Origin of the sequence: Cupriavidus basilensis (genome assembly GCF_008801925.2) — a bacterium.
In the GTDB taxonomy this organism is placed as follows: Bacteria; Pseudomonadota; Gammaproteobacteria; order Burkholderiales; family Burkholderiaceae; genus Cupriavidus; species Cupriavidus basilensis.
On sequence record NZ_CP062806.1, the window covers coordinates 285,280 to 342,950 of the forward strand.

The window sequence follows — 57,671 nt, forward strand, 5'->3', positions numbered from 1 at the left end:
GCGCCGCCGATGCCCACTGCGTTCTCCGGCGTCCAGGTGCGGGCCGGGTTGTACTTGGTGGTGACCAGCCGGTGGCGCGGGTCCAGCGGCGTGGCCACGGGCGCGCCCAGGTACACGTCGCCCAGCCCCAGCACCAGGTAGCTGGCATCGAAGACGATGCGCTGCACCGCCTCGATCGAATCGAGCCCGTTGATGCGGCGGATGAACTCGATATTGCTCGGGCACCATGGCGCGTCCGGGCGCACCGATTGCATGTATTTGTCGATGGCCAGCCGCGTGGCGCTGTCGTCCCACGATAGCGGCAGATACACGGTGCGCGATGGCACGACGAGATCATCGGTGTCGCCCAGCGCCTCGTCCGTGGCCAGGATGGTGTCGATCAGTGCGGCACGCGCGAGCTGGCGCGGGTCGAAATGCACCTGCAGCGAGCGGATACCGGGTGTCAGGTCAACCACGCCGGCGAGTCGCAGGGCTTGCAGCGCGGCATGCAGCGCATGGATGCGCATGCGCAAGGCAATATCCAGCTGCAGCTCGCCCAGCTCCACCAGCAGGTAGCGGTCACCCGCCTGGCGCACGACCAGACCGGGGCGGCTGGCCAAGGCAGCGCGCTGGCGCAGGATCGGCGAGCCACGCTCGCTGGCGCGCGCGCTTGTGTCGGGCAGCAAGGCCGGCGGCGCGCTCAGCTCGTGCACCCAGCGGTCCTGCGCAGCCTGCCGCTGCGCGGCTTGCTCCTGCGTCACACCATGAAAGCGCACCGCGTCGCCCGGGCGCAACTGGCCGAGCTTCCAGCGCTCGGCGGCAATCACCACGGCCGGGCAGACGAAGCCGCCCAGGCTGGGGCCATCCGGGCCGAGGATCACCGGCATGTCGCCGGTGAAGTCGATGGCGCCGATGGCGTAGGCGTTGTCGTGGATGTTGGAGGGATGCAGCCCCGCCTCGCCGCCATCGCGGCGCGCCCACGTTGGCTTGGGGCCGATCAGGCGCACGCCGGTGCGGCTGGAGTTGTAGTGCACCTGCCATTCGGTGCCGAAGAACGTGTCGATGTCGCCGCCGGTGAAGAAGTCCGGCGCGCCGTGCGGGCCGTACAGCACCCCGATATCCCAGGCGCGGTTGCCGCTGGCATAGGCCGGGATCTGATCGCGCGCCAGCGCTGCTACCGGCTCGCCGGCGGTTTCACTGCCGATGTGCAGCATGTCGGCGGTGCGCAGCGTTCGGCCGGCATGGCCGCCGAACTGGCCCAGCGTAAAGGTGGAGCGGCTGCCGAGGTAGTGCGGCACATCCATGCCGCCGCGCACGGCCAGGTAGGCGCGGCTGCCGCCGGTGGCCACCGCGCCCAGGCGCAGCACGCTGCCCGCGGCCACGCGGTGCGATTGCCAGGGCGCCAGCGCCACGCCATCCAGCGTGGCCGGCATGGGCGCGCCGCACAGCGCGATGACGGCGTCATGGTGAAAGCCCAGCGTCGGCCCGCCCAGCGTGCATTCCAGCCCGGCGGCGGTGGCGGCATTGCCGACCAGGCGGTTGGCCAGGCGGAACGCCAGGTCGTCCATGGGGCCGGACGGCGGCACGCCCACGTCCCAGTAGCCGGCGCGGCCTGGCCAGTCCTGCACCGTGGTCTGCACGCCGCCGTCCAGTACTTCGATCGCGTTGGGCCGGTAGGTGAAATCCGCCAGCGAGCGCGTGATGATGCGGCCGTGGATGAAATCGTCGCTGGCTGCCACCGCGCGCAGGTAGCGCAGGTTGGTCTCGATGCCCGCCAGCCGCGTCGTGCCGAGTGCCGCCTGCAGCTTTGCCACTGCGTCATCGCGGTCGGTGCCAGTGACGATCAGCTTGGCGAGCATCGGGTCGTAGTGCGGCGGCACCTCGCTGCCCGCGCCAATCCAGGTGTCGACCCGGGCGTCTTCAGGAAAGCGCACGTCAGTCAGCAAGCCCGCGCTTGGCTGGAAGTTGCGCGCGGGATCTTCGGCATAGAGGCGCACCTGGATCGCAGCGCCGCGCGGCGCGGGGGCTGCCAGCGCGAAGTCATCGCCGCGCGCCAGCCGCACCATCCATGCGACCAGGTCGATGCCCGTGACCTGTTCGGTCACGCCGTGCTCCACCTGCAGGCGTGTGTTGACCTCCAGGAAGTAAAAGGCCCCGGTGTCGGCGTCGAGCACGAATTCCACCGTGCCGGCGGAGCGGTAGCCAACCGCCCTGCCAAGCCGCTCGGCAGCGTCCAGCAGCGCGCTGCGCGTGGCCGCATCCAGCCCCGGCGCAGGCGTTTCCTCGATGACCTTCTGGTTGCGGCGCTGCGCCGAGCAATCGCGCTCGCCGAGGGTGACCACCTTGCCCTGCCCATCGCCGAACAACTGCACCTCGATATGGCGGGCGCGCTCCACAAACTTCTCCAGGAACAGCCCGGCATCCTTGAAGTTGGCGCGCGCCAGGCGCTCCACCGCTTCGAAGGCGGGCGCCAGCTCAGCCTCACTGCGGATCAGCCGCATGCCGATGCCGCCGCCACCGGCAGTGCTCTTGAGCATGACGGGATAGCCGATGCGCAGCGCTTCGGCACGCGCGGCGGTCAGGCCGGGCAGCAGCCCGCTGCCCGGCAGCAACGGCACGCGGTGCTGTGCGGCCAGCGCGCGGGCCGTGTGCTTGAGTCCAAACGCGCGCATCTGCGCAGGCGTCGGGCCGATGAAGGCAATGCCGGCGGCTTCGCAGGCTTCGGCAAAGCCGGCGTTCTCCGACAGGAAGCCGTAGCCGGGATGAATGGCGCCGGCGCCGGTCTCGAGGGCGGCGGCCAGGATGCGCTCGGCATCGAGATAGCTCTGCGCGGCGGGCGCCGGGCCGATGCAGACCGCCACATCGGCTTGCGCAACGTGGGCCGAATCCACGTCGGCTTCGGAGTAGACGGCGACCGAGCGCAGGCCAAGCGCGCGCAGGGTACGGATGATGCGGCAGGCGATGGCGCCGCGATTGGCGATCAGGACGGTGTCGAAGCGCTCAGATGGCGAGGACATGGGGGTGGTTCCCTCGGGGCAGGTCGTCCTGCGGGAATCATCTCGGCTGCGGGTCGTCCCGCAGCGGCGCCCTTCGGGCGCGGAATGGACAAGCCGGTTCTGCGTACTGCGTACTGCGGGTTACGCGATCTGCGCGCGGGCAGCAGTCGCGGCATCCCACACGATGAACTCCACCGGCGTGGGGTTGTACGCGTTGCACGGGTTGTTGAGCTGCGGGCAGTTGGATACCAGCATCCAGACGTCCATCTCGGCGCGCAGTTCCACATACTTGCCCGGGCCGGAGATGCCATCGGCAAAGCACAGGCCGCCTTCCGGCGTGACTGGCACATTCATGAAGAAATTGATGTTGGGCACGAGGTCGCGCTTGCTCAGGCCTGCATCGGCATGCGCCATCGCCAGCAGGTAGTTGTCGCGGCAGGAGTGCATGAATTTCTTCTGCAGCGCGTAGCGCACGGTGTTGCTCTCGGCCGCGCAGGCGCCGCCCAGCGTGTCATGGCGCCCGCAGGTGTCGGCCACGATGGTCAGCATCGGCCGGCCAGCGCTTGAAACCAGCACCGAGCCGCTGCTGAGGTAGATGCCGCCCTGGCGCAGCAGCGTATCGGTGGCGCTGTAGTGCTCGGCCACGTCATGCCGGTTGTAGAACAGCACGTCGGCGGCCTGGTTGCCTTCCAGGTCGACGATGCGCACGGTCTGCCCGGCGCGGATTTCGGCGAGCCAGGGTTCGCCCGCCGGCTGGCGGTGGCGCACAGCGGCATGCGCGGGGTCAAGCGGGCTCGTGCGCAGGGTGGCGGTGGCGGCGTTGGTCATATCGATTCCTCGTGGTCTTCAGGACAGCGCGAACACATCGGCGTTGTGCAATGCCCGCGCGCATTCGGGGCGGTAGCCGCGGCAGAAGTCGTCAGCCGGGGCCGGGCCATTGCGCCAGGCCGCGACGCCCACCTTGCCGGGGGCGTAGCCGGGGCGCGGGTCCAGCGGATGCGGGGCGGTGGAGACGGCCACGATCAGGTCCATGTCGCAGCGCAGTTCCACCGAGCTGCCTTGCACCGGCTGGCTGGCATCGAAGGTGAAGTTGCCGTGCGCGTCCACGGCGATCTTGCTGAACAGGTTGACCGGCGCGATCAGGTCACGCGCGCCGAGGCCGTACTTGCCGATTTCGATCAGCAGCCCGTCGCGGCCGGCGCGGTACATGGCATTGCGGTGTTGCCCGAAACGCTGCTCGCCGTACTTTTCATGCAGGCGCGCGGCGTCCAGCAGGCCGCCGAACGGGTCGTGCCAGCCCAGCGTGTCGTGCGTGATCGAGGCCATGGCGCGGCCCATATCGCTCATCAACACATGGCCGCGCGTGAAATGCGCGGTGTGCAGGGCTTTGCAGGTGTCGGGCATGCTGTAGCGCTCCAGCCTGTCATGCGCGGCATAGAGCACCACCGAGCAGTTGGCGCGCGCATCCAGCGCGGCAAAGCGCAGGGCCATGCCGCGCGACAGGCGCCAGCTCCAGTGGCAGCCGCCGGGCAGGACTTCGCTCCAGGCCACCTGGCTGGCGGGCAGGTCGGGGGCAAAGCGGCGCCAGTGGTCGATGGCATCCACCGCGGCGTGCACGGACGGGTTCGCAAAGGCTTGTTCAGGGGTTTCCATTCTGTTGGTCTCCGGGTGGCAACTCAGGCCTGCGGCTCGGGCGCAAGGTCGGTCGATGCAGCATGCGAGAGCTGCTCGAGCAATTCGAAGTCCGTCTGCATGCCGGAGGTGGCGCGGATGCGCGCGAGCACCTCGCGCTTGAGGTTCAGGAATTCGGACGAGAGCTTCATCTCCTGTGTGCGCGCGGCCGGCAGCGGCACCTCGTAGACGGTGTCGATGCGTCCCGGGCGCGGCGCCATCAGGACCACGCGTTGCCCGAGGTAGATCGCTTCTTCCACATCGTGCGTGACGAACACGATGGTGCTTTGCTCCAGCCGGTGCACGTGCAGGATCAGGTCGTGCATGACCTCGCGGGTTTGCGCATCCAGCGCGCCGAAGGGCTCGTCCATTAGCAGCACCGGCGGGCGGCTCATCAGCGCACGCGCAATGGCTACGCGCTGCTGCATGCCGCCCGACAGCTGGCCGGGGTAGGCATCCTTGACATGGCATAGCCCCATCAGGCGCAGCAAGGCATCGGCCCGGCCGGAGGCGGCTTCCACATCGGCGCTGGTCCGGCTGCAGGTGTTGACCTTCAGCTCGCGGCAGAAGCGGATGTTCTCGATGACCGTCAGCCACGGGTACAGGCTGTAATGCTGGAACACCATCGCGCGCTGCGGGCCCGGGCCTTCGATCGGCTTGCCGTCGCACAGCAACTCGCCCGCGCTGTGCGGCTCCAGGCCGGCGAGTGAGCGCAGCAGCGTGGACTTGCCGCAACCGGATGCGCCCACCAGCGTGACGAACTCATTGTTGGCGATATCCAGGTGGATGTCCTGCAATGCCGCCGGGGGCGTGCCGTCGCGCGGCTTGCCGTGGCCGAAGAATTTCCATACGCCGCGCACGCGCAGCTTGGGCGATAGGGTCATGGACATGGCTTTAGCGCCTCGCGTGCAGGTAGGGAAACGCGCGCCGGTGCGTCCAGCGCAGCAACTGGTCGATCGCCAGGCCGATCACGCCGATCAGCAGGATGCCGGCGAAGATCTTGTCGGTCTGCAAGAAGCGCTGCGCCTTCAGGATCGAGAAGCCCAGGCCCGAGCTGGCCGCGACCAGCTCGGCCACCACCAGGTAGGTCCAGGCCCAGCCCATGGTGATGCGCATCGTATCGAGCAAGGCGGGCTTGGCGGCGGGGACGATGACCAGCCGGATCACTTCGCCGCGGCTCGCGCCCATGGTCTGGGCCGCTTCGATCTGCGCCATCGGCACGCGGCGCACGTCCTCGGCCACCATCAGCACCATCTGGAAGAACGTGCCGATGAAGATGATGGCGATCTTGGCGCCCTCATCGATGCCGACCCACACCATCACCAGCGGGATAAAGGCCACCGCCGGCATATAGCGCACGAAATCGGTCAGCGGCTCCAGCAAGGCCTGCACGCTGCGGAACGTGCCGATCGCCAGGCCCAGTGGCAGGGCGATCACCGCGGACAAGGCCCAGCCCGTGACCACGCGCAGCGTGCTGATGCCGATGTCGCCGGCCAGGCCCTCGTCGGCATACCAGCCGCGCAGCCGTTGCAGCACCTGAAAAGGGCCGGGCATGAAGACCGGCTCGACCCAGCCGCTGACAGCCAGCCAGGCCCAGGCCACCAGCGGCAGCAGCAGGCCAAGGCTCACCAGCGCCGCCGTGCGGTGCGTCGGGATGGCGCTGCGTATGCCCCACCACGGCTGGCGTTTTGCGTGGAATGCCGGCGTGGCGGGCGTGGCGTCGGCCGTGGCCGCCGATGGGGGCAGTACTTGGGCAATGCGCGCGGTGGCGGGCAGGCGTGCTGTGTTCTCGCTCATGGCTGTCTCACTTCAGCGCGTCGGCCAGCAGGCTGGCATCGACGCCGCGCGCCGGGTCCGGCTTGGCGTCGATCAGCTTGTTCTCCAGCAGGAATGCTGCAATGGCCGGCGTGACGGCCTGCAGCGAGGTGGCTTGTGCCGGGTCCAGCGCGCCATGGTTCGCGCCGACATCGAAGAACTTCGTGCCGGGCAGGAAGACGCTGTACTCGTCGGGCTTCATGCTGACCACCTTGGCCATGATCCTGGCCGCCTCGGCGGGTTGCTCGCGGATGAACTTCTCGGTGTCGAACCAGGCGCGGATCATGCCGACCAGGTCGCGGCGCTTGGCGCGGATCGCCTTCTCTTGCGCGACCAGCAGGTCCGGGATCAGGCCCGGCATGTCCTTGGAGGTGAACAACGCGCGGCCCTTGCCGCTGCGCGTGATCTGGTCGATCCACGGGTTCCAGACTACCGCCGCGTCCACGCGGCCGGTCATGAACGCTGCGGCAGCATCGCCGGCCGAGAGGTTGGTGATCTTGACGTCGGAGGGTTTGAGGCCGTTCCTGGCCAGCGCCGTGACCAACACGAAGTGCGAGATGCTGTACTGCTCCAGCGCAACGGTTTTGCCCTTGAGGTCAGCGAAGGACTTGATCTTGCCGCTGACCACCAGCGCATCGTTGCCCGAGGAGTTGTCGTTGACCAGCACGGCCTTGAGCGGCAGTCCCTTGGCCAGCGGCCCGAGGGTGTCTGACCAGGTCTGGGAGTTGGCGTCGAGTTGCCCTGAGGAGAGTGCTGCGATGGAGTCGGTGTAGTTGGCGAACCAGACCAGCTTCACGTCCGCGCCATGCTTCTTGAAGAATCCCTTTTGCTCAGCGACATACCAGGCAACCCATCCCGGCCAGTCGGAGACACCGACCTTGATTTCGGCCTTGGCCGGGCGCGCACCGGTGAGGCCAACGGCAAGCAGCGCAGCGCCCAGCAGGCCGGCGCACATACGCCGGAACGGGCGTCGCGAAGGACGTGAAAAAGGAAATGCAGGCATGGTTCGGCTCCGATCGGCGGTGACAAATGGCAGGGAAGCCACCTCTCAACGAAGTGAACCTCCCGGGCTTTTGTCCCGCCGTGGAGCCTGGGCGCGAACTAGCGCGCCTGAGGCCGGTTGCTCTCGGACCAGGCATCGTGCGCATGGCACGACCGGAACCCTAGCTACCCTTCGGTGAGCGACGCTTGGCCGCTTCCCTGCGGGTTACTGAGCAAACGGCATGCCAGGCGCATGGAAAGCGCGCTGGCCGGCAAATGTGGCGCTGAATGCCTAAAGTCAGGTGCGAATTTTGGATCTGCCTGGCTGAATGCCATCGCTTGGTGCGCGGGTGGTGCCCGCGCGCACCGTCAGGGTGCGCGTGATGTGGCGCTTCCGGTGCGCGGGCCTGATCCGGTCACGCCGCCAGCTTGCTCAGGCTTTCCACGCCGCTATGTCGAGAATTATGCGCTGGGCCGCCGTCGTATGAGGCGCTGGGAAATGGATGCGCATCCAGACGAAGGGGAAGACGACTTGGAAGTTCCGGCCAGCAATCTGGTCCGGCGCTGGGGGCCAAATCCTGGCAGAAATGATGCCGGGGGGCATTCCGCCAGCAGTTCAGCGTCGGCGAGTTGCGGCCGGACAGTGCCGAGGCAGCCACGCGCGCCTGGCTGGCCGAAGCCTCGAGCCAGGCACTGCCGCGCTCGAGATCACCGCGGCCTCCCGCGCTGGCGTCGTCGGTGTCCATGGGCGTCTCATAATCGTGCAGACGTTCACGGTTTAACATAATAAACGTTATGTGATTCAAGGGGCACAAAACGTGTGCTGCCGAGGAACACTCCCAGGTGTAGCCAGTCAAGATTGCCTTAGGGCGCCGGGAACGGTACAGTTGGACTACCGGCTAGCAATGGCCAGCAACAGTAAGTTGGGAGCGAAAGCATGACATCGAGGGATGACGAGCGCAACGTTTTGGCCCGGTGCGCGGCCGCGTCGCGCGGTGACATCACGGTAGCTTTCGATCAGCGAGAAGCCAACGTTTTTCGTCTTGCCGCGATGGTGCTGCAGTCGCGTTTGCCAGTGGAATCCGTTCGCTTGATGCATGCAAGCGAGCAATACTTCCGTCTGTATCCGACCGATAAGGTGTCCAGCGCTGACGTGGTTCGGAAAGGCTGGGTATCGGGCTTGCCTCGGCTGCGCGATATGCTGACTATGCAGTTGCGGCCTCACTGAAATGGCCGACAACGTCTCCTTCCACACGCGCACGGCACTTGCCGAGGGGCTTCGCGAGTTGTTCAAGCAGCTTGAACAGCGCCTTTCCCTTCGGCAACCCCTGACGGTCTATCTGGCTGGTGGGATGGCGGTGCACCTCTATACGGCAAGCCGAGTCACAACGGACGTTGACGCTGAGTTCGCTGGGCGGGTGCTGTTGCCTCAGGACGTGCTTGTGGACGTGGTCTTGGAAGATGGGACGCCTCAGGTCATCTACCTGGACACAAACTACAATCCGACGTTTGCGCTAATGCACGAGGACTACCAGGAAGACTCTATACCGGTGGACCTGGGCCTGGATCAGATTCAGGTGCGCGTGCTTTCCCCCGTGGATCTCGCTGTCAGCAAAATCGCGCGACTCGCTGATAACGATCGCGAAGACATTCGCGCACTCGTTGCAGCTGGACTGACGTCGGCAGATGAGATAGAGGAACGTGCAACAAGCGCCCTTGGCGGTTACGTAGGCGGAATCGAGATGCTACGCCTCAACCTTCGCGACACACTTGAGATAGCGCGTGAAGAGGAGCGCATCGCCGCTTTGGTGGCGGGTACGAGGGAACGTCCTACGTTCTGACCGTTGCAGAGGCAGCGCAACGCCCCCGGCGCCCCACCTCTCCAGGCCTGCTGCCGCCCTACCACGCCACGGCTGCCCTTCCCTGCCACTGCTCGCCACGTCGCCATCGTCGAATGGTCGAGTCTCCCTGGCCAGCCGGGTCCCCAATCTTCAGCAAACCTGCCTAGCCCGCGTTGGCTCTCAGCGTCCTCGCCTACGGCGACGAGCCGGTGGGTGATCCCGGCGCCGTCGTGCAGGATTTGAACTCGACCGAGTTCGAGCGCTTTTTTAGTTCCGCCGGAACGGTCCTGGTGATTCACTACGATACGGTTCAACTGGGAATGGACCATGTGTGCCACGCCACCGTCGGCATCAGCGCGGCACCCGAGGCCGGAGCCACCGCACGGCTTCCCGCTTGGCGCTTCAACGCGACCCGCTTGATCAGGGGCCATGGAAGTCTTGACCTGGCTGGCTACGCGCAGCGAGCCCTCGCTCGTAGGCGCACGCACCGCCAAGCGCGCCGGCCGGGACATCTGACGGGCTTCGACGGACCGACCTTGACTTCATCCCCGCCCGGGTAGATTGGATGCACGTTCATCACCCAGGTGCTTCCGATGTGGGCCGACTCCCCCCAACTCAACCTCTTTGACGAGCTCGCTCGCGGATCCCTCGCACGATCAATGGCTCGCCCGTTGGTGTTGATGGCCTGCTCGGCCACGAAGCTCAACCGCCCTGCCCCCGCCATGGATCTGTATCGCGGCGTCATGTATGAAACGTTTCGCGCGCACGTGCGAGCCGATGCGCAGCCCCAGGTCATCATCCTCTCCGCGCGACATGGCTTTATCCAGCCTGACGCCGAGATTGCCCCTTACGATCTCCGTATGACCGCCGATCGCGCGCAGATCATGCTCTCGGGCCTGCCAACGGCGATGGCCGGTGCGGTGTGGCCCTACCAGGTCGGCCCGGTCTTTCTCGCCGGCGGCATGCACTACCGTCGGGTGATGCGCGCAGCCGTGGAGCGGTGGGCGCATAGGATTGGTGCCGGCAGCGCGCCGACGATCATGGAAACCAGCGGCGGCATCGGGATGCAGCGCTCCCAGCTCGGCCAGTACTTGGACGGCCTAACCAGTCAACTACCCCGCTCTGAAGGGCGGAGCTTGTAAAGGCAACTGAAAAGGCTCGGGTTGACCAGGCAAAGCGGTAACCAACCCGCTACGTTGTGAATAGGTGCAAGACCAACGTTGGGATGCTTCCTCAGTCCCAACCTCTTGAAGCCCCGGTTGCAGACAAGCGACAGGGTAAGCACGAAACGGATCGGGGCGGATCGCCGGTTCGCAACATTGCCGAGGGGAGACCTCCCGAAAGGGAGGCGTCACTAGGCCCGTAAGGGCAACTTTTTAGGAGAGATTGCAGTGGCAGTCTTTGTGTTGGATAAGAGCGGCAAGCCGCTCATGCCGTGCAGCGAGAAGCGCGCCAGATTGTTGCTCGTGCGCCGCCGCGCGCGCGTGCACCGCGTAATGCCGTTCACGATCCGCCTAGTGGATCGGGGGCAGGCGAACAGCGTCTTGCAACCGGTTCGCCTTAAACTCGATCCGGGCAGCAAGGGAACCGGCGTGGCCATCACGCGCGAGGTCAAGGCCGGCGGTGACGAGACGGCTCGGGATGTTGCCGTCCTGTCTCTCGCGGAACTGATCCACCGCGGCGCGCAGATCAGCCTGAGCCTGACCGCACGGCGGGCCATGCGACGTGGCAGGCGTGGCCGCAAGACTCGGTATCGTGCCGCTCGTTTCAATAACCGGCGCAAGCCCGTAGGCTGGTTGGCGCCAAGCCTACAACACCGTGTGCAGACCACGATGGCCTGGGTGCGCCGTTTCCGGGCGCTCGCGCCGATTACAGCCGTCAGCACCGAACTCGTCCGCTTCGACATGCAGGCGCTGCAAAACCCGGAGATCTCTGGCGTCGAGTATCAACAAGGCGAACTGGCCGGCTACGAGATCCGGGAGTACCTGCTAGAGAAATGGGGCCGGCAGTGCGCGTACTGCGATGCCCGCGATACGCCGCTGGAAATGGAGCATATCGATGCCCGGGCAAACGGTGGCTCCAACAGGGTCTCCAACCTGACGCTGGCGTGCGTGCCTTGCAATCGGAAGAAGGACGCGCGTCCGCTCTCTGATTTCCTGCGCAAGGACCCGGAGCGTCTCAGACGCATTCTGGCCAAGGCAAAGACACCGCTTCGCGACGCAGCTGCGGTCAATTCGACCCGGTGGGCTTTGTACAACGCGCTGAAGACCACGGGGCTTTCAGTGGAGACCGGGTCGGGTGCACGAACGAAGTTCAATCGCCGACGATTCGATCTGCCAAAGACGCACGCGCTGGACGCCGCGTGCGTTGGGGTGATCGACTCAGTTTCGGGATGGCAAAAGCCCACGTTGGCTATGAAGTGCTCGGGCCGCGGCGCTTACCAGCGCACGCGACTCACCGCATCCGGCTTTCCTCGCGGCTACCTCATGCGCAGCAAGCGCGCATTCGGCTTTCAGACCGGTGACATGGTGCGGGCCGTTGTGCCGTCTGGGAAGAAGGCTGGCAGGCATATTGGGCGGGTGGCGATTCGCGCCACCGGCTCCTTCAACATTCAGACCGCCGAAGGGGTCGTCCAGGGTGTCTCTCACCGCTATTGCAAGATCATGCAACGCGGCGACGGATATGGTTATTCGCTCGTAGCGCAATCCACGAAGGAGAGCGGGCACAGGGGCGACGCTTCGCGTCGCGCGCTATCCCTCACCGGCCTGAAGGCCGATGTTTCCCGCGCGAACTGATGACTCTCACCATCACCCTGCAGTTGGAAGCCAAGGCCCTCGCTGCCAACCTCGATGGCACGCCCGACGCGCTGCTTGCCCTCACCCATGCCGGCTACCGCTGCTGGACCAAAGCCAGACGCCTGCATTTCCCACCGCCGCGGCGCGAAGCGTTGCTGTTGGAAATCATGCGTTTCTGTGCAGACACAAACCTGCTGGAGTGCCCCCCCGACCCTGAGGACGGAGATCGCCTGCAGGCGATAGAAGGAATGCTTGACGGGCGCTATCCGCGATACGCGCGACTCAAGCGGAACCCGCATCGCGCATGAGCACGCCGGCAAACTTGCCTTCAGATCCACGAAGTAGCTGACCTCTCGCCGCCCGGGCGCGTGAACCCCTCTTCTTGTGGGCAATGTCCGCCTCGTAGAGGCGGCAGGGGTGTAGCGAACGCAAAATTCAGTATATAAATACGTCATGAAATCCGCCGACACCTGGCTCAGCAACCCCACCCTCGCCTACGCAGACTGGCAACGTCGCGAAGCCGCGGGCGCCAACAGACGCCCTTTTGCCGCCCGCTCGATCGTCCAGCATCAGGCCATGTTCGAACACTTCAGGCGTCATCTGCTGGCCGCCCGAACTACCCTGGCCACATTCGGCCCGGACCATATCGATGCCTTCTGGCAATCGCCGGACGCGCTCGGCTATAGCACCGCCACGCGCATGCGTTATCTGAAGCTGCTGGACCGGTTTTGCCGGCATCTGGTTGCCGTGGGCGTGCGCGAGAGCAACCCAGCCAATCAGCTGGTGCGGAATGGCCACTGGCCCAAGGACGAGCCGGACCCTATCTATCTGCCCGAAGACGCCGACGCCCGGCTGCAGGCGTGGGTTCAGCCGCACGACGGCGACGATCTGGCAGCCTTGCGAAGCGGTGCCATGGTGGCATTCTTCCTAGCCACCGGCATCACCGCAGCAGAAGCGCGCACGGCCAGGCGGGAGGATCTGCAGCCCGGCACTTCCACACCCTATCTGCGCGTGCCAGCTCACGGCGCACGCGACACCCGCACGGTCCCCATCGGGTCCTTCGCCGTCCCGATCCTTGCGGAATGGCACGTTCGCCGTCAGACCCTGCCGGTCGACGGCGAGCTCGTTTTCTCACTGAGGGCCAGCGGCGAGCCGATCACTGATATGAGCTTTGGCAAGATTGTGCGAGCGGCGCTCATGGCCATCGATTTCGAAGACGAAGACCTGAGCCCGCGGGTGCTGCGCAACACGTACTGCCGCCGTCAGCTACTTGCTGGCCAAGGCCAGGATGAAGTCAGCAAGCTGCTTGGGCTGGCCAGCACGCGAACCTGCGACCGAATCAGGGCCACCATCGCCCAGCAGTTGTAATCGTTGGTTTCACGCAGTCGCACACACAGCATGGAGTTTGCTATTCTCTCAAACGCCTCCACGGCGACATATCAACGAGTAACTAGATCACAGAAGAATCCATGGCAACCAAAGCGAAAGCTGTAGTAAAGACCCCGGCCAAGCCTGCAGCCAAGAAGGCAGCAGCACCTGCCACGAAGGCGGCCGCACCGGCAAAGAAAGCCGCAGCGGCTGCGCCAGTAGCGAAGCCGCTGAAGGAAACCTTCACCAAGGCGAGCTTGCTGGCCCACCTGGTCGCCCAGACCGAGCTGGACGCCAAGACCGTCAAGACCGTGCTGGCACACCTGGAAAACACGGTCCTGAGCGCGGTGCACAAGAAGGGTGCGGGCGAGTTCACGCTCCCTGGCCTGCTCAAGGTCACTGCACTGCAAGTGGCGGCGACCAAGAAGCGTTTCGGCAAGAACCCGTTCACCGGTGAGGACCAGTGGTTCGCTGCAAAGCCCGCGACCGTCAAAGTCAAGGTCCGCCCGCTGAAGAAACTCAAGGATGCCGCGCTGTAACGCAGCAGCCGTACCTGCCGGGAAGCAAGGGAGCCCCGCGTGGCTCCCTTATTTTATGGTGCGTCCGGCAGGGCGCGCTCGCTAGAGGGTGGAAGTCCCTTACACACCCGGCAAGGGGAGGTGTTAGCCAGACACAGGGGTTTCCCGGGTGACGGGGAGTCTGAGTCAATGCACTGGCCTGACGAACAGGAAGCGGATACGAGGCGACGTATCGGGGTAAGGTAACCAAAATTGCCAAAGCCCAATTCCGCCTGCAAGATTACTGCGTGAGACGGTCAGAAGACGTGCTTGATGCCCAGCATGCCGCCGACCTGAGAGGCCCCAGCGGGCGGCGTGGACTGTCCGTCGACGGACGCCGCAAGTTGGCCCTTATTGTCGAGATATCCGACCGTGCCATAGACCATGGTTCGCTTGGACAGGGCATAGCTACCACGCATAGAGCCCAACCATGCCTTGTTGCTGCTGTCGTGATAGCGCAGCAGATAGACCTGACCTGCAAGCGTAAGCGCGGGGGTGATATCGTAAGCCGCGCCCACATACCAGAGATCGCTGCGGGGCGTGCTGCTGCCGTCGTTCTGACGGAAGATGACGCCGGCGCCAACTTTGGTTCTGTCAAGGATGGCATAGCCTGTGACGGTCGATCGCTTGTCCGTCATGCTGCTCTTGGTCAGGCCCCCGAAGGCGCCCGGCCCACCACGAAATTCGTCATATGCCGCGGCCACGCCCCGGCTTGGCCTGCTTCTGAACGAGGTCAGCGACGGGGCAGTGCTCACCAAAGTCGTCGCCGCCAAAAGCGCGCCTCGCGATCTCGCAAAAATCCTCGTCGACGGCCCGAATTTCAGCCACAAAGAAAAATGAACAGACGCTTCTTCGAGGGCGCAGGGCCAGCGCTGCAACCGATATAGGCGCCGTGATCATTTGGTAATGAGGAAGCGCTGCGTGCTCACCTCTTCGCTGAACGAAACAAGAGATTGGACCTCCGCACGGAAAAGGGTGATTTTCGGCAGGATTGCTCCTATACGTGATGACGGAGCACGCCCGAAAGAGGCCGTGCCCCTACGGGATGGAATGACCCCGGTTCGCGATATGCGGCCGGTCTTCATTTCATGCTACAAGCTGGGTTGATTAGGAATCAACGATAAGAAATGCTGAGCGGCTGCGCACCCGAGCAGGCACTCATCACGGGTTGCTGCAGGCGCCGGGGTGACATTATGCTCACCCCAGCCACCCAGCGACTTGAAGTTCCTCGTGAGTGGACGAGTCGCGGCGACGCTCGCCGTCAGGCAACCCGCACCAGCGCAACGGCGTCGGCACCTGCCGGGAAACGCAGCCGGTCGGAGGTGTCATTGGCGGCGTCCCAGACGCCTTCGGCGACATCCGTCGCGGCCGTCACCGCGGAGAGCTGGCCGAATCCAGCGAACACTTCATGGGCGAAGGGCTCGTACGGCTTCGTGATCAGGCCCTGCATGCGCTGCTGGCCGTTAGCGGTGAAGCTCGTGGAAGGTCCGTAGCCGGGCTCGACCAGCTTGACCCGCACGCCCACCGCCTTGAGTTCATGCTCCAGCGATGCCGTGAAGCCTTCGATGGCGGTTTTGCTGGCCGTGTAGGCGGCCACCAGCGGGAACGGGGCCAGCGTCGCGCTGGAGGTGACGTTGACGATCGTGCCGGCTCCGCGTTCGCGGAACTGCGGGATCACGGCCTGACACATCGCCATGACGCCGAATGTGTTGGTCTCGAAGATCTCCCGCACCGTGGACATCGAGGTGGCTTCGAATGCACCGAACAGGCCGATGCCGGCATTGTTCACCAGCACGTCGATGGGGCCAGCGGCCTCCAAGGCCCGGTCGATGCTCTCGGGCTGGGTGACATCCAACGGCAGAATGCGCAGGTTGTCCGAGGCAGGAAGCAGGTCCGACCGGGGGGTTCGCATGGTGGCGATGACCTTCCAGCCGTTTGCGAGGAAGTGACGTGCGGTTTCCAGGCCATAGCCGGACGAACAGCCGGTGATCAGTACAGTCTTCATTTCGTGCTCCGAGGTGGGTGGTTGACTCGGGGGGAACGATAGGGAACTCTAGCCGGATCGTCGATATCAAATAATCCATATTCTTTTAGCGATCATCCAACATGAGTGACCCTCTCTCCGAAGTCGTCCGGCTGCTGCACCCGCAGGCCGTGTTCGCCAATCAGATCAGCGGCAAGGGCAATTGGGCGGTGCGCTACTCCGAGTTCGGCAAGCCCAGCTTCTGCATCATGCTGGAAGGCAGTTGTCGGTTGGCCGTGGATGGTCACGAGCCGACGACGCTCAGTGCCGGCGATTTCGTGCTGCTCCCCACGACGCCCGGCTTCACGATATCCAGCTTCGTCCCAGCGCCCCCGGTCTACATGGACCCCGACAAAGTGCCGGAGGGGCCGGAATTGCGCTATGGCGAGCAGACAGGACAACCCGACATGCGCTCATTGGGTGGTTCGTTCGTGTTCGACTGCGCCGATCCGGGCTTGCTGGTGTCGCTGCTGCCGAAAGTGGTGCACGTGCAAGGTTCGATGCGGCTGTCGCAGCTAGTGCAGATGGTGGGCGAAGAGACCGCGGATGGGAAACCAGGCAACGATTTCATGCGCTCCCGGCTGGCCGAAATGCTGCTCGTGGAGGCCATGCGTTCAACCACATCGGGAAGCGCCCCGCCGGGCCTGCTCCGTGGATTGGGCGATGAGCGATTAGCAGCCGCGTTGAAGGAGATGCATGCGCATAGTGACCAGAGCTGGTCGGTTGCCCAGCTTGCCAAGATCGCTGCGCTATCGCGGTCCAGCTTCTTTGAGCGATTCACGCGGACGGTCGGGGTCGCGCCGATGGAGTACCTGCTCTCGTGGCGGATGGAAATCGCGAAGGAGCTCCTGCGTCGTGATGAATTGTCCGTTTCGGAGATCGCCGAACGCATCGGCTACGGCTCGACCAGCGCATTCAGCGTGGCATTCACCAGGTATGTCGGACAGCCACCCAGCCACTACGCGCGCGCAGTGTAAGTACGCCTGCCGATCAAGGGATGGAAGGGCCCCGCATTCGCACAATCTCCCATGTCGCCCCGCCACCATGCACCATCGCGGCGAGTTGCTGTCCCAGCCGCTGCTTGATCACGGGGCGCCACGGCACGAGCGAGAAGCCCATGCCGTCGTCGAGTATGCCCTACTGGACGACGTGCAGCATGGCAGAGAGCCGCGCCCAATGGACGAATGACATGCCAAGGAAGGAGACTTGACTTTGCAGAGCGCTCGGTAGCCTGGATATGCCAGACGCTGTCGCTGCCGCCAAAGCAGCCCAGATGAATCGGGCCTCGACACCAGACATCGCCAACATCCTCCTGCCATGCCGACTCCCAACTTATCTCCTACCCCTGACAGCCCGGTCACGCCCTGGCGATCGTCGCCGACGTGCAGGCGCTGCGCGACGACCGACGGTTCTCGGCGCCAGCGCGCACCCTGCCGGGGGAGCCGGCGTCGTCCGCACGAGGTGCCGTTGCACGTCAAGTGCCAACTGATGTCCAAAAGCGAACCGAAAGAAACTGAAGAACGCCGCCGCGCTGTAAGCCGGGACCGCCATGTAACACAAAGGGAGCCCGCGAGGCTCCCATTTTCATGGTTTTCTCGCGCTTACCACACAATGGGTAGTGGTCACAACACGACTCGCAAGGACCATTCGTAGGTCATCTTTCTTCTGATGCGCGGAGTACCTAGCCACTATAGGTCACTCAATTTCGCGTCTTGAAGGATTGACTGACGGGTTCTGATTTCGGCGGTTAATTGCGATAACTGTCTTCTGCTGGCGGGGAGTGGCTAAGCCCACATCCTCCACACGCCGCAGAGAAAGTCACATTTCGCGATTGCCGCATGCTAGTTGCCGGGACGGCAGTTAGTCCCATTCCAAATCCCTCGCCCCCCCTACTTCATACGCCTTAGACTCGCGCGCTGCATGAGATGCGGCTTGCTCAAGAAGAGGCACGTGATCCGTCGGGACGACCAGCATTGTCAAACCCAAACCAGCTAGAGCGCGGAGGACATAGTCAAGATGAACGCCCTTTCCGTTCTCTAGCTTCGACAGCATTCCCACGGACACCCTGCACGTCCGGGCGGCCTGATCGATTGGTAGGCCTTGGGCGGCGCGAGTCGCGCGCACCCTATCCCCAAGATGGGAGCACATCTTGATCGTGGCGCGCGATGGCAACGTTGGATCTGGCAATGGTCGCGGCATGTGCAATACAAAGAAATGAGAGCCGTGAGAGTATCGGCAACAAGGTTATTTCACGAAGATGAAAGTATATCGGAGGCCGGCTTACTTCGTACCATGAGCTTCTGAAGAACTTTAGGGTAGCGCCCCGGCGCCGGCCATCAAATCAAAGTGTGCTGAAGAGATCAGCAACACTGATCCGTAAAGCTGTCGCCAGCGTTTCGATCGCATCGAGAGAGGGATTGGCACCTCCTGTCTCTATGCGACTCATGTAGGTACGGGCAAATCCCACTCGATCTGCAAAAGCCTCTTGGGAGAGGCCTGTGGCTTTCCGTAGGTCTCGAATGCGCCTGCCAAAGCGCCGGCGTAAGGTCATTTTCATAACCCCTACTGTGGTAGGGTGCACACCAATCGTACACACACTAATCGTGACATTCAACGCGACACTGGCTACGCTATGTCGATGCGCGACGCGATCGTCGACAACGTTGTCGACTCCACACGAAAGCACACGGCCACTATGAGCGGAATGTTTGTGATTTGGGATACTGCCCGCAACGCTGGCGAACTGGCGCGCGCCGCCGCTCCCTACCACGCACTCGGAATCGCCATGGCGCGACGGGATTCGCCCCTAGCTGAGCCACATCATGCTACCGCGCTGAGGTTGCGTGAGTTGGTAACTGCGTATCTGCGATACCAGGCCGGTGAGGTATACCTTCATCGTGAGGCCATACAATGCGTTGCCGCCTGTTGTGCATACTGGCAAGGTCGGAACGAGCTGCCTTGCCGCTGGCGGCAGATCCGTAACCTGGTGGTACGATTCGAATTCGATCTCGCTCGCTCCCTATTCCAGCCTAGCCGGGTCTATGCTGTCGGACAAGAACTAGCACGAGTGACTTCAATCGAGTAACTGACCAGGCTGGTGCCGGAGGGATGCCGGCGGTTCCACGCCACAGTATCAACCGCCATCAATCGATGCCCTGACCGTCATCTGTACATGGCCTGTCGTATGGGCCGGAACGCTCCATCTGGTCGTCCAACCCCATCCTTGCCACGCGATGCGATGCGATGCGATGGGTGCACTTTGCCGTATGGCCCCATGCTGGGCACAGATGCCATACCCCTACCATGCTATTTACGTCGGTGACTGCCCTAGAATGGTGGAAAGAGTTGAAGGTCCATTGCTCCGACCCCAACGGCAACTGCGCTGTCTGGTAACCGCACTAAGTAACCAGTGTCGGCCACCGACCCTTCTCTCCGCTTGCTCCATCGTTCAGGATCGGGCGATGGGGGAAAGCGCGCCGGCCCAAAGCCCCATCCCGGCCCCTATCAACTATCTGGCGGTGCGCCAGCAGCCGGTCAGCACTGGATCTGCGTCCGGCAGGCCACGTGGTGCACTGAACCGCAGTCGACGCCGGTTGTCTCGACACCGGAGACAGCGGTGACTCCGTCTCTGTTGGCAAACTCGCGGCGTTCGAGGAATCCGATGGCGCGATTTGTCCCGGCCTCGGCAGCCTAGCCCCCCTACAAACTCGTAATTATCTCTCGCTGTGGTTGGCCAACGTACAGAATCCCTCCGCCCGCAAGGGGTACGGCGACGGTAAACATCGGCATATCACGTCGCCAGAACGCGTACCCCACGAGGGGCTTTCCCCTGATTAGGCAGCTACGCGGACCGTCAATCCGCAATTCGACAGGCGACAAGCCGGAATCCGAATCGGCCAAGATGCCGTAAGCAACACAGTTGCCCGGGATACGAGCCAACAAGCGGTAACCAGCTTCGGTGGCTGTTACTTCTATATCAAGTTTGCCCCCCTCCTCAAGCGCCCAGACCTGCCCGACGAAATTCCCGACCAAAGAGTCCTCACCGGGAAATGGCGCCAGCTCCTCGATTCGCAAGAAAACGCCCTGCTCTTGATCCGTTCCGGGCAAGAGACGCAGAGTGATCTTCCCTTCCTCGGTCAAATCGCTGACCAGGGCCACATCCCTTGTGACGCCCTCGAATGGGATGCACTCGACTGCGGAGAGCGCCTCTGCCAACGGCTCTTCTATATACAAAAATCGCTCGGACCGTGCAGGCACTCCACCAAACAGCAGCAAGGTGGGACCGCCCCCACATCCGCTTGCGCCGACAACTCGGCAACCACAGGCCGTGGTGCCTTTGAGCAAAGCCTTCGCAACACTCGATAACGCAATATTTGAATTTAGGCCTAAAGTGTTATCCACAATTGCCGCTCCCCGTGGTCAAGGCAGGTCCATAGAGTCCGGTCCGCTCGTTGGGTGACACTTCGGCGGTCCCGACCATATTTCATTAACGCACAGCGCCGTTTCCTGACTACCTCGGTGTGGCATTTTTTTTGTCACATTCGGCATCCAATTAATACATTGGCTTTCATGGATGGCGATAACTGAGTAGGGGAAATGGCAAGCGTCCTGTCAACGCGACCTCCGACAGGACGGCATAGCGTGAGCAAACCGTTCGCGACAATAGCTTCAGGCGGAAAAAGCGCCATTCAACCCTGCGCTCAGGACACGCGGATGGACCCCCCTTGATAGGGGTAATCGTCCCCGAAGCCCTGATGGCTATAGGTTACTGGGCCGAACAACAGACCGCCGACGCAATCTCTGTAGATTTTGTAACGAATCCGCCATCTCGGCTTCTTAGCATCAGGTATTTCTGCCTACGATTGCTGTGACGAGCACGATACCGTTTGCGCTGGGCACCACGTGAACGGGCCTGGGAGCCAGCCGCACAATCATCACCCCGCGTCATCGAACCCATGAGCCTTTGGCGAAACGCCTGTGTTCACTAGAACCCGAAAGGATCTTGACAGTCGCGCCTCGCGTTGAAAACGCAGGCGAGGCAAGCAAAGAGCGAGGCAATTCCGAGGATCCGATGCCGCTCCAACCGGGCAGAGCAACACCACATTTCTCCAGCCGCCAACATGGCTTCGCCCGCCGAGATTGCGGACGACCGCCTGATTTTTCCAAAGGCGCTCGTCTCGTCTCTACATTAAAAGGTTACGGCATGACGGAAAGCCAGTGGGTCATCAGCGTAACAAAGTTCAGTGCCAACCCCTCCCGTGCCTTGGAGGCCGCGCAAGAGCAACCGGTACTGATCACAAAGCACCAACGCCCGCATGCATACCTAGTGTCTGCGGAGTGCTGGGTCGAGATGCGCACCCTCCTCGCCAACGATCGCGCGGAGAAGGCCGAAAAAGTCAATGGCGACAGCGCCATAAAGCAAGTCAGCATCTCCGGTACCTCGTGCGGTAATGAATAAGCGCAGGAGGAGGGTTCGTACCTCGAGCAGGAATCAGTCCCCCAGACAAGGTATGTCGTATGTGCCACGCATGGCAACTTGAGACGCCGTATGCCGTCTCGCTCTGTCGGATAGGGGATACCGCAGGCCGACTCCTTGACGACGAATGGGTACGTTCGCGCCAGTACGCCGCACCACACCGCGCAAGGAATGGGCCAAACCGCGAGGCGCGCGCAAGATGACATCCTGATGGCAAGAACTGGCCTTTCGACGCCATGGCTCTGTTGCACTAACCAGATAGCGTATGCGCTCTGCCATGTCCCACCAGCAACCTTTGGTGACGCGCCACCCCGACGGCATTCCGCCAACTTACTGTCGCCGTGCTAAAGCGACCCCAGTCACGGCCATCCCGCATGCCGAACATGAACCTCAAATGCAATCCTGCGCGCGCCTGCGCACTGCTGCTTGCCTTGACTGCCAACCTGCCGCAAGGGGTGCTTTCGGCGCAGGTCTCCCCGCAACCTCAGCAACGCGTTACGCTGGAGTTCGACAACGCTGAGATTGTCCAGGTAGTGCAGGCCATCGCTACTGCGCACGGAAAGACAGTGCTGCTCGACCCTCGTGTCAAAGGCTCGCTCAGCCTGTCCTCGGACAAGCCGCTGACCACCGCGCAAGCCATGCGCACGCTGCAGTCGGCCCTGCGCTTGCAAGGCTATGCCATGGTGGAGGACGGCGACATCTTGAAGGTCATTCCCGAGGCCGACGCAAAACTTCAGGCGATGGCGACGGTCATTGGCAACGCAAACGAGACCGGCACGCGTGGCAATCAGGTCATCACGCAGGTATTCCGCCTCAAGCAGGAGTCCGCAACCACGCTGATACCCGTGCTGCGCCCGTTGATCACGCCGAACAGCGTGATCAATGCCTACGCAAACAACAACACCATCGTTGTCACAGACTACGCCGACAACGTGCGCCGCATCGCCGACATCATCGCTGCCGTCGACAAAGGCGTGGCAGGAGGCGATGTGGAGGTGGTGCCGCTGCGCCACGTGATTGCCAGCGATGTGGCAGTCCTGCTGCAGCGCATGCTCGATCCGGGTAACGCCGCGACCAGCGGCAGTGCCACTGCCGGCAGCGCAAGCGGCGGCAGTGGCGAAGCCGGCCTTCGCGTATCGGTGGTGGCAGAGCCGCGCAGCAACACACTGCTGATCCGCGCCCCAAGCACGGAGCGGCTGCAGCAATCCAAGGCGCTGGTGGCCAAGCTGGACCGTCCTTCCAGCCGCCCAGGCAATATGTATATGGTGCCGCTCAAGAATGCGAGTGCCACCACATTGGCCCAAACCCTGCGGGCGTTGGTGGCGGCGGACGCCACGCTGTCGATGACGAACAGCGGCGGCATCGCACAAGCGACAGCCAGCAGCGGCTCCTATCCGTCGATGCCACCTCTCCCCACGGGCGGCGGCGTAGGCGGGACCCTGGGCGGTGGGCTTAGCGGCACCACCACCACTACAACCGGCGGCGGCTTTGGCACCTCGAGCATGGGGGCGAGCACTGGCAGCGCGGCCCCTGCCACCACTGGCGGTACCATCCAAGCCGACCCCGCCACCAACTCCCTGCTGATCACGGCCTCCGAGCCGGTCTATCGCAACCTTCGTGCACTGATCGACGAACTAGATACCCGCCGGGCCCAAGTCTACGTCGAGTCCATGATCGTGGAGATCACCTCGGACAACGCCGCTGAGCTCGGCATCCAGTGGCAGGTACAGAACGGACGCCTATTCAGCGGCACAAATTTCGGCAGCGGCGGACAGAACATCGTCACATTGGGCGCAGGCGCGGTCACCGGTGGGGGCATCCTGCCATCGCTTGCGGCGAATGTAGCCAGTGCCGGCGGCCTGAATGTCGGCGTCATCAGCGGCAAGTTGGGGCTCAATGCGTTGTTGCGCGCGCTTAGCACACAGCAGGGCGTCAATATCCTGTCCACCCCGAACTTGATGACGCTGGATAACGAGGAGGCCCGTATCATGGTCGGGCAAAACCTGCCCTTCGTCACTGGCTCCTACGCTCAGACCGGCAGCTCGGCTAGTGTCACGCCGTTCCAGACCATCGAACGCCAGGACGTGGGATTGACCTTGCGAGTTCGCCCGCAGATCACAGACAGCGACGGCGTCAAGTTGCAGATCTACCAAGAAACATCGGACGTGATCTCGGCGGGCGGCAATAACGGTCCCACCACTAACAAGCGCGCGCTGGAAACCTCGGTAATGGTTGATACCGGTGACATCATCGTGCTCGGCGGCCTTATGCAGGATTCCTACAACGAAGGCGTGGACAAGGTGCCGGGCCTTGGCGATATCCCGTTGCTCGGCGCGCTGTTCCGCTACGAGAACAAGCAACGCCGCAAGACCAACCTGATGGTGTTCCTGCGGCCCACCATCGTACGCACGCCCGATTCCGCGCGCAATGTCGTAATGACGCGCTATGACTACATGCGCAACGAGGGTGCACGCTACCCTAGCGACAACTGGTTTGTGCGCGATGACGATACGCCGCAATTGCCGGCAACGTCCGGACAGCCGGACGGCGCGCCGCTGCCCTTGGGCAACCGCCGCGCGGTGCCTCCTGCCCGCCCGCAGGCCGGAGGCAGCGGCCTTTCCGCTCCCCCACCGCGTCCCGCGGGACCCATGCCCGACGCAGCAGGCGAGATCGCGGCACCCGTTACGCCCAACACCACCCCTGTACGGCCGGTGACAAGCCCCGACGATCGAGGCGGATGATGGTCACGCCCGCCGCCACCCCCTCCCGTCGCTCTGCCAACGCGCGCCTGGTGCCCTATGCCTGGGCCCGAGCGGCTAGGCTGCTGGTCGTCCCGCGGCCCGGTGACGTGCCGGAAGCGTGGCTATGCCCCGACACCTCTGCCCAAGCCATCGCCGAAGCTGTACGAACATTTGGCATCAACCGCCTTGTCATGCTTAGCGCCGAAGCACTGCAGCAGGCTCTGTCACAAGCGTATGCCGCCAACGAAGGCTCCGCAGCGCAAGTAGTGGGAGAAGTGGAGGGCGAGGTCGACCTGTCGCGGCTGATGCAGGAGCTGCCAGCCGTAGAAGACCTGCTGGAAGCCGAGGACGATGCGCCGGTAATACGCATGATCAACGCCCTGCTCACCCAGGCAGCGCGCGAGGGCGCGTCGGACATCCACATCGAAGCCTTCGAACAAAGTTCGGTGGTGCGGCAGCGCGTGGATGGCACCATGCGCGATATCGTCCGACCCAACAAGGCGCTGCACGGCGCGCTGATCTCCCGCATCAAGATCATGGCGCAGCTGGATATCGCGGAGAAGCGTCTGCCCCAAGACGGGCGCATTACGCTACGGGTGGCTGGCCGCGCCGTGGACGTGCGCGTCTCCACTCTGCCCACCGGACACGGCGAACGGGCGGTGTTGCGCCTGCTTGACAAAGATGCTAGCCGGCTTGACCTGGCGAAACTTGGCATGAGCGCGGATACGCTGAGGCTGTTCGATCGCCAGATCCAGCAGCCGCACGGCATCGTACTGGTCACCGGCCCCACAGGCTCGGGCAAAACCACGACCCTGTATGCCGCTTTGTCCCGGCTGGACGCTGCCGCCACCAACATCATGACGGTCGAGGACCCTATTGAGTATGACTTGGACGGCATCGGCCAGACCCAGGTCAACGCGCGTATCGATATGACCTTCGGCAAGGCGCTGCGCGCTATCCTACGCCAAGACCCCGACGTCATCATGATTGGCGAAATCCGTGACCTGGAGACAGCCCAGATTGCAGTGCAGGCCTCATTGACCGGCCACCTCGTGCTCGCGACCCTGCATACAAACGATGCCGCTTCGGCAGTCACCCGGCTCACCGACATGGGGGTAGAACCCTACTTGCTTGCCTCCAGCCTTCTCGGCGTACTGGCGCAGCGATTGGTCCGGCGCCTGTGTCCGGCCTGCAAGTGGGAACAGGAAGGTCTCTGGCACCCCCGCGGGTGTACCCGGTGTGGGCCCACCGGATACCAGGGCCGCTCCGGCATCTACGAACTGCTGGTAGTAGACGACCAGGTGCGCAAGCAAATCCATCAACGTGCGGCCGATGCCGATATCCGCGCGGCGGCGGTCAGCGCCGGCATGCTCAGCATGCGCCAGGATGGGCAGCGCTGGATCGACGCCGGCCTGACCTCGCTGGAAGAAGTGCTGCGCGTCAGCAAAGATTGAGAGGGAGTCTCGGCATGCCAGCTTTTCGCTATGAAGCCGTAGATTTTGCCGGCAAGATCTGTCGCGGCATGATCGAGGCCGAGGGCAGCCGCGCCGCGCGCGGCCAACTCCGCACGCGCGGCCTGACCCCCCTCAAAGTTATGGTAGTGACCGCCGCGCCGGCAGGAAGCGGTACCTTCGGCAGTCGCCTGGGCACCCAGGAGCAAGCGCTCTTCACCCGTCAGGTGGCAAGCCTGCTTACTGCCGGCCTTCCGCTCAACGAAGCGCTGGGGGCACTAGCCGACCAGGCAGAGCGTACCTATGTAAGGGAACTCATCGGCGCGATCCGCGCCGAGGTCATTTCTGGCCAATCCTTCTCCGCGGCACTCTCGCAACACCCTCGGGACTTTCCCGACATCTACCGCGCCCTGGTTTCCGCCGGGGAACACAGCGGGAAGCTGCATGTGGTGCTGACGAAGCTGGCGGACTATATCGAGAGCCGCAACGCATTGACACAGAAGATCAAGCTCGCCTTTACCTATCCCGCTGTGGTCACCGTGGTCGCGTTCGGCATCGTCGTCTTCCTGCTGACCTACGTGGTCCCGCAAGTGGTAGGGGTGTTTACCACCACCAAGCAGAAACTGCCGACGATTACGACCATCATGCTCGCCTGCAGCGATTTCGCGCGCGACTGGGGCTGGTTGGCCGCGCTCGTTTGCTTCGCCGCAGCGTGGCTGGTTCGCCGCATACTCGCCCTACCCGGCCCGCGCCACCGCTGGCATGCCTGGCTGCTCACGGCGCCGCTGCTCGGAAAGCTTGTGCGCGGCTACAACACCGCGCGCTTCGCCAGCACGCTGGCCATTCTCACCAGCGCCGGCGTCCCGATCCTGCGCGCACTGCAGGCGGCCGGTGAGACCCTTAACAACGTGGCATTACGCGATAACGTGGAAGACGCCATCTCGCGTGTGCGCGAGGGCACATCACTGGCCCGCGCCCTCGCGTCCGCCAACCAATTCCCGCCAGTGCTGATTCATCTGATCCGCTCTGGCGAATCCACCGGCAAGCTACCTGAGATGCTCGAGCGCGCGGCCGAGGGCGAGGCCAGTCAGTTGGAGCGGCGGACGCTGTTCATCACCGGCCTGCTAGAACCTGCGCTGATACTAGGCATGGGCCTGATGGTGCTGTTGATCGTGCTTGCGGTGCTGATGCCAATCCTGGAGATCAACCAGATGGTGCGCTAACACGGCCGCTGTCACTTCGTCATCCGGCGGTCATCAACAGCCGCTAGCTTGGCAATCACGCTATCGGATTCCCCTAGGAGGTAAACGTGAAGGACGTCAAGCAACAGCTGGACAGCCTCGTACGCGAGCGCGCGGCAATCACCGCCGACCAGCGCAAAGCCTCACTGCTGGCAGTATGGAGCAAAGATCCGTTGGCGGCGGAGCCGGACCGCTCCAGGGCAAAGAACTTTGCCGCACGCATGGGCGCGGAATCGCTGCAGGGCGACAGTATCGATTACCTGCCAACCTCATTCCTTGCCTTGGGTACCCGTCGCAGCCGCGCCGTCGCTATCGTCCGCTCAGGCACGGGCTCTGCACTGGCAACCGGCTTCCTGATCAGTCCCGCCCTGTTCATCACTAACAACCATGTGCTGGAGACCGCCACGGATGCCGCAGCCGCCCTGATCGAGTTCAACTTCGAGACAACAGAAGACGGAACGCCCTTGATCGGCTCACGCTTTGCCCTCGCGCCTCAGCGCTTCTGGCTGTCAAGTCCGATCGATCAACTTGACTTCGCTATCGTAGCGGTGGGTGAGCGGCTCGCCGGCCCGGACGACATTACGAGCTTTGGCTACCTGAGCCTGAGCGACCGTCCGGACAAGCATGCGCTGGGGATGACAGTGAACATCATCGAGCATCCACAGGGCCGCCGCAAGCAAGTCGTGGTGAGGGAAAACCGCCTGCTGGCACGCGGAGAAGGCGGTGGCGCCGAGCATTGCCTGCACTACGCCGCCGACACCGAGGAAGGCTCCTCCGGCTCGCCCGTCGCGAATGACAACTGGGAGGTGGTCGCGCTGCATCACTGGGGCGTCCCGCATCTGGATACGGTCTCACTCGACGGCGTCGCCATCCCCATGACAGTCAATGAGGGCATTCGCGCAAGCGCCATCGTCGCTCAACTGCGACGAGACCTCGCAAGCCTCGCCGCCCCCGCCCAGGCCCTGCTAGGCGCCGCGCTGGCTACCGGCGACGCGGCGCTGCCCACCGCCGTCCCGATTGCCCCACTGGCACCCGGAAACCCACCGCCGGGCGCCCACGTCCTCCACCTCGGGGGCGAATCCCTACAACCAATCGCCACGGGAAGCACCATGTCCGCTGAAAACGCAGAAAACACGGAAACCCGCCAGGTTGTCCTGGTACCGCTGGAGATCAGCGTGCGCGTCGCGCGGCAAGCCGACACGCAGCACCTCTCAGCAAGCCAATCCGCACTGGTGCTGCCCTCCGCAAGCGAAACACTGCCGCGCGGGCTGCAATATGCCGAGCGCATGCGACTCGACCGGAACTATAAAAACCGCAACGGCTACAACCCGCACTTCATCGACGGCCTCGCCATTGCACTGCCTGATCTCGTACAAGCACGCTCCGGCGAAATCGCGCCCCTGAAGAACGGCGTGCCCGGTAACCCTGCCCTGCTTGAGTACGAGAATTTCTCCATCATGATCTGCGCACCGCGCCGGATGGCATTCGTGTCGGCCGTGAATATCGACGCCGCGCACTATATCGACATTGATCGCGATACCGGCGCGCCCAAAGTCGGGCCGGAAGGTGACAGCTGGTACGACGACGACCGCATGGACCCTCGCTACTATATTGGCCAAGACTTCTATGGCGCGTGGAGTACGTACTTCGATCGTGGCCACCTCACGCGCCGCAGCGATCCCACCTGGGGCACGCCGGAGCAAGCAGCCAGAGCTAATGCGGATACGTTCCACCGGACGAATTGCACGCCGCAACACTTCCGCTTCAACGAGAGCATCAAGTTCTGGCAAGGCCTGGAGCGCTACATTCTCGAATTCGGCGTACTGAAGATTAACGCCAAGGTCACCGTGCTAACGGGGCCAGTCCTCGACGACGACAATGTGGCACCTTGCGACGGTATTAATGTGCCACTACTGTTCTGGAAGGTGGTCTTGCGCGTAGGCCCCGACCAGCAGCCGCAGGCAAGCGCCTTCGTGGTCAGCCAGGAAAAGCTGCTCAAGGAAGCGCGCGTCGCCCTCAAGCCACCTGCGGACGACATCGCCCCGGTCGTGGAGACCTTTAGGATTGGCGTGGCCAAGCTTGCCAGCCTGACCGGTCTGGACTTCTCGGGCTTCGCACAGTACGACACCTACAAGAGCCGGCCAGGCGCCGAAGCTGTTCCCCGGCCGATGACGGCGTGGGAAGACGCGCTCTGAGGCCATCGCCAAAGGCCGATGTATCGAGGAATGGATTGGCGAAGGACGGACCTCTGATCCGAAGAACGGACATCGCCATCCGCTCAACCTTTCTCGATATGCAAGGCAGTTGCGTATCGCGCCCACACATCGTCAGCAAGCCGTATCTGCGGCTCGCTGCTATTTGACTGCGGTCTGTGAGCCGGCCCGCGGCACATTACTCACAAGTGCTGGCGCACCGTCATCCCACTCATGCCCACCAATCGTCGTAAAAGAAGACAGTACCGGTACCTTCGGCGCTGCCGCCATGCGCACCTCCCGTCGTACGCCGTAGCTTGACAGCACAACCAAGCGCTCGCCAACCTCCTCTAGCACCAGGCCTGGCGCCGCTTCGCGCCCAGTCAGCACAAGCCGTGGCGGCTTGCCATTCACTGCGATCACCGCTGCGCCACTGGCCTCCCCAGCATCTCTGCCGGTGCGAATGACGCCGCTAACCATGATTGGAAGTTCACTATCCTTGGCCGGACGGGCACCGAACAGCCGCGCTCCCTCTCCCGATACAAATGGAGCCGAGATTGCCTTGGACGCCGGCACGCTAGCTTGCCTCGCGGCGTGCAGGCGCGTGCCCCAGTATCCCGCCGCGGCGATGCAGGCCAACGCGCAAACGAGTGTGAGGAGTCGCTGGCGATAGACCGCTGGATGCGCAAAGCGGGCCACCAGCGCGGAGCCGCGCACACGCGCGAATATTGACCGGGTCATGGCGGTGAGCCTCTCGTATGAAGTTTTGGTGTCAGAAACCGCGTAAGGCGCGTAACCGGTTTGCCCCACATCTTCGACAGAATCACCCTGGCCCATCCCGGAGCGCGGCCCTTGCAGCTTTGTACCGCGCGCGCATGACAGACTTCTTGCGGAAACTACGATGAATTTGCCCACAGCGCCAACGACCATGCGGACACGTTCCGCCGCCGGCTTTACCCTAATCGAAATCATGGTGGTGATCGTCATTCTCGGTGTGTTGGCCGCGCTGGTAGTGCCCAAGATCATGAGCCGGCCAGACGAGGCCCGGCGAGTCGCAGCACGCCAGGATATCGCCGCGATCATGCAGGCGCTCAAGCTGTACCGACTTGACAATGGTCGATATCCCACGGCCGAACAGGGACTGCAAGCCCTCATCGCGCGCCCGACGGTGGAGCCGCTGCCCAACAACTGGAAGAGTGGCGGATACCTCGAGAAACTGCCCAAGGACGCCTGGGGCCAGCCTTACCAGTTCGTGAATCCGGGCGTCCGGGGCGAAATCGACATCTTCAGCTTTGGCGCCGACGGCCAACCTAACGGCGCTGGCAATGACGCAGACATCGGATCATGGGAATAGGCCCTGTCATGATCGCCACGCCAAGCCGCCGCCTCACGGCCCGTCAGTATTCAGGCAAGAGTCGATACGGCTTCACGCTGCTTGAGATGATGGTGGTGGTGGTCATCATCGGCATCGTCAGCGGGCTTGTTGTGGTCAATGCCCAGCCTAGCCCTCGCAACTTGCTACAGCATCAGGCCCAACGACTGATCCTGCTGCTACAGGATGCGCACCAGGAAGCCAGGCTGCGAGCGCAGCCCATCGCATGGGAAGCGACGCCGCAAAGCTACCGGTTCCTGGTCCGCGATGGAGAAGGCTGGCAACCCATGCGCGACGAGTTACTGCGAGCTGGCAGTTGGGGGGCACCGCTATCGGCGCTCAGTGTGGCGCAGCCGAATTCCGCGCCACAGGCCGGCGCGGTGAGAGTCTTGTTCGGACGCGAGCCAATGGAGCCCACGGTCACCATTACGCTGGAGCGCGACGGAGCACGCGCCAGCATCCTAACCACCGCGCCAGGCCGCTATGTGGTGCAGTAGGCGACAGCCCGCGCGCCATACACGCCGGCCACACGGCATGGTTTGTCGTGTACTCAGCCTCTCGGGACGGCCTATGCCGGCTAAGCCTCGGCCCTCATCGCCTGGCGGGTTCACGCTGATCGAAGTGCTGGTAGCGCTGACCATCGTCGCCGTGGCGCTCGGCGCCTGCCTACGCGTGGCCGGTCTGTTGGCCGACAGCAGCGACAGCCTGCGCGCGCGCAGTGTGGCCGAATGGAGCGCAGCCAACCGGCTTGCCGAACTGCGCCTGGCCAGACGTTGGCCGGAACCCGGCACGCGCCGCTTTGCCTGCGACCAAGGGCGGGTGGCGCTTCGCTGCGAGGAAAGCGTCAGTCCCACCGCGGATCCACTAATTCGCCTCGTGGTGATCTCGGTCTATCGAAATAGCGACAGCAATGACGCAGGCACGCGGCTTGCCCAACTGGCCACGGTGATGACAGATGGCTCGCGTTCGGATCGGTAAGTACCGCGCCATATGCGAGCGTCGCGGCTTCACGTTGATGGAGATGATCATCGCCATCGCTATCCTGGCGATCATCGCAGTGGTCTCATGGCGCTCGCTCGATGGCATCATCCGCGGCCAGCATGCCGTGGCCGACAGTATGGCGGAGACCCGCTCGCTGGATCGCCTGTTCGCCCAACTCAGCTACGATCTTGCCGAGGCCGTGCCCGACGCCCAACTGGGTGCCGGGGCGATCCAGTTTGATGGCGCACAGTTGCACATCGTGCGCGCATTGCGTGAGCCGGGCCAGCCGACGCGCTGGCAAGTGGTCGGTTACCGCACGGCAGATGGCATCTTGTGGCGCAGCATCTCGGCCCCGGTGGCCAGCCGGGAAGCTGCGCGCGCCGCGCTCGAAGCGCCGCCCTCCGAGCGTCAGGCACTGGTCGAACATGCCGTTGGGCTAGAGGTACGCGGCTGGATTGATCCGAGCGGCAATCTCGGGAACTCCGCCAATGCGATCAGCGCGGGCTGGGCCGTGCGTGACGGCGGCGTTCGCCCTCCGCCCGTAATGGCAGGTGCATCTCCCATACTGCCACTCAACCGGGTAACCGGGGTGGAAGTCGTGGTATTGACCGGAGCCCCGCCAACCGCCTACCGCCGCGTTCTGGCACCCACTCCATAAGCCGCCCGCCTTTTCACGAGTACCTTCCGAATTCCCACGAGCGCCGATCCAATGTCCGAAACCGTCGCGACCTGTTATGTACGCCTGCCGGCCTGCCCTGCGCCACCGTCGACCGCGCATCGCGCAGCCAGCCTGTTTGACCCGCTGCACGACGCATTGGCCTATGCCATCGCTGACGCAGACGGGCACCTGCTGCGGACCGGCCACGCTATATCCGCGGAACTACCGCTTGCACGCGAAACGGTGCTGCTTGCCGACTCTCGCGATATGCTCGTGCTACGCGTGCCTCTGCCGGCCGTCGCCGGCACACTGCTTCGCGAGACCCTGCCGGGCCTGGTCGAAGAACACCTGATACGCGATGCCGAACATTGCCATATCGCCGTTTTGGCCCGTCATGCCGACGGTCAAGCCACACTGGCCATAGCCGACCGCCAATGGTTCAGCCTCCTCCTGGGCGCCTTCGGTCAACGGCGCCTGCGCCTGCTGCCGGCTGTACTTTGCCTACCGCCGGGAGACCGCGGCTGCGGCACCGTCGTACTTGAGCCGGCTCCGGCAGCTCAGCCGACCGGGGGCTTGCCGGAACCCGACTCCGACTTCCGGGTTGCCACCGCGCCCGACGCGAATACCGGAGCCGGCGTAGCCGATACGCCGTGGTTGCTCACCGTGCGCCTGTCCGGCGACGCTACCTATGGCATTGCACTTCCCCCTGCAGAGGCACTAGCTTGGATTTGTGGCCCGCTGGCAGGCAGCACGCTGTACGCCGACAAAGCGCTGCATCAGCATCTTCCCGACGATCGCCCCGCACAGGCCGCGGAGTGGACGCTGTGGATTGCCGGCGCACGCGCCCTGCCGCAAATGGACGCCTGCCAATTCGAACTAACGGCGAACCACCGCCGTGGAGCGGCAGCCTCTGCCTCGAATGCCTGGCCGCTTGGCCTCGCGCTTGCAGCCATTCTGCTGTGCCTAGCTGGGGTTAATGCGCAATGGTGGTCACTACAGCGTCAGCAGGATGCCCTAACGGAAACGATGAACAGCGTGCTTCGCGAGCATTTCCCCAAGACTGGCCCGATCGTCGATGCCCTGGCGCAGATGCAGCAACAATTGAATAGCCTCCGCGAAGCGAAGGGCCAACCCGCCGCAGGAGATTTTGCAATACTCGCCGATCGCTTCGCCACTGCGCTGGGCCCGGTCCCCGTCACCGCTGTCAGCGAGATTGGCTACCACGAGGGTAGCCTTCGCGTGCGCTTGATCTCCTCCGGCAGTAATGCAAAGATTGACACCGATGGCCTGCGATCCCGCCTCGAGAAGGCCGGCGTGAGTGCGCGCCTGGAGGACGGCCAATGGATCCTGAGGAGCCGCACATGAAATCCCAGGCCGATGATGAGCAGCTCGCCATGCTGCCCCGTCAACTGCTGCGCAGGTATGCACTTCACGTGAGGCCGCTCTTAGCAAGGGCTCGCGCCGCTTGGCTAGCCCGAGCCCCGCGAGAACGGCGTGCACTGCTGTTGTGCGCACTGGTCCTCTCAGCCACGCTGGGCTGGTATGTTGGCTGGGAGCCTGCCACAAACGCCATCGTACGCCTGGAGCGCGATCTGCCACTCCAGCGTGAGCAGGCGGCGCAAATACAGGCGCTGGCGGCCCAAGCCGCAGCGCTGCGCGCTCTGCCCGACCCAACGGCGCACACGCCAGGCGAATGGAAATCCGCGCTGACAGCCGCACTGGCGCGCCATGGCATAGCGGATGCCAGCGTCAGGGTCGAAGGCAGCACGTTGCGAGTGCGGGTGCCTCGCATCTCGTTCCACGCCTGGATGCAGTGGCTGGAATCCGTGCGCAAGGAGTATGGGGTCAAGCCACTGCAACTGGACGCTAAAACTGTGACTGGTGCGGAAGAGGGACAGGTTTCCATAGAGGCGGAGCTGAGCGCGCCTAGTGGGGCCAAGCGCTAGGCCCCGAGCCCATCCGCCTGCTCAATCTGAGGCAGGGCGCGTGTTCCCGCCAGCCGCCGGGATCGACCATCCACGGATGATCGCCACAACGGACGCAGCATAGCGGTCCCGCAGCGCGGGTGTCTCCGAATGGTAGGCGCCAACAGCCGTCCAGGTGTTGCCATACTTGTTCATCTTGCGACGCAGGTGCCAAGCTCCGATATAGATGCTGGCGCAACCATCGTAGAGCGTCTTTGCCTCGACGCCATAGCGACTCAACTCCGGCAAGTGAATCGAGTTGATCTGCATCATCCCCATGTCCACCGACTGATTGGCATTGCGATTGACGGCGTCTGGCCGAAAGCGCGACTCCTGCCACGCGATCGCGCGCAAGATCACCGGATTCACGCCATGATAGGTACCGGCAGCTTCAAAGCAGTCTGCGTACGCCAGCGCGCAAGGTGCTATGAGCAGTACCATCCCGAATCCATACGTCATCGCCCTGCGCATCAATCGAGTTCCTGCGTTTCAGGATCGTTAGACCACACCACTCGCGTACGCACGGCTGCGCCAATGCCCTCACGCAGCACCAATGCCTCTAGACGCAATACGGCACGCGCGTTGCGAACCTCACCTTGTACCAGGAAGTACTGGCTGCGCGTCTCTAGGAGCAGGCCTTGCGGCTCAGGCAGTCCCGGCGCGATGGCCTTGAGCCTGATGCTAAGGTCGCCCACATCACGAAAGTACGCCCGCTCCCGGTCCGACACCAAGGCGCTGGCCTGCGACACGGACAAACCGGGAATGCATGCGGCCAGCACCTGCGCCTCGGCCGTGTTGAGGTTGATCGAAGTCGCGACCGGAAGTATCACCACGTAGGGAATCAGCGCGCGAACCGTATCCCGCGTATAGCCGGGAATGGCGAGCAGATCCCGCATCTGCACAAGCGGCAGGCCCTCTCGTGCCGAGCCACCACCCTGAGTGGTCTTTAGCATGTATGTCGCTGTCACCGAGGCCAGCCCCGGGTTCAACGACAAGGAGGTGAGAAGCCGCTGATAGAGTGCCACGCCACTGACACGAACCCCGGCCGGCTTACCGGCTTCTCCGGGTGCAATCAAGGTTGCCAGGTTGAAACGCGCCTGCGCATCCAGCACGCGCGAGCTGACCATCATGGCTTGCGGAGCATCCGAGAAGCCAGCCAGGCGCGCGGCCTGGGGGCCGAGCAACTCCGCCGCACGTATGGGCTGCAGCGGCTGGGCCCAGCGCTGGCGCAGGTGATCGACGGATGCCACCCGGCTGCTATCGAGCAGCTGCAATCGCGCCCGCTCCACCACGAGCCCCTGCATGGATTCTGCCTGCATGCGCAGACGATGCGCCTCCACTGAACGTGTGGCCACTTGCTGCTGTGCGAACATGGTTGCGACCAGCGTCGTCGCCAGCGCCACCACCAGCAACGCCGTCACCACGGCAGCACCGCTCTCCCGTGATCTCATGGCGACGTCCGCCCCGCAAGCGCCCAGAACGCTTCGATGTCGGACGTGGATACGTTCGGAGCCGGCTCTTCGAGATAGCTCCCCAGCAAGCCCACCTCCTGCACATGAAATAGGTGATGTTGCGCCGGCAGCGGCGCGGCCCGCGGGCGTGCATAGTGCGTGCGAAAAAAACGCGGTGGATCCGTACGAGGCTCATGGAGATCACGAATGTCGCGCACGGTGGCATCAAACCAGAATCGTACCCAGCTACCGCCCTCACGATATCCACGTTCGCCGCGCATGAAGCCTGCGTAGGCGAGCAGCACATATGGCACGCACTCTTCTCGCAACCCGGGGTAGGCCCAAAGATTGCGACACGTCGCCACGTCAATCAACGAGATAAAGCGCTGTATCGTCAGGGAAGGGACATAGTGTACGTGACGCATCAAGCCAAGGTGCCATTGCCACTTGCGCAAGAAGCGAGCGCGATGCCATGCAGCCAGCGCTCCATTGGGTTCCGCAGTCACGGTGATCTCCTCGGGCGAGTCGCCATTTCGCACCAGCGGACAACGAGATCGCTTGTGCGTGTCGTGGCTGAAACGCGGCTTGATGCGCAGGCTGCATGCGGCGATCAGTAGGAGCGGCTGATGACAGATCGGACAACGCGCCTGCGGCAAACGACCTGGTGTCAAGCTACTACCAAATTCATCGAGATACGCCTGCAGCGTGATCATGCGCGCTTCTCTTGGATGCAATACCAGATTCATCGAACGGACCTCAAGTCCAGAGTGTCCGCAGTGCTCCCCTGGCGCCTGGCCCGACTCGTGCCCGTTTTGAAGATACACAGTCACTCGCCCTTGTTCCGAAGCACCCTGTCGTCGCTGGCTCATTCCGGCCGCGTTAGCGCTAAGCTACAAACAGCGATTTGCGTACCCATGACAAAATCTGCGAAGATCACGGCCATCAGGCGAATATCGCGATCGCCGTGATACCTTGGATTTTTCTGATCATTTCCGTTAAAAAAAAAGACAAGAAGACCCGCATCGCCGCCGTAGCAATCGCCATAAGCAACGCCCGATCAGAAGTCCGCGCTTCATATTCGCGACGCACCATTTTTCGCTCGCTAAATGACGAAAATGCATGAGCCAGCTTCGTCGTCTCTTCACCATTTCATCCCGCCTTCTTCATTTCGTCATCCAATAATTTCATTGCGGACGGCGACCTCTCCAGCACCTTCTAAACGACGTCCGCGGCAAGTGAAGTCATGCATCAATCCTTCAATGCTTTCCACCCAATCAACGGGAGTTGCACTGTGAAACTGAAGCACGCACTGATCAACGCGGCCTGCCTGGCCGTCACTTTCTCGGCCTCGTCGGCCATGGCCCAAAACGTGGTCGGCGGCGGCGCATCGCTGCCCGAGTTTCTGTACAAGGCGGAAATCGGCGCCTTTGCTCCGGACTATCTGTACGCCTCCACAGGCAGCGGTGCCGGCAAGACGGCCCTGCTGACCAACGTGGCAACTGCCTTCAACAACACCTACACGCCTCCGCGCACCGACGCGGTGGTTCATTTCGCCGGCAGCGATTCCGTGCTGTCGTCGACGGACATCAGCGGCTACACCCGCGCTGCAACTGACGGCAATCTGGTGCAGATGCCTTCCGTCGGCACTGCGGTAGGCATTCCGTTCAAGGTCGGTACGCTGAGCGCCCTTACCCTTACCGCCAACCAACTGTGCGGCATCTTCTCCGGCAAGTGGAAGACCTGGGACAAGGTCAACGCCAGCTATCCCGCCAGCGACATCAATGTCGTCTACCGCAGCGACAGCAGCGGCACGACCGAGATCTTCACCCGCCACCTGAACGCGGTCTGCAGCACGGCATCAGGCAATTCCCTGATCAACTTTCCGGTCACCACGCGCTTCTCCGACGTTGTGGCGCTGATCAATGCCGCGCCCAACGACCCGCTCAACCCGAAGAACGTGAGCACGAACTTTGTAGCTGCATCGCTGAGCGCTGGTGTCCGTGATGCGATCGATGCTCGCACCAATGTCATCGGTTACCTCAGCCCGGATTACATCAACACGACGCTGGCACCGACCTCGACCGCGGCCACGAAGAATCTGACTGCTGCATCGCTGCGCAACAAGAACAACTCCACGGCCTACACGCCCTCTTCCGCCAACACCACGTTGGCTCTGACCAACCTGACGCTGGGCAGCAATCTCGCTGACCCGACAAGCTGGGCGCCGACGGTCGCCGATCCCGCCAGTGGCTACCCGATTTCGGGCGTGACCTTCCTCGACCACGTGACGTGCTACAGCAACAGCAGCGTGCTGAGCAAGATCCTGGGCTTCCTAGACCGTCACTACACCTATAGCGGTGTCAACGACAACACGTCGCGAATCGAAGGCAACGGCTTCGCCAAGCTGCCGGCCACGATCGTCACTGCGATCCGCAACAACCTGCTGACCAATAGCAGCGGCAATAACCTGAACCTCGGCAACGCTACCGCGTGCTCGGGCAAGGCCGGCCGCTGAGACGCGCCGATTGATGCAGTAGCTGCCGGCGCAATGCCGGCAGATCTCTGACAAACCCCACACCGTTCGAGTGTGGGGTTTCTTTTTTGGCGACGCCGGTCGTCATAGCCCCCTTTCTTTTAGACTCGCTGCAGAGGCAACTCAACAATCGGATTTGGAAAGCGAACATATGGAACGGCAGACAAAGATGATGGCGAGCAAAGAATGCGTCCATTCAACACCCGACATGCACGGATTGTGCGGCACTGGATGACCGTGCTGTCGAAGGCAGCGCGGCGGGGGCGAATTCGGAAGATCGATTTTGGTTACGTATCGATGCGCTGTAGTGTCCGCTGCAACTCAATTGTCGAGCTGGCGCATGCAAACCGAGAGCGCTTTGGCAGTTGGACATGGCACCACAGCCCCTCAAACCCAGCCGCGGCTGACCTTCATCTCGTGGCTACTCTACCGGAGAGATCGCGGCGCCGGCGGCGCCCCACTTGATCCGCCATCGCGGCGACGCACAGCGGGACGCGTTCGCACCCACCGTCACCGTCCGACCAGTACCCTCGGCGCACAGGTCCAGGGCCCGCCTCAGCATCTTGTCGACGCTGCGCATTGACAGGCGATGAAACGCCGCCACCTCCTGGCGAGTCTGCTCTTCGACGCGCAGCGCGACCAGGACCGCTTGATGGCGATATGGCAGGCGACCGAGAGCATCGACCACCGCCACAAGCTCGGACCGGGCCTCGGCAATGGTTGCCGGACCTGGCGCGGCGTCGACGATGTACTCCAGTTCGGCGCCGGCGTCACCAGTATATTGCCACGACCGGTTGGCGCGCAGGCGGTCCACCGCCTGGTTGCAGGCCATGCGGTACACGTAGGCTTCGGGACTCTGGATCTGCGCGCAAACCCTCCGTTTTCCCAATTGCAGCCAGGCATCGTGCAGGGACTCGCTAGCCAGGTCGGGACAACGCAGATGACGCAATAGCCGGCTGTGCAGCCGGTCGTAGTTCGCCACTAGGAACTCGCGCAGCATCACGCTGTGATCGCCCTCGACGAAGGTGACGCGGGCTGCGTCGGCAACCGCGTCGCCCCCCTCCACGCAGGATTCGTTATTCAGGTCCATGACGGATCTGCCTCCATCTACCATGACAAAACCTGCCGCATGACCGGCACTTAATGCGGACGTTGCCGCCCCGATGGCATCCCTACGACAGGCAAGCGGTTGCAATAGCAAGCCAGCAAGCCATGCCCGAGTCAAGGGCGAAGCGATCCCCGGCCCTGCCTCGCGAGCGCGGCGACAGGCCGGGAAAGCCAAGTCCTATACCTGCCCTAGCGGTCTTGCTGCAACTGGCGGCGCTGCTCCGCGGTCAAGCGCGCTACTTGCCTGACATCGAAGTCCCCGCCAACGCCCACGAACTGCACTGGACTCGTTGCGTCGTAGGGGATGTGGCCGAGCTGCCCGGAACGCGGCGGCACATTGCTCTGCTCGCCTTCAGTGGGCGGCGATTGCTCGTTGCCAAAACCCAATACCCGCACCGTGAAGATGGATGGCAGATTCTGACGGGCCGCTGCACGATCGCGCTGCGTTGCGTCCTGCGCCGCCGTCGCCGCCTGCGCCGCGGCCGAGCTCGCATTGGTCAGCGCACCGACGTTCACCGCCGCGATCGTCGGCAGGCCCGTCGCCTTGCCCTGCCCCACGATATTGGCCGCGTTGACGATCTGCAGCGCCGCCAGGTTGATGTTGCCCGAGAACCGGATGCCCGCCTCGCCTGCATCGATGGTGCCCAGCGGGGCGTACAGGTCCACGTCGCCGGCCGGCACGTCGGCAATCGGCGCCAGCGTGGCGATACCGGCGCCCGACGATGGCGTCTGCGAAGACAGCTTCACGTTGCCGTAGTCGTCGTACACCCGCTTGGGCGGCGTGTAGACCACCGTCGTCTTGGAGCCCCGCCCAGCATTGATGTCGCCTTCGGCCGACCATGCCAGGATGCTGCCGCCGAAGGTGGTCATGATGCGCGACAGGCCCAGCAGCACGCTGCCCTTGGAGTACAGTTCGATGTCGCCTGCGCCTTGCGTGACGATGCCAGAGGATGCCGGGGGTACCGTGCCCTGTACGCCCGCGACGATCTGGCCTGCCGGCGCCAGCATCTGGATGTCGCCGCCGAACAGCGTGCGGATGCCTGAGCCGCCGAACATCGTGATATCCCCCGTGCGCGCGATCTTGCCGCCCTGGGCATCGCGCTCGGGGAACAGCGCCGCGATGGCGTTGCGCCCGCGCAAGTAGCTGCCATAGCGCCGACTGTCGGGATCGTTGTACTCGCGCCCGCCGGCCTTCAGTTCGGCGTAGTAGACCTCACGCAGGAACACGCTTTGCTGCTCGGGTGCGAGTGCATTGAAATAAGCCAGGGCCTCGGCACCAGTGCCAGCATAACCGTAGCGCTCCCTGAGCCATGCAGCCAATTCGCCTTCGTAGGTCCTGGCGACCTTGCCCGAGCCGTCCAACGGCGTGGCGGCTGGCAACCGATTGGCGGGGTCGAGGTAGCGTTTGAGCGCCGCATAGTCCGGACCATTGGACCCGACACCGGCCATGGCCACGATGGATGCGCCGGGACGGCTGTCCCCGCTGGCGAGCGGACCGATGCTGGCGATCGAGCCCTTGTCGCCCTGGTAGAAATTGCGGCCTGCCGAGATCTCCAGTGTGCCTGGGCCCGCCACCTGGAAGTTGGCTTGAAGGATGTCGCGTCCTGCCCGTACCAATGACACATCGGTGGCATCGGGGTGGTAGATGAGGTTGCCCGAAGATGCCGCGCCATAGTTGCCGTTAGCATAGAAGGGCTTGCCGTCAGTGTAGTGGTCAGGTTGTGCGCCGGCACCCACGATGTCGCGCCCTGCCATGATCCAGACCGGCTTGGCCGCGACATTCCACTGATTGACCGGCTTGTTCGAAACCTGTTTTCCGCTGTTGGTGAAATCCAGCACCTCGCCGGTTCTTAACCCAATGATGTCACCATCGACCGCATAGAAGCGCTGCGGCTCATAGTCACCGGCGTGAAGAATGCCCGTCACCGTATTGGGACCGAAGGCGTAGAGCGGCAAGCCATAGTCAAGCCCGCCGCCATCCACGCTGATGTTCGTGAACAGCGCGCCGCCAACCCCGGTCGGACCCATAAAGGCCGCCTTGAACGGCGTCGGCAGCACGCCCATGCCGGCACCCGACATGTTGATCGGCATGCCCAGTGTCTGGATCGAATTGCGCGCGAGAATTTCCAGTTGCCCGCGCGGCGACGGCGCCAGCGCCAGCGAGGTCACATAGCCGTTTTCGTAGAATTTGGCACCGTAGTAGATACTGCCTTCGGCCGCCGCGGCGCGCAGGATCGATGGATAGTCCCCCCCTTGGCGGTTGTCGTTGATATTCACACCGACAGTGGTGGGCGTGAGGTTGCCGCCGGCGGCAAACAGATCGACTGCCGTGCGATCGGTCCACAGCGTGAACCAGCTGTAGCCGCCGCCCTTGTAAGGTATCGTCACGCCGTTGGACGTGATGCTGTAGGGCGTGGTGTTCTGCTGTGCCGTGCGGCCGGGATCCTCGGCGCTCGACAGCACCAGATCGCCGCGCGAGGTGAAGGACACGGCAGTGTCGCCCGCCAGCACCAGTGGTCCGCCGTTCGAGCGGCCGCCATTGGCCACATTGGGATCGGGCGCGCGTGGATCGGCCGTGTACGAGGGTGCGCTCATGCCATAGCCGAGATCGATGCGCCCGATGGAACCGGCGCTCACTTCGATGGCGCCGCGCACATTGGTCAGCACGCCATTAAGGTTAGCTGCCAGCGTGTTACCGCGTACCAACGTTGATACGCCGTACTTGCTAGGATTGACGTTGGGATCGAGCGGGTTGAGCGCACCGCCGATCCGGATGCTCACGTCCCCGCCGCCGCTCTGAATCAATCGGCCATCGGCGGTAACGCGGCCCGTGCCGCCTGCGGCGACCGTCAAGCCCTGGCTGACCGGTTTGATGTCATCACCCATGCCGTCGATCACGCCGGCATCGCCCCCGGTCCGGATGGCGACATTGCCGCCACCCAGGGCGCCGAAGCCAGTGAAGCCGACCAACCGAGGCTCGCCGCCGGCATAGGAAGGCAGCGGCACGCCGCTGCCATTCAGCGGTAGCACGTAGGTGCCAAAGTTCACCCACCAGGCGGTGGGCAGGCCGGATATCTCGGCACCCTGCCGCCATAGCCAGTTGCCTGTGGCATTGGAAGGCAGAAGGCTATCGGCGTTTGAAGAATTGAACACCGTCAAGCCCGTGAGCTTGCCCTGGGCCGTCAACAGCAGATTGCCCCCGTTTTCCGGGTACCACGCCTGATAAAGGCTGGACGATCCAGCGACAAGGCTTTCGTAGCCACTGCCATCGGGGCCCAGCACGCTGGCGCCGCTGCCGTCTGGCTGCCGCCCGCGCGGCTGGTTGTACGGATTAGAGCCGTCGGCCGCGAGCACCGGCACCGACTGGGTACCCGCCGTATAAACGCCGAACAGCGACTTCATCGAGACATCGCCTCCGGCCAGCAGATCGAGATCGCCAGTACCGGTGCGCACCACACTGATGGCCTTCGCAGTCTTCGTCGGCCCGCTGAAATGCTCATCGTCGAGCACCAGATTGCCCGTCCTCGTTGCCTGCAGCGCACGCGTATCCACCGACGTGACATCGGCGCCGCTCGCTAGGCGCATCGACCACGATTGAGATCCGGCCGGCAGCATTGGCGATACCGCCCAGAGCCGGCCAGGCTCAGGGCGCGGGCCCGACGATGAGATAGTGATCGGACTTGGCGATCCGGCTCCGATGGAGATATAGCTCGTGACGGTGCCGCGCGGTACCGTCATGCCGGGATCGTAATAGTCGTTCTCGGTGATGTCGACGATGACACCGCCGTCGGGCACGACATAATCGATTTCAATCGTCTTGGCTTCCCTGGTCAAGAGAGGCGACGGCAGCGTTTCACCTGGACGGACACGCAGCGAAACGACCCAACCGTAATCATCTGCGGTTTCCGGCGGCGGCGCAAAGCCATCATTGATACTGCCCTTGATGGTGAGGTCACCGCCGGCGCGCAGCGTCAGGACGCCCGGCTCGCCCGAGCCGCGCGTGAACGGATCCGCACCCGGACCATAGCGGTAGCCCGAGAAATCAAGATCGCCATCGACCACCAGGCTGCCATTGGCCATGGCGCTGGCGATCTCCACACCGGGACGCAGATGGTAAGCCGCGCCGTAGGCCCTGAGTCCGGCCAGGCGCCCTTGCAGACCGGCATTGCTCCAGGCGGCGCCGATGAAAGCCCTGCTGTCCGCATCGATGCCGTCCAGGTAAGCCTGCGTGATCACCTGGACCGGACGGCCGTCAGCCGAAGGCGTCCCTGGCGGCGCGTCGATGTAGCGCCGGAAGCCGTTCACCGCGACGCTCTTCGCACCGTCGATGAAGACAGGTCCGGCCGCGTCGACAGCGATGTCGCCATCACTCCCATCAAGGCGCGGTGCATTCAGACTGACCGTACCGCGCGCGACGCCATCCGCCGCACGCACATCGATCGTCGCGCCGGAGGCGATTCGCAGCCAGCCTGGCAAGCCGGTGACGGGGTTCTTGCCGGCCGTAAGATCGACAATCGCCCGGTTGGGCGCATCGATCGGCTGGCCGTAGCTGTCCACGCGCAACTGAGTGCCATGCGCATCCAGCACGGCGTTGGACGTCAGGGTCAGGCCGTCGCGCGCAGCCAGCCGGATCGTGCCCACCTGCGGTCCGCTCGCATCGACCCGGCCGTTGACCGTCAGGCTACCGCCATCGACCGACACATTGATGCTGTTGGCCTTGATCTCATCGCCGACGACGAGGTTGAGCCCCTCCCTCTTCAGCTGGAAGCTGCGGCCACCGAGCACACCGTTACCGTTGAGGCGCTGGTTGAGCCTCGCGAAATCGCCAATAGCCTGGGCCCGCACGTCGATCGTCGCACCCGGATACGGCACCAGCGTGCCGCCGGCGTCATGGGTGCCGCTGGCGGCGCCGAGAATGGCGCCGGCCAGCGTCACATCCCCCGCGGCCGCATCGGTTGCAGCCGCGGACAGCGAGCCGCCACGATTGTTCTTCGCCGAGAGGTCGATCACCGATCCGGATGCCTGGGCGATATTGCCATGCGCGCTGGAGAGGATCAGGTCGCCGCCCCAGCTGTACTTGCGGACGTCGAAGAAGCTGACCTCGCGTCCCGCCAGATCGATGTGCGCGGTGTCCCCCAACCGGATATCGCCGTCGGCCTCTACGGTAAGCTTGCCGCTGGGCAGCGACACCACGCTGTCGAGCGTCACCGTCCGCCCCTTGAGGCCGATCTCCGCACCCAGCACGCCAGTACTCGCCGCGGCAGTACCCGCGGGCGCAGACACCGTCAGGGCACCGCCCGCCGTGTAGCGGTTGATCGACGCGGCAGCGCCGGTCAGCAGCGGCGTGACCAGATTGAGGTTGCCTCCCGCGTAGGAGGCCGCATCGGTGCCGCTCTGGTACACCGCCAGGGTGTTGCGATTGTTGGCGGTAATGCGCTGGCGGGCATTCAGGTTGACCGTAGCGAAGCCCAGCGCCAGCCGGTCCAGCGTGAGCTGCGTATCGGGCTGCGTGAACCTGGGATAGCCAAAGACAATTTCGTCGGCCACGAGGTCTAGCGTGCCGGCACCGGTACCAGGACCGCCGGCTACCACCTTGGGCGGCGGCAGGCTGCCGGGTTGAGACATGGAGTCCCGCGCCTTGCCATCGCTGACGCCGTTCCAGAACAGCGTTCCCGTAGTCAGCGTCGCCTTGTCGCCGACGGCGCCCAGGCCATAGATGGCCGGCGTGCTAAGCACCAGTTCGGCAAGGCTCGACCTGCCGGTAGCCGGATCGATGGTGTTGAAGGAGGCGGGTCCGAGAAAGTTGACCGAACCGCCCGCCGACAGAATCAGGGTTTCGAGTTTTGGGATGCCGATCCCCGCATTGCCTCTGAGCAGGCCGTCGAACACCTGCTGGTTGAGGGTCAGGCCGTCGGGCAGCACGTGGGCGGCGGCGGCGGCATCGATTGCTGCCTGCTGTCCGATATTGATGCTGGGGGCCGCCACAGACAAATACCTGGCGCCGTAGCGCGCCTCCGGATCGAGCACCAGCTTGCCGGCCGCACTGACCACAAAGCCCAACGTGCCTTCCGTATACAACTCGGCCTTGCCCACCGTGATGCTAGACGAGGTATCGCTGGCTTGCGACACCAGGTCGACAAAGCCATTCGACAAGATCAGGGCGCCGGTCGCGCGATTGGCAAAATAGCGGTAGCCATCCGCCGTAGGAAAAGGAGTCGCACTCCCTCGTCCAAGGGTACTGATCCGCGCGCCGTCTTCCACGGTCACGCCATCAACACCCGCAGCCAAGAATATCTCGGGGGCCTCAAGCACAACGCCATTGCGAACGACGATGCCTTTGGCGCCGCCGAACAACGTAATCGTATTTTGAAATTGGACGACGTTGCCAATCATCATGCGATCCGCACCGACGGCGTTGAGGTCGTCTGCCGACAACGAAATGCGATCCGCGGCAGAAGGGGCTCCCGAAGACTTGATTTCAATACTTCCGCTTCCAGTCGTCGCAACGCTTAGCATGCCACCGTAGCCACCCCGGCCCGGAGTATACAGGGCATGGCCCTTGAAACTGAGTGCTGGCCCGGCACCCGGCTGCTCGGCATATGACAGGATCAACGACTTGGCATCCACCGGCAGTATCGGGCGCAATGCTCCCGATCGAGCCGCATCGGCGATCAGGAAGTTGGCATAGCTGGTCTCGTTGTATTGCGAATGGGCTCGCACCGTCTGGCCGGGCGTCACCATCAGCTGCGTCGGCTGCGCATCACGGTAACTGGTATTGGCGATGCCCTGATAGCCCGACACAAGCCAGGAACCGTTGCCGGCGGACATGGCGGCAACGCCCGCTGTCGACAACGCCGCTTGCCCGCCGACCTCCACGCGATAAGCGCCGGGTAGCAGCGCATAGCGCGCCGGCATCAGCGTATAGGTGCCCGCCGGCAAGCCTGGTACGCCGGCGGGCACGGTGATCTGCCGCCCGACGCCGGGCGCGGCGCCCGCAGAGGCGTCGATCGGGGCGACGCCCGGCTGTGCCCCCGGCACGATGGCATAGACCTTGTTTCCGGCCGCACTGAACCCATAGCCCGGCCCGGCATTGGCCAGCGGCGTAGTCAGCACGTCGACCGAGCCGCCGCGTCCACTGACGAATCCCGAACCCAGCAATTCGCCACCGCCGGACAGGTCGATCGTAGCGCCTTGCCGCACGTCGAACGCCTTGCCTGCCAGTGTGACGCCGGCGTTGAAATTCAGCGATCCACTCAGCGCATTGCCGCCGTGCGAATAGGTGATGCCGTCCACGGTACCGCCATAGGGCAGCACCAGACCGTTGGCGCTGACCGAGGTGATACTGCCGGGCAGCAGGTCGACCTTCTCGGTAACCGGCGGTTTGAGCGTACCGCTGCTTGACGTCGTGCCGAGCGTGATCGAACCCAGCGGGGCACGCAGCACGCCACCCTGTTCGATTTCCCTCGCGTAAATAATGAGGCCGCCGAATACCGACCCGGGAAGGGCCGGCAGCGCGTCACCCGTACGGCCCATGCGCACAGCATCCCGGGCCATGATGATCGAGCCCGGAGAGGAGATCGTGCCATTGGCGCTGCTGACTGGATAGATCTGCGAGGCGTTGAGATCCAGCGTGCGGCTACCGACGAGATTGCCGATCATCCGGATATCGCCCCGGCTGTTCAATGTCGCCCCGTCGAAGCCCGCATAGTCGAAAACGCGCGACCCGCCCTGCAATGGCACGGAGCCCGCGGCGCCGCCGAGTTGCAGCGCATGGATGTCGATCAGGTCGGCGTCGACCAGCAGCTTTGCGCTGCCCACCCGAGCGGAGGGCGTGATGGCGAGCAGATTGCCCTGTGCCTTCGGATAGACCGAGCTGCCGGTGATCGGTTTGCCCGGCGCCTCCCGAAATGCGACGTGCGGCGCGGCAAGCCGAACGGACACCGCGGAGCCGTCCGTGACCAGCGCCGAGTGGTAGAGCTCGATATTGCGGCCAAGCGCCAGATCGACATTGCCATCGAAGCGCACAATGTCGGCATAGGCCGAGAGACTGTCGAAGCCACCGGCCTTGATCTGTTCCGCGCTGATACGCGCGGTGCCGATCCGCAGCGGTTCGTCGGAGCCACTGGCGACGTAGTCCTGCCCGATGACCAGTTCGCGCACGAAGCGCACATCGTCGGGTATCAGCGGAATGGTATTGCTGGATTGATAACGCGCCGTTTCCAGCGTCAGAGTCAGCGTGCCGCCCCGGGCGCCTGCGCCACCGGCGGCGGCCGTCATCGTGCCGTCGAGGTATAGGCCATTGAACGAATTGAGCGCGATGGTACCACCGTTGCTGGCCAGCGCGAGCGGGCGGGACTGACCGCCCGGGGTCGATCCGGTGGGCAGATCGATCATGGTGCTCGTGCCGCTGGCGTCGAGCACCGCGCCCGGCCGGATCACAATGAACGCCTCGGCCGCCTGGGCGATGCCGTCCCCATTCTCGCGCCTGGTCGGCGCGCCGATGGTGATGCTGCCGCCATCGGGCGCGATGCCATAGCGCAAGCCCTCGCGATCCACTGCCGTCACGGCGCGCGCGGCCACATCCAGCACCGCATGCTCACCGATCAGGATCGAGCGCTGTCCCGGCGTCGAACCGGCCGGAGCATTTTCCCCTGCGGCCGTATTTGCCTGGATGACATCGATCGCGCCGCCAGCCGCTTGCAGTCTGCCGTCGATCGTGATCTGACCCGGGCTTTCGACCGCGATGCGACGGCCGGGGTCAACGGTGATCGACGCACCCGTGCCGATGTTGACGTTGCCCACGCCGCCGACCATGGCGGCATTCGACTTGAGCGCAACATCGGCGCCCGCGCGCTGCGCCAGTTTTCCGGCAACGGGGTCGTCCTGATACAGGGGCGGCGTCCAGATTTCGAAAACGGCGGACGGATCAGCCCCCGTAGTCACACCGGATGCCGCCGCCGACAGTCGATAGACTGGCATCGCTGCATCGATCTTCGTGCCTGCCGTGACGGCAAGGCTTTGATGACCGTCGATTGAGTAGCTGGAAAAGCCTTTCTGAAAGAGAGATGTGTCCAGATACTGAACAGGCTGGACCTTGACCGCCTGCGGCAGTCTCGTCCCCGCCGCGAGTTGCGTTCCAGCGGCAAACGTGGCGTCTTTCGGCGCGATTTTTCCGGCAGCTATCACCACCTGAACAGGCTGAATGGGTATGCCATTCGGAAATATGCTGGCAGGAACAACATAGCTGGCCGGAAACTCACTTGGAGAATAGATCGCGGTGATGACCGAGCCGGCGCCAAATGACGGCTGCGACCAGGGATATACCGGCGTATAGACCCCGTCGACCATCAAACCATAGAAGTTACTGGTCGCGGGCGGTGGAGTCCAGTCCTGTGCCAGCACAACCGGATGGCTTTCGGAGAAATTGGGAGCTCCGCCAACAGCCTCGCCCGGCAGCGAAACGGTCTTGGCGTATTGATAAGTGATCGGCAGGACATCGCCAGCCTTGACGGTGAACGCCTCGGTAGTGACGAGATTAACCACGGCCGCCTCGCCCACCCCGAGCGTGCCGTTGGTCTCAAGCACCGTGCCGCCAATGGCGATGGCTGGCCCGGCGCCGATGGTGAGCGTGCCGCCGCCATTGACGCCATAGCCTCTGATGTCCCCACTCAGCGTCAGCGTGCCCGCCCCGTTGCCCCCGTCATCGGCACTCAGTTTCACATCGCCGCCCTTGCCGCCCTTGATCTTGCCATTGGCCAGAATCGCAGCACCCGACGACACATCGATCAGGCTGCCCGCGCTGAGCGTTACGTCCTGCGTCGAGCCAAGCGTAACGCTGCCGCCGTCCAGGTAAGCCAGGCGGGACAGATCAGCCGGGCCTTGCTGCGCATTGGTCCACAGTCCCCGCGCATCGATGGTTCTTCCGGCAGCCAGCGTCACGCCCGCGTGGCCGTCCGGCGTCAGCAGTACTTCGGGGCTACTGGCCTGGAAGAGGTTGCCGACGGCCACCTGGCCGCCACGCGCGGTGATATCCGCATTGATGCTGGTGACGGTAGAGGTGATTGAGAGCCGTCCGCCATTGGCGAGGACAAGCGGGGCATCTACCGCGACCTGGCCGCGGGTTGCGAGGTCCAGCCCGCCGAGTTGTTGCCCGTTGAGACGAGCTGCGTCCAGCCACACCGTACTCAATCGTGTCGCTTCCAGCGCATCGGTCACCGCCATATTCGACGTGATGCTGTCGATATTGCCAATCTTCACATCGCTGCTGAATGCATTGGTGCGCCCCAACGCGCCATACTGCCCCAGCGCCAGGCTGCCCGCGCGGGCCACCGCGCTCTGGCTCTGCTTGTAAGCATCCGTCACGCCGGCCGAGGCGGCACGCGTCTGCTGCGCGCCATTGAAGACGGTGGCGACGATGTCGCCTTCGAGCACCGCCGTCGGCGCGCTAACGATCAGCTGGCCCGCATCCCGGCCCACCGTATAGCCGTTCTCCAGCAGCCGCTGCGGCGCGATCAGCGGTGTGTGGTAATACTCCGTCGTATTCTTGCCCCAGCGCGCATGCTCGCTCTCGAAACCCTTGTACACGCCGGTGAACACGATGTCCGCCGGCGCACTGTTGACGTTGTACAGCCGCCCGTCGCTGCCTTTGAGCCAGGTCTGGTTCAGGTACCCGGTCTGCACGTTCAGGCTTCCGCCAGACAGGTTCACGCTGGAGCCGGCCTGGGTGACGACCTCCTTGCCGCCCAACACAATGGTGCCGCCTTGCGCGGCCCACTCCCCGATGCCGTGGCCCTGGTTGTTCAGATACCCCCCGACTTCCAGCAGGCCGCCCGCCGTGTACCAACGCTCGCCCGCGTATCCCCCGGTGCCGGCAGGCACGTAGGTCAACCTGCGACGGTCGATCCAGACGTTCGCGTTGAGCAGGTTGCCGCTGTCGCGGTTACCCGGCGCATCGCGCTGCTCGTTGCCCTGCACGTTGATCTTGACGTTGTTCGCTTCCATCGCCAGGCTCACACCCACCGCGCCGGAGACATCGAGCTGGGCCCTGTCCGCCAAGAAACTGCGCCTGGCCGCGCTGACCGCGATCTGGCCACCGGTGGCGAGCGTCAGCGAATTACCGTCGAGGAGTACGTCGCCGCCTGAAACGATCTCGATGCGCGACTGGTCGCGCCGATCCGGCAGGCGCGCGAGATTATCGAAGGCGCCGGCGGCCATCTGGGCACGTACCTTGTCCTGATCCGCCGAATCCTTGATCAGCGCATCGCGCTGGCTGTCCAAAGCACGGGCCGTGCCGTCGTCCTCGATCAGGATCGCGGTGGTGGCACCCTGGCCCAGCGTGACCTTGCCCTGCTTATCGCTGGCCGAGTTCAGCAGGTGGATCGTGCCGCGCGTGTTCACGGTGGTGCTGGCCACGGCCACGCCGTCTTGCCGCACGTCGCGCCCGGCCAGCGTGATGTCGCCTTCGCGGGCCAGAATCAAGCCGGTGTTGCCCACCTTGCCGGCCATGCTATCGGCGGCGAACTGCGGTGCGATTTCATTGCCGCGCGTGGTCGAGGCGGTGTTGCCCTCGGTCCCCGCGCCCTTGCGGATGATGAAGCTGTCGCCGGCGGCCAACTGGGTCTGGCCCCGGTGCGTGGTGATCGCGCCGGCGTTGTTCACTTCGCTGCCCAGCAGCATGACGTAGCCACCGCCATCGGTGACGCGCGACGGCTCACGCGCCGTAATCCGCGCCCCCGCCTGCACCTGCACCTTGCCCAGCGCGTCGGTAAAGCTCGGCGTGGTGGCGTTGGGTCCGTAGATGCCGTTCTTCTGGAACTGGTCGTTGCTGATGTTGGCTGCGGCGGCCACCAGGTTGCGGGTGTCGACCTGGCTGCTGCCGTTGAAAATGATGCCGTTACGGTTGACGACCATCACCGTGCCGTCGCCCTGGATCTGCCCCTGGATCTGGCTGGGCCGCGCCTGCGGATCGTTGACCCGGTTGAGCACAGCCCAGTCCTTTTGCTGCGCGAAGGCCACCGTGGTGCTTTTTCCGACGTTGAACGTCTCCCAACTCAGGATCGCTTTGTCGGCCGTTTGCTGGATGGCCACCGTGGTCCTGCCATCCACCACGGTCTGCACCGGGGCCTTGGCGTTGTGCCAACTGGCGGTCAGGCTGTTGCTGTCGACCTTGAGGCCGCCGTCGGCAAGACCATCCGGAACCGAAGCCTCCTTGAGGGCGGCCAGCCGGGCGGCGGCTTGTGCAGACTGCTGGGCGGCGATGGCCTGCGCCGCCGCGCCGAGGTTCGCAATGGAGCGCTGTAGTTGAGCGTTGGCCAGTTGCTGCTGTCCTTGCGGGCCGGTCAACGACGAGGCCGGCGTCCCGTTGGGTAGCCTGCCGGTCTGCGCCGCCGTACTTTGTGCGGCGCCCTTGGCCGCGAACCAGGCACCGCTGAAGGCCTGCTGCGCATGCACATCGGCGACGAGTCCGCTGGCTACCAGCGCCACGGCGATCGGTGCCATGCGGAACGCCCGTCCCTCTTGCATTCCCGGCGATGGTGCCGTCGTCGCGCCTCTGTGTCCGCCTGTGCTCATGTGGAATTCCCGCCCGAAAGTTTGAGTCGATGCCAATCGCCTGCCCGCCTCGCGTCGGGTAGCTCACGTCCATTAGGGCCATCACATGTCCACCGACTCGCGCCGGCGACAAAACGCCCCCCCTGTCTAAGGGACGAACAGCGTCACTCAAAAACCGCAAAATTTTTTTCGGATCGGATTTCTTCGGGATCGGTCCCGGCACCCCGCATCTAGCGTGCACGACACCACAGGCAACGCGCGACACCTTGCCTGGGCACATTGCACAATCAGGCGGAAAGCCTCAGCGTCGTAAAACCGGCCTCAGCTCAACACCAGCAGCCCACCCGGCAGGACGCGGGCATTGAGCCCAAACACCTCCTGCAACTGCCACAGCGCCACGTCCAGCGAGGCGATGACGAAACGCCCGCTGACCGGCTTATTGCGCACGCTGTCGTTCACCAGCAGCACCAGGCCCGGCCGATAGCGATTGATCTCGTCCAGCACGTCGGACAGCCTAGTCTGGTTGAACACGAGCAAGCCCTTGCGCCACGCCGACACATCCGCCAGGTTGACATTGCCCACCCCACTGAGCGCCTTAGCGTCATAGATCGTCTGCTGCCCGGCTTTCAGCGTCCGGCTGCCGGCGGGATGCTCCACGCGCACCGACCCTCCAATGCACGTCACGCAAACCCTGCCGTCCAAATTCCTTACCTCGAACTGCCCAGACTCGGCCAGACTGTTCCCGGCACCAGCGGCCACCGCAAAGACGCGCCCCGCACCATTCAGGTCAACGGCAGCCTCGCCATTGATCAGGTCCAGCCCGACCGTTTCCCCACCATTCATCTGACGGCGCACGCTGGTCCGCGTATTGAGCGTGACGCTCACGCTGGCAGCCAGCATGAGCGTACGCTGCTCGCCCGCGCGAGTCTGGTCGTCGGCATCCCATTCCGCCAGCGCCGGCCACAGGCCGAGCGGTGGGTACACCACGGCGACGCCGCCAGCAGCAGCAGCACTCGCGGCCGCACCCAGGAAAGCCCGGCGGCTCCATTGAGGTGCGCCTGGAACGCGTTTGTGCAACACGGCCGCTTCCGGTTTGAGCCGTTGCAGTTCGCGGGCTGGCGCCTCAATCGCGTCCCAGCGGAGCTTGACCGTGCTATAGGCCGCCTGGTGCGCCGGGCTGGCCTGCACCCAGCGACGGAATCTCTGGGCATCCAAGGCCTTCGCATCGCCCGAGGTCAGCAGGCGCAGCCAGCTCCACGCCTGCGCTTCAAGTTCGGCGGGCGACACAGCGTGGCCTTCCTTGTGCGTCGATGTCTTCATCATGTCATATCCGACGTCCAGACTTTAGCGGCACCCGGAGCGCAGTCTGCGGGCAGGGTTCGCTGTTTCTTCTGTTCTCATAATTGATGACGAATGGCGGCACATAAAACCCGCACTATTTTTTCCCGCCGGTCATGTACGCGTCCAGGGATTCGTGTACGCGCTTCAGTTCATATTCCACCGTTCGTATCGAGACGCCCAGGCGCCGGGCAGCTTCCTTCTGGGTGACGCCCTCCGAATGCACCAGCAGCACCAGCGCCCGGCGGCGCTCCGGCATGCGGTCCAGCAGCCGCAGCAACGCATCCAGGTCTGAGCGGGCCTCGGCCACCTGCGCGGGGTTGGGGGCCGGGTCGGCCATCTCTTCCAGCAGCCCATCGACCTCGTCGCCTGACAACGAACGGCTCTGCCTTCGCTGGACGTCCACCGCCGCGTTAACCGCCATGCGCAGCAGGTAGGCGCCCGGATTCTGGATCGGACCGTAGTTTTCCTTGCCCTTGAGGCGCAGCCAGGTGTCGTGCAGCGCGTCGCCGGCCGCGTCGTCATTGCCGAGCAGCCTGGTCAGGCGCGCCTTGAGTTTGCCGTAGCTCTTGCCCAGATAGTCCAGCAGGATGAGTTGTGAGTCTTCGGACATGGTCAGAACTCGCTATTATCCTGGCCGCATTGCGGCCCGGCTGCCGGATCGGTCGGTCGAATCACCATAATCAGGGGCTGATGCGCGATTGCCGGCGGCGCAGACCGCTCGATATGCACACGTCGCAAGGCATCCAGCAATGCGGAATCACGGCGAGCGTCGCCGCTAGAGCCCAGCAGGCGCTCCCCCTGTATGCTGCCGTCCGCGTCCAAATGGAAGCGCAACAACGCGCTGTAACTGCCCGGCGCGGTTCGCGTATCGGAACACAAAGCCTGCCAGATGCGCGCCTGCGCCAGTCCAGCGTAGCCCTGCGCGCTGAACAGGGCAGCCATGCCGCCCCGTTGCCCGCCGGCCTTTTCGTCCGCCTTCTTAAGCACGAAGGTCTGGCCCAGGCCCGAATTGCGCTTGTCGGCAACCAGCCCCGTGCCATCCAGCAGAAGGCGCATCGATGCTTCGGCAGAATAGCGGCCCCGCACTGCCGACGACACGCGCCCCTCAACAATATCGCTGGGAAAGAGAGCCGGGTGCCCGGTGACATCGGCATATCGGTTCAGCGCTGCATCGAGGGGCTGCGCCGGAATATCGAAATCGAAGAGCTTTGTGCTCTCCCCGGCGACAGGCACCGTAGGCCGCGTACCCGACGACATGGTCGACTGCGCGCGCGCCGATTCCATCGCGGTCAGAGAGCCCAAACCGATCAGGCATCCCGCCAGCGCAAGCACACTGACCGATGCCGGGTTGCCTGTCATCTTCTATCGCGCGATCGCTTGAACTTCAGGTGATTTCTACAGCATAAATCGTCGGAATAAGTTGGAGAATACGCATACGAAGTGACAAGTTCGTGACGTGCGATCAGCCACACGTGAGTCGCCCCAGCGCCTAGCACAGTGCCCTCAAGCTCCGGTTCCGCTGCCCCTTGTCCGACCAACGACATCGAACAGATTTGGCAGCCACACTACTCTTCTTATGGCCGAGCGGCTCAGGTGGAGGGCAAGCGCATTTCATGCCGATAACGAGTACCCATTACATAGGCCCCTCAAGCGACAAAGCACCCCGGCATCTCACCATGTCGGGGCGCTCTTTTTAAGGCCCAATGCGCCGCGCACCAATCCACGCGAGAGGGGCTGACCGAGGCTGTCGGCGTTGCTACCGGCGCTCAGGCAGAACTGAAGGCACTGCGGGAAAGACTGGCCGAAGCCGCAAAGCAGACCGAGGCCAAGGGCCATGCGGAACTGGACGCCCACGGCGCCGGTAGCGACGCGCAGAGACCCGCCCGCAGCCGCAAACCGCCTGCCGCCGCCTCTCGATTCGCTGGTGGGAGGGCATCCTGACAGGCTGAACACTCAAGTTCCCGGCTTGGAAGTCGTCCGTCAGGAGAAAGTCATGCGTAGCACCATCGCCGCAATTAGCGCCGCCCTTACCTTCGCCGCCACGCCTGCATCAGCTCTTGGCGTCCTCGCCTACGGCGACGAGCCGGTAGGCGACCCCGGCGCCGTCGTGCAGGATTTGAACTCGACCGAGTTCGAGCGCTTTTTTAGTGCCGCCGGAACGGTCCTGGTAATTCATTACGATACGGTTCAACTGGGAATGGACCATGTGTGCCACGCCACAGTCGGCATCAGCGCGGCACCCGAGGCCGGAGCCACCGCACGGCTTCCCGCTTGGCGCTTCAACGCGACCCGCTTGATCCGGGACGAGCGGAGTATGTGAATCGACGTTGGTGCAAATATACGGGCGTGTCCGTTGAACGGGCCTCAGAAGGAGGCTGGCATGCCGCAGTCCACCCGGACGACTTGCCAACGCTGCTCCAGAATTGGGCCGCCACACTTGCCTCCGACAAATCGGACGCGACGGAAGCGCGATTGCGGCGCTTCGATGGCGAGTATCGATGGTTCCTGTGACGCACCCGCTCGATCACACCGATGCCGATGGCAAGGTCGAAAAGTGGTGCTACTCGGATATTGAGGATCGCAAGCAGAGCGAAACTGCCCTGCGGGCACCAGAAGAGCGGCTTCGTCTGATCGTTGACGGCCTGCCCACGCGCGTGCTTCTTTTCTCGCCGGAAGGAGAAGTCATTCATGTCAACCGCCATACGCTTGAATATTCAGGCGCGACGGTGGACGAACTCAAGCAGTGGGCTAGCAAGGACCTTACCCACGGCGACGACCGGCAAGCGACTAGTGATCGTTTTGATGCGCCGACCCGTCCGGTGAGCCTTATGACTTCGAGTCCCGCCACCGCCGCGCCGACGGCGGTTATCGATGGTTTCGCGTGCATGGCTTTCCCCTACGCGATAATGCGGGTCGGATCGTTCTCTGGTATTTCCTGCAAAAGCATATCGATGAGCGCAAACGAACCGAGGTGCTCCTAGCAGGCGAAAAGCCCCTGCTCGAAATGACCTGCATCGGGCAGCCCTTGCCCGAAGTGCTGGAGGACCTGTGCCGCCTGGCCGAGGAGATTGCGAGCGACTGCCTCTGCAGCGTCTCGCTGGTCGATAGCCTGGCCTTGCCTCCACCTATCGCAATCCTCAGCCCCGGCCCATCGGCAGCAGAAGCCTTACGAAACCGGGTCGTTCACCGAGTCAGTCGAATGATCCAAATGGATTGCGTCTGCTGAGTAGAATCCGTCGCGCCTTGAGCTCGGCGATCGTATGCTCGCCGATTCCTTCATCTCGCAGCACGGATTCGTTCTGTTCGCCCTGGAAGCCAGGCACCCCGGGCCCCGGAAGCGTGCAGGAGCTGAAGTGCCATGGCGGCCCTGGCATACGCAGCGATCCGCCCGAGCGATCATCCACATCCACCAATGCGCCCCATTCGGACACCCAATCCATATCCGCGAATTCGCTGGTGCTGCGAATCACGCCGAGCGCGAGCCCCGCTTCGCTGATCTGCGTTTGCAAATCTTCTAGGTTTTCAAAGGTGGCTAGCCACGCCTGAATTTCCGCCAGGAGCAATTTCAGATTCCGACGACGCAACAAGGCCGTCGCGAAACGAGGATCGCTCCTAATGTCATTGCGACGCATCATCGCGCAATACCGGATAAACATCGGTGTAAACACCGGACTGGAAGCAATGGTGATTCGCACACCGTTTGGCAACGCGTAAATATGTGAATCAGTCGCCGAGAGAATGGTTGGCTCGCCTTCCGTATCGACACCAGACAGCTGCGCGCCGAGCCGCTCATTGACGGCCAGCATTGTTGCCGCCATCGCCACATCCACGTGCTGACCTTCTCCTGTCTGGTTACGATGCTGAAGCGCTGCAAGAATGCCAATCACACCTTGCATCCCCGTGTACACGTCGGCGTGACTGCACGCGTCGTTCCGTGGCTCGGTCAGTGCGTCACCAAAATGCTGCTCAACGATATCGGTCAGACCCGATTCCGCCTGAACGGTGGGTGCAAAGGCAGGCCGATTGCTCCACGAGGTATTCTGACCATATCCGCTCAGGGACGCGTATATCACGCGTGGATTGCGCGCGCGTACCTGCTCGTAACCAAGCCCGAATCGGTCCAGCGTACCGGGTCGAAAATTCTCCACAATGATGTCCGCGGTGTCGCACATCCTTTTCACGATCTCGCGTGCTTCTTCGTAGTTGAGATCAATGCTCACATTCCGCTTGCCCGCGTTTTGCTGAATGTAGTAGACCGACATGTCGCCGATCAAAGGAAAGCCCGCCCGACCGACATCACCGGATGGAGGTTCGATCTTGGTGACCTGGGCGCCAAGATCGAGAAGAGTCTTCGTACAGAGCGGACCGGCCAATACTCGGGTGAAGTCGATGACCCTGAGACCTTCGAGAGGTGGTGACATGCTCAGTCTCCTTCGAATATTCCCGTACCCGGGCCGGTCGTCAGGAACGCTTCGATGCCGCGTGTCCGATCCTTCGTGGCCCAGATATCCCGATTGATCTCGACCTGAATCCTGTCGGCAGCCGCGATGCCTTCTCGCGCAGCCGCATTGGCCTGCCGCTTGATCCC

At 63.7% G+C, this 57,671-nt stretch carries 46 protein-coding genes, 4 pseudogenes and 1 riboswitch (2 of these 51 only partly in view); of the genes and pseudogenes, 25 read left to right on the top strand and 25 right to left on the bottom strand.

What is annotated here, in order from left to right; translation table 11 throughout:
- From uca to F7R26_RS38915, 7 genes are all read right to left on the bottom strand, one after another.
- Positions 1-2,996 carry the 5' portion of an urea carboxylase gene (gene uca, locus F7R26_RS38885; protein WP_150984833.1) on the bottom strand. Its footprint begins 673 nt before the window's first position, so 2,996 of the gene's 3,669 nt are visible here — the first part of the coding sequence; it begins with the start codon at positions 2,994-2,996; its stop codon lies off the left edge, out of view.
- Positions 2,997-3,116: 120 nt separating this feature from the next.
- Positions 3,117-3,803 carry an urea amidolyase associated protein UAAP2 gene (locus F7R26_RS38890; RefSeq protein WP_150984834.1) on the bottom strand — a complete coding sequence of 229 codons (687 nt, stop codon included), beginning with the start codon at positions 3,801-3,803 and terminating at the stop codon, positions 3,117-3,119.
- A gap of 18 nt (positions 3,804-3,821) precedes the next feature.
- The gene (locus F7R26_RS38895; protein WP_150984835.1) at positions 3,822-4,628 is read right to left on the bottom strand and encodes an urea amidolyase associated protein UAAP1; all 807 of its coding nucleotides are present in this window, start codon (positions 4,626-4,628) and stop codon (positions 3,822-3,824) included.
- Positions 4,629-4,651: 23 nt separating this feature from the next.
- Positions 4,652-5,530, bottom strand: a complete 879-nt coding sequence (locus F7R26_RS38900; protein WP_150984907.1) for an ABC transporter ATP-binding protein — start codon at positions 5,528-5,530, stop codon at positions 4,652-4,654.
- A 10-nt stretch (positions 5,531-5,540) separates the two neighbouring features.
- Positions 5,541-6,443: an ABC transporter permease gene (locus F7R26_RS38905; protein WP_150984836.1), complete on the bottom strand. Its 903-nt coding sequence runs from the start codon at positions 6,441-6,443 to the stop codon at positions 5,541-5,543.
- 7 nt (positions 6,444-6,450) lie between these two features.
- Positions 6,451-7,464, bottom strand: a complete 1,014-nt coding sequence (locus tag F7R26_RS38910) for an ABC transporter substrate-binding protein (protein WP_150984837.1) — start codon at positions 7,462-7,464, stop codon at positions 6,451-6,453.
- 57 nt (positions 7,465-7,521) lie between these two features.
- Positions 7,522-7,639, bottom strand: a riboswitch (guanidine-I (ykkC/yxkD leader).
- Between the two features lie 219 nt (positions 7,640-7,858).
- Positions 7,859-8,188 carry a hypothetical protein gene (locus tag F7R26_RS38915; protein WP_150984838.1) on the bottom strand — a complete coding sequence of 110 codons (330 nt, stop codon included), beginning with the start codon at positions 8,186-8,188 and terminating at the stop codon, positions 7,859-7,861.
- Positions 8,189-8,379: 191 nt separating this feature from the next.
- Here F7R26_RS38915 and F7R26_RS38920 point away from each other — a divergent pair, with 191 nt between their 5' ends.
- The 7 genes from F7R26_RS38920 to F7R26_RS38950 all read left to right on the top strand — a co-directional run bounded on the left by F7R26_RS38920 (position 8,380) and on the right by F7R26_RS38950 (position 13,985).
- Positions 8,380-8,670: a hypothetical protein gene (locus F7R26_RS38920; protein WP_150984839.1), complete on the top strand. Its 291-nt coding sequence runs from the start codon at positions 8,380-8,382 to the stop codon at positions 8,668-8,670.
- 1 nt (position 8,671) lies between these two features.
- Complete coding sequence (locus tag F7R26_RS38925; RefSeq protein ID WP_150984840.1) at positions 8,672-9,283, top strand: DUF6036 family nucleotidyltransferase; 612 nt, start codon at positions 8,672-8,674, stop codon at positions 9,281-9,283.
- 593 nt (positions 9,284-9,876) lie between these two features.
- A complete protein-coding gene (locus F7R26_RS41365) occupies positions 9,877-10,425 on the top strand; it encodes a DUF6884 domain-containing protein (RefSeq protein ID WP_241754831.1) in 549 nt (182 codons plus the stop codon).
- Positions 10,426-10,674: 249 nt separating this feature from the next.
- The gene (gene iscB / locus F7R26_RS38935) at positions 10,675-12,078 is read left to right on the top strand and encodes an RNA-guided endonuclease IscB (RefSeq protein ID WP_150984841.1); all 1,404 of its coding nucleotides are present in this window, start codon (positions 10,675-10,677) and stop codon (positions 12,076-12,078) included.
- On the top strand, positions 12,078-12,386 hold the full coding sequence (locus F7R26_RS38940) for a hypothetical protein (protein ID WP_241754832.1): 309 nt from the start codon (positions 12,078-12,080) through the stop codon (positions 12,384-12,386). The genes iscB and F7R26_RS38940 overlap by 1 nt, the downstream gene beginning before the upstream one ends.
- Positions 12,387-12,531: 145 nt before the next feature.
- A complete protein-coding gene (locus F7R26_RS38945) occupies positions 12,532-13,446 on the top strand; it encodes a tyrosine-type recombinase/integrase (RefSeq protein ID WP_150984842.1) in 915 nt (304 codons plus the stop codon).
- 101 nt (positions 13,447-13,547) lie between these two features.
- On the top strand, positions 13,548-13,985 hold the full coding sequence (locus tag F7R26_RS38950; RefSeq protein WP_150984843.1) for an HU family DNA-binding protein: 438 nt from the start codon (positions 13,548-13,550) through the stop codon (positions 13,983-13,985).
- Between the two features lie 275 nt (positions 13,986-14,260).
- Here the strand turns inward: F7R26_RS38950 and F7R26_RS38955 are convergent.
- A pseudogene (locus tag F7R26_RS38955) lies at positions 14,261-14,710 on the bottom strand (porin); the annotation flags it as partial.
- Here F7R26_RS38955 and F7R26_RS41370 point away from each other — a divergent pair.
- A complete protein-coding gene (locus tag F7R26_RS41370) occupies positions 14,640-14,843 on the top strand; it encodes a hypothetical protein (RefSeq protein WP_241754860.1) in 204 nt (67 codons plus the stop codon). The pseudogene F7R26_RS38955 and the gene F7R26_RS41370 overlap by 71 nt on opposite strands.
- A 421-nt stretch (positions 14,844-15,264) precedes the next feature.
- Here F7R26_RS41370 and F7R26_RS38960 read toward each other — a convergent pair whose 3' ends face one another.
- Positions 15,265-16,008, bottom strand: a complete 744-nt coding sequence (locus F7R26_RS38960) for an SDR family oxidoreductase (protein WP_150984845.1) — start codon at positions 16,006-16,008, stop codon at positions 15,265-15,267.
- A 101-nt stretch (positions 16,009-16,109) separates the two neighbouring features.
- Between F7R26_RS38960 and F7R26_RS38965 the strand changes: the two genes are divergently transcribed.
- Complete coding sequence (locus F7R26_RS38965; RefSeq protein WP_150984846.1) at positions 16,110-17,003, top strand: AraC family transcriptional regulator; 894 nt, start codon at positions 16,110-16,112, stop codon at positions 17,001-17,003.
- Positions 17,004-17,016: 13 nt separating this feature from the next.
- On the opposite strand, the pseudogene F7R26_RS38970 reads toward F7R26_RS38965, so the two are convergent.
- From F7R26_RS38970 to F7R26_RS38985, 4 genes and pseudogenes are all read right to left on the bottom strand, one after another.
- Positions 17,017-17,160 (bottom strand): annotated as a pseudogene (locus tag F7R26_RS38970) (DUF3363 domain-containing protein); the annotation flags it as partial.
- Positions 17,161-17,886: 726 nt separating this feature from the next.
- Positions 17,887-18,225 carry a helix-turn-helix domain-containing protein gene (locus tag F7R26_RS38975; protein WP_150984847.1) on the bottom strand — a complete coding sequence of 113 codons (339 nt, stop codon included), beginning with the start codon at positions 18,223-18,225 and terminating at the stop codon, positions 17,887-17,889.
- 154 nt (positions 18,226-18,379) lie between these two features.
- Positions 18,380-18,583, bottom strand: a pseudogene (locus F7R26_RS38980) (helix-turn-helix domain-containing protein); the annotation flags it as partial.
- Between the two features lie 1,142 nt (positions 18,584-19,725).
- On the bottom strand, positions 19,726-20,301 hold the full coding sequence (locus tag F7R26_RS38985; protein WP_150984849.1) for a hypothetical protein: 576 nt from the start codon (positions 20,299-20,301) through the stop codon (positions 19,726-19,728).
- A gap of 727 nt (positions 20,302-21,028) precedes the next feature.
- On the opposite strand from F7R26_RS38985, the gene F7R26_RS38990 reads away from it, so the two are divergent.
- The 5 genes from F7R26_RS38990 to F7R26_RS39010 all read left to right on the top strand — a co-directional run bounded on the left by F7R26_RS38990 (position 21,029) and on the right by F7R26_RS39010 (position 29,130).
- The gene (locus tag F7R26_RS38990) at positions 21,029-21,484 is read left to right on the top strand and encodes a type II toxin-antitoxin system prevent-host-death family antitoxin (RefSeq protein ID WP_150984850.1); all 456 of its coding nucleotides are present in this window, start codon (positions 21,029-21,031) and stop codon (positions 21,482-21,484) included.
- A 392-nt stretch (positions 21,485-21,876) separates the two neighbouring features.
- A complete protein-coding gene (gene gspD, locus F7R26_RS38995) occupies positions 21,877-24,243 on the top strand; it encodes a type II secretion system secretin GspD (RefSeq protein ID WP_241754833.1) in 2,367 nt (788 codons plus the stop codon).
- A complete protein-coding gene (gspE, locus tag F7R26_RS39000; RefSeq protein ID WP_150984911.1) occupies positions 24,243-25,697 on the top strand; it encodes a type II secretion system ATPase GspE in 1,455 nt (484 codons plus the stop codon). The genes gspD and gspE overlap by 1 nt, the downstream gene beginning before the upstream one ends.
- 14 nt (positions 25,698-25,711) lie before the next feature.
- Positions 25,712-26,917 carry a type II secretion system inner membrane protein GspF gene (gene gspF / locus F7R26_RS39005; protein ID WP_150984851.1) on the top strand — a complete coding sequence of 402 codons (1,206 nt, stop codon included), beginning with the start codon at positions 25,712-25,714 and terminating at the stop codon, positions 26,915-26,917.
- An 86-nt stretch (positions 26,918-27,003) separates the two neighbouring features.
- The gene (locus tag F7R26_RS39010) at positions 27,004-29,130 is read left to right on the top strand and encodes a DNA/RNA non-specific endonuclease (protein ID WP_150984852.1); all 2,127 of its coding nucleotides are present in this window, start codon (positions 27,004-27,006) and stop codon (positions 29,128-29,130) included.
- Between the two features lie 159 nt (positions 29,131-29,289).
- On the opposite strand, the gene F7R26_RS39015 is transcribed toward F7R26_RS39010, so the two are convergent.
- Positions 29,290-30,114, bottom strand: a complete 825-nt coding sequence (locus F7R26_RS39015; RefSeq protein WP_170301778.1) for a hypothetical protein — start codon at positions 30,112-30,114, stop codon at positions 29,290-29,292.
- On the opposite strand from F7R26_RS39015, the gene gspG reads away from it, so the two are divergent.
- From gspG to gspM, 6 genes are all read left to right on the top strand, one after another.
- Positions 30,056-30,481, top strand: a complete 426-nt coding sequence (gene gspG / locus F7R26_RS39020; protein ID WP_170301793.1) for a type II secretion system major pseudopilin GspG — start codon at positions 30,056-30,058, stop codon at positions 30,479-30,481. The genes F7R26_RS39015 and gspG overlap by 59 nt on opposite strands.
- Before the next feature lie 8 nt (positions 30,482-30,489).
- Positions 30,490-30,996, top strand: a complete 507-nt coding sequence (gene gspH, locus F7R26_RS39025; protein ID WP_170301794.1) for a type II secretion system minor pseudopilin GspH — start codon at positions 30,490-30,492, stop codon at positions 30,994-30,996.
- A gap of 73 nt (positions 30,997-31,069) precedes the next feature.
- Positions 31,070-31,477, top strand: coding sequence for a type II secretion system minor pseudopilin GspI (gspI, locus tag F7R26_RS39030; RefSeq protein ID WP_150984855.1), 408 nt, complete (start codon positions 31,070-31,072; stop codon positions 31,475-31,477).
- Between the two features lie 37 nt (positions 31,478-31,514).
- On the top strand, positions 31,515-32,138 hold the full coding sequence (locus F7R26_RS39035) for a PulJ/GspJ family protein (RefSeq protein ID WP_170301795.1): 624 nt from the start codon (positions 31,515-31,517) through the stop codon (positions 32,136-32,138).
- Between the two features lie 51 nt (positions 32,139-32,189).
- On the top strand, positions 32,190-33,503 hold the full coding sequence (gene gspL, locus F7R26_RS39040; protein ID WP_150984857.1) for a type II secretion system protein GspL: 1,314 nt from the start codon (positions 32,190-32,192) through the stop codon (positions 33,501-33,503).
- A complete protein-coding gene (gspM, locus tag F7R26_RS39045) occupies positions 33,500-34,084 on the top strand; it encodes a type II secretion system protein GspM (protein WP_170301796.1) in 585 nt (194 codons plus the stop codon). The genes gspL and gspM overlap by 4 nt, the downstream gene beginning before the upstream one ends.
- A gap of 21 nt (positions 34,085-34,105) precedes the next feature.
- On the opposite strand, the gene F7R26_RS39050 is transcribed toward gspM, so the two are convergent.
- The 4 genes from F7R26_RS39050 to F7R26_RS39065 all read right to left on the bottom strand — a co-directional run bounded on the left by F7R26_RS39050 (position 34,106) and on the right by F7R26_RS39065 (position 36,645).
- Positions 34,106-34,573 (bottom strand): lytic transglycosylase domain-containing protein, encoded by a 468-nt coding sequence (locus F7R26_RS39050; RefSeq protein ID WP_150984859.1) that lies wholly within the window; start codon positions 34,571-34,573, stop codon positions 34,106-34,108.
- Positions 34,573-35,553 (bottom strand): type II secretion system minor pseudopilin GspK, encoded by a 981-nt coding sequence (gspK, locus tag F7R26_RS39055; RefSeq protein ID WP_150984860.1) that lies wholly within the window; start codon positions 35,551-35,553, stop codon positions 34,573-34,575. The genes F7R26_RS39050 and gspK overlap by 1 nt, the downstream gene beginning before the upstream one ends.
- Positions 35,550-36,266: a hypothetical protein gene (locus tag F7R26_RS39060; RefSeq protein ID WP_150984861.1), complete on the bottom strand. Its 717-nt coding sequence runs from the start codon at positions 36,264-36,266 to the stop codon at positions 35,550-35,552. The genes gspK and F7R26_RS39060 overlap by 4 nt, the downstream gene beginning before the upstream one ends.
- 229 nt (positions 36,267-36,495) lie before the next feature.
- A complete protein-coding gene (locus F7R26_RS39065; protein ID WP_170301797.1) occupies positions 36,496-36,645 on the bottom strand; it encodes a hypothetical protein in 150 nt (49 codons plus the stop codon).
- A gap of 199 nt (positions 36,646-36,844) precedes the next feature.
- On the opposite strand from F7R26_RS39065, the gene F7R26_RS39070 reads away from it, so the two are divergent.
- On the top strand, positions 36,845-38,068 hold the full coding sequence (locus tag F7R26_RS39070) for a substrate-binding domain-containing protein (RefSeq protein ID WP_170301798.1): 1,224 nt from the start codon (positions 36,845-36,847) through the stop codon (positions 38,066-38,068).
- A gap of 439 nt (positions 38,069-38,507) precedes the next feature.
- Here F7R26_RS39070 and F7R26_RS39075 read toward each other — a convergent pair whose 3' ends face one another.
- The 5 genes from F7R26_RS39075 to F7R26_RS39095 all read right to left on the bottom strand — a co-directional run bounded on the left by F7R26_RS39075 (position 38,508) and on the right by F7R26_RS39095 (position 54,442).
- Positions 38,508-39,176 (bottom strand): RNA polymerase sigma factor, encoded by a 669-nt coding sequence (locus F7R26_RS39075; protein WP_170301799.1) that lies wholly within the window; start codon positions 39,174-39,176, stop codon positions 38,508-38,510.
- 206 nt (positions 39,177-39,382) lie between these two features.
- Positions 39,383-51,691: a filamentous haemagglutinin family protein gene (locus F7R26_RS39080; protein ID WP_241754834.1), complete on the bottom strand. Its 12,309-nt coding sequence runs from the start codon at positions 51,689-51,691 to the stop codon at positions 39,383-39,385.
- A gap of 372 nt (positions 51,692-52,063) precedes the next feature.
- Positions 52,064-53,065, bottom strand: a complete 1,002-nt coding sequence (locus tag F7R26_RS39085; protein ID WP_150984864.1) for a FecR family protein — start codon at positions 53,063-53,065, stop codon at positions 52,064-52,066.
- A 112-nt stretch (positions 53,066-53,177) separates the two neighbouring features.
- Entirely contained in the window at positions 53,178-53,693 is a 516-nt protein-coding gene (locus F7R26_RS39090) for an RNA polymerase sigma factor (RefSeq protein ID WP_150984865.1), read from the bottom strand.
- Positions 53,694-53,695: 2 nt separating this feature from the next.
- Positions 53,696-54,442, bottom strand: a complete 747-nt coding sequence (locus F7R26_RS39095; protein ID WP_150984866.1) for a TonB C-terminal domain-containing protein — start codon at positions 54,440-54,442, stop codon at positions 53,696-53,698.
- Between the two features lie 634 nt (positions 54,443-55,076).
- Between F7R26_RS39095 and F7R26_RS39100 the strand changes: the two genes are divergently transcribed.
- The 4 genes and pseudogenes from F7R26_RS39100 to F7R26_RS41570 all read left to right on the top strand — a co-directional run.
- Positions 55,077-55,403 carry a hypothetical protein gene (locus tag F7R26_RS39100; protein WP_150984867.1) on the top strand — a complete coding sequence of 109 codons (327 nt, stop codon included), beginning with the start codon at positions 55,077-55,079 and terminating at the stop codon, positions 55,401-55,403.
- Between the two features lie 26 nt (positions 55,404-55,429).
- Positions 55,430-55,594 carry a PAS domain-containing protein gene (locus F7R26_RS41375; RefSeq protein ID WP_241754835.1) on the top strand — a complete coding sequence of 55 codons (165 nt, stop codon included), beginning with the start codon at positions 55,430-55,432 and terminating at the stop codon, positions 55,592-55,594.
- The gene (locus tag F7R26_RS39105; protein WP_277820381.1) at positions 55,582-56,064 is read left to right on the top strand and encodes a PAS domain-containing protein; all 483 of its coding nucleotides are present in this window, start codon (positions 55,582-55,584) and stop codon (positions 56,062-56,064) included. Before F7R26_RS41375 ends, F7R26_RS39105 begins: the two co-directional genes overlap by 13 nt.
- A pseudogene (locus tag F7R26_RS41570) lies at positions 55,953-56,309 on the top strand (hypothetical protein); the annotation flags it as partial. The gene F7R26_RS39105 and the pseudogene F7R26_RS41570, both read left to right, overlap by 112 nt.
- Here F7R26_RS41570 and F7R26_RS39110 read toward each other — a convergent pair.
- Positions 56,275-57,504 (bottom strand): CaiB/BaiF CoA transferase family protein, encoded by a 1,230-nt coding sequence (locus F7R26_RS39110; protein WP_150984868.1) that lies wholly within the window; start codon positions 57,502-57,504, stop codon positions 56,275-56,277. The pseudogene F7R26_RS41570 and the gene F7R26_RS39110 sit on opposite strands and share 35 nt — an antisense overlap.
- A gap of 2 nt (positions 57,505-57,506) precedes the next feature.
- On the bottom strand, positions 57,507-57,671 hold the end of the coding sequence (locus F7R26_RS39115; RefSeq protein WP_150984869.1) for an enoyl-CoA hydratase/isomerase family protein. It continues 606 nt past the right edge of the window; only the last 165 of its 771 coding nucleotides appear in the window; its start codon lies off the right edge, out of view — the gene reads right to left on this strand; the stop codon is at positions 57,507-57,509.

What these genes read in the sequence shown, in the direction of transcription:
- F7R26_RS41365 (WP_241754831.1), top strand. Translation starts at nt 9,877, where the DNA reads ATGTGGGCCGACTCCCCCCAACTCAACCTCTTTGACGAGCTCGCTCGC.
- gspH (WP_170301794.1), top strand. Translation starts at nt 30,490, where the DNA reads ATGATCGCCACGCCAAGCCGCCGCCTCACGGCCCGTCAGTATTCAGGC.
- gspG (WP_170301793.1), top strand. Translation starts at nt 30,056, where the DNA reads ATGCGGACACGTTCCGCCGCCGGCTTTACCCTAATCGAAATCATGGTG.
- gspI (WP_150984855.1), top strand. Translation starts at nt 31,070, where the DNA reads ATGCCGGCTAAGCCTCGGCCCTCATCGCCTGGCGGGTTCACGCTGATC.
- F7R26_RS39105 (WP_277820381.1), top strand. Translation starts at nt 55,582, where the DNA reads ATGGTTCCTGTGACGCACCCGCTCGATCACACCGATGCCGATGGCAAG.
- F7R26_RS39015 (WP_170301778.1), bottom strand. Translation starts at nt 30,114, where the DNA reads ATGACGATCACCACCATGATTTCGATTAGGGTAAAGCCGGCGGCGGAA.
- F7R26_RS41370 (WP_241754860.1), top strand. Translation starts at nt 14,640, where the DNA reads ATGCTGCTCTTGGTCAGGCCCCCGAAGGCGCCCGGCCCACCACGAAAT.
- F7R26_RS39065 (WP_170301797.1), bottom strand. Translation starts at nt 36,645, where the DNA reads ATGGTGCGTCGCGAATATGAAGCGCGGACTTCTGATCGGGCGTTGCTT.
- F7R26_RS39100 (WP_150984867.1), top strand. Translation starts at nt 55,077, where the DNA reads ATGCGTAGCACCATCGCCGCAATTAGCGCCGCCCTTACCTTCGCCGCC.
- F7R26_RS38945 (WP_150984842.1), top strand. Translation starts at nt 12,532, where the DNA reads ATGAAATCCGCCGACACCTGGCTCAGCAACCCCACCCTCGCCTACGCA.
- F7R26_RS39035 (WP_170301795.1), top strand. Translation starts at nt 31,515, where the DNA reads ATGGAGATGATCATCGCCATCGCTATCCTGGCGATCATCGCAGTGGTC.
- F7R26_RS39095 (WP_150984866.1), bottom strand. Translation starts at nt 54,442, where the DNA reads ATGACAGGCAACCCGGCATCGGTCAGTGTGCTTGCGCTGGCGGGATGC.
- F7R26_RS38905 (WP_150984836.1), bottom strand. Translation starts at nt 6,443, where the DNA reads ATGAGCGAGAACACAGCACGCCTGCCCGCCACCGCGCGCATTGCCCAA.
- F7R26_RS38895 (WP_150984835.1), bottom strand. Translation starts at nt 4,628, where the DNA reads ATGGAAACCCCTGAACAAGCCTTTGCGAACCCGTCCGTGCACGCCGCG.
- gspM (WP_170301796.1), top strand. Translation starts at nt 33,500, where the DNA reads ATGAAATCCCAGGCCGATGATGAGCAGCTCGCCATGCTGCCCCGTCAA.
- gspK (WP_150984860.1), bottom strand. Translation starts at nt 35,553, where the DNA reads ATGAGATCACGGGAGAGCGGTGCTGCCGTGGTGACGGCGTTGCTGGTG.
- F7R26_RS39085 (WP_150984864.1), bottom strand. Translation starts at nt 53,065, where the DNA reads ATGATGAAGACATCGACGCACAAGGAAGGCCACGCTGTGTCGCCCGCC.
- F7R26_RS38960 (WP_150984845.1), bottom strand. Translation starts at nt 16,008, where the DNA reads ATGAAGACTGTACTGATCACCGGCTGTTCGTCCGGCTATGGCCTGGAA.
- gspE (WP_150984911.1), top strand. Translation starts at nt 24,243, where the DNA reads ATGGTCACGCCCGCCGCCACCCCCTCCCGTCGCTCTGCCAACGCGCGC.
- F7R26_RS39075 (WP_170301799.1), bottom strand. Translation starts at nt 39,176, where the DNA reads ATGGACCTGAATAACGAATCCTGCGTGGAGGGGGGCGACGCGGTTGCC.
- F7R26_RS38910 (WP_150984837.1), bottom strand. Translation starts at nt 7,464, where the DNA reads ATGCCTGCATTTCCTTTTTCACGTCCTTCGCGACGCCCGTTCCGGCGT.
- gspD (WP_241754833.1), top strand. Translation starts at nt 21,877, where the DNA reads ATGCCGAACATGAACCTCAAATGCAATCCTGCGCGCGCCTGCGCACTG.
- F7R26_RS39080 (WP_241754834.1), bottom strand. Translation starts at nt 51,691, where the DNA reads ATGGCACCGATCGCCGTGGCGCTGGTAGCCAGCGGACTCGTCGCCGAT.
- F7R26_RS38890 (WP_150984834.1), bottom strand. Translation starts at nt 3,803, where the DNA reads ATGACCAACGCCGCCACCGCCACCCTGCGCACGAGCCCGCTTGACCCC.
- F7R26_RS38925 (WP_150984840.1), top strand. Translation starts at nt 8,672, where the DNA reads ATGGCCGACAACGTCTCCTTCCACACGCGCACGGCACTTGCCGAGGGG.
- gspL (WP_150984857.1), top strand. Translation starts at nt 32,190, where the DNA reads ATGTCCGAAACCGTCGCGACCTGTTATGTACGCCTGCCGGCCTGCCCT.
- F7R26_RS39060 (WP_150984861.1), bottom strand. Translation starts at nt 36,266, where the DNA reads ATGATCACGCTGCAGGCGTATCTCGATGAATTTGGTAGTAGCTTGACA.
- F7R26_RS38915 (WP_150984838.1), bottom strand. Translation starts at nt 8,188, where the DNA reads ATGGACACCGACGACGCCAGCGCGGGAGGCCGCGGTGATCTCGAGCGC.
- F7R26_RS39110 (WP_150984868.1), bottom strand. Translation starts at nt 57,504, where the DNA reads ATGTCACCACCTCTCGAAGGTCTCAGGGTCATCGACTTCACCCGAGTA.
- F7R26_RS39090 (WP_150984865.1), bottom strand. Translation starts at nt 53,693, where the DNA reads ATGTCCGAAGACTCACAACTCATCCTGCTGGACTATCTGGGCAAGAGC.
- F7R26_RS38900 (WP_150984907.1), bottom strand. Translation starts at nt 5,530, where the DNA reads ATGACCCTATCGCCCAAGCTGCGCGTGCGCGGCGTATGGAAATTCTTC.
- gspF (WP_150984851.1), top strand. Translation starts at nt 25,712, where the DNA reads ATGCCAGCTTTTCGCTATGAAGCCGTAGATTTTGCCGGCAAGATCTGT.
- F7R26_RS38920 (WP_150984839.1), top strand. Translation starts at nt 8,380, where the DNA reads ATGACATCGAGGGATGACGAGCGCAACGTTTTGGCCCGGTGCGCGGCC.
- F7R26_RS38950 (WP_150984843.1), top strand. Translation starts at nt 13,548, where the DNA reads ATGGCAACCAAAGCGAAAGCTGTAGTAAAGACCCCGGCCAAGCCTGCA.
- F7R26_RS38965 (WP_150984846.1), top strand. Translation starts at nt 16,110, where the DNA reads ATGAGTGACCCTCTCTCCGAAGTCGTCCGGCTGCTGCACCCGCAGGCC.
- F7R26_RS38975 (WP_150984847.1), bottom strand. Translation starts at nt 18,225, where the DNA reads ATGCCGCGACCATTGCCAGATCCAACGTTGCCATCGCGCGCCACGATC.
- F7R26_RS39050 (WP_150984859.1), bottom strand. Translation starts at nt 34,573, where the DNA reads ATGCGCAGGGCGATGACGTATGGATTCGGGATGGTACTGCTCATAGCA.
- F7R26_RS38940 (WP_241754832.1), top strand. Translation starts at nt 12,078, where the DNA reads ATGACTCTCACCATCACCCTGCAGTTGGAAGCCAAGGCCCTCGCTGCC.